This is a genomic window from Bradyrhizobium oropedii (assembly GCF_020889685.1).
GTDB classification, from domain to species: Bacteria; Pseudomonadota; Alphaproteobacteria; order Rhizobiales; family Xanthobacteraceae; genus Bradyrhizobium; species Bradyrhizobium oropedii.
The window spans coordinates 10,001-66,951 of the sequence record NZ_JACMYO010000016.1 but is presented as its reverse complement, the minus strand read 5'-3'; the positions used below and the strand labels follow the sequence as shown (position 1 = coordinate 66,951).

47 protein-coding genes, 2 tRNA genes, 2 rRNA genes and 1 riboswitch (2 of these 52 running past the window's edge) are annotated in these 56,951 nt (G+C 64.1%); of the genes, 27 read left to right on the top strand and 24 right to left on the bottom strand.

The genetic code is table 11. The annotated features are described in order from the left end of the window. Position 1: a 1-nt sliver of an electron transfer flavoprotein subunit beta/FixA family protein gene (locus H8A95_RS07350; protein ID WP_229182560.1), read on the top strand. It extends 749 nt beyond the left edge of the window; just 1 of its 750 coding nucleotides falls inside the window; its start codon lies off the left edge, out of view; its stop codon straddles the left edge of the window (only 1 of its three bases is visible, at position 1). Beyond that, entirely contained in the window at positions 1-951 is a 951-nt protein-coding gene (locus tag H8A95_RS07345; protein WP_229182559.1) for an electron transfer flavoprotein subunit alpha/FixB family protein, read from the top strand. Before H8A95_RS07350 ends, H8A95_RS07345 begins: the two co-directional genes overlap by 1 nt. Before the next feature lie 247 nt (positions 952-1,198). Next, positions 1,199-2,080: a 3-hydroxybutyryl-CoA dehydrogenase gene (locus H8A95_RS07340; RefSeq protein ID WP_229182558.1), complete on the top strand. Its 882-nt coding sequence runs from the start codon at positions 1,199-1,201 to the stop codon at positions 2,078-2,080. Positions 2,081-2,361: 281 nt separating this feature from the next. On the opposite strand, the gene H8A95_RS43735 is transcribed toward H8A95_RS07340, so the two are convergent. Genes H8A95_RS43735 through H8A95_RS07330 form a run of 3 tightly spaced genes read right to left on the bottom strand, consistent with a single transcriptional unit; the run spans position 2,362 to position 4,075 of the window. Further along, positions 2,362-2,487, bottom strand: coding sequence for a hypothetical protein (locus H8A95_RS43735; protein ID WP_274617388.1), 126 nt, complete (start codon positions 2,485-2,487; stop codon positions 2,362-2,364). Then, on the bottom strand, positions 2,484-3,695 hold the full coding sequence (locus tag H8A95_RS07335) for a pyridoxal phosphate-dependent aminotransferase (RefSeq protein WP_229182557.1): 1,212 nt from the start codon (positions 3,693-3,695) through the stop codon (positions 2,484-2,486). Before H8A95_RS07335 ends, H8A95_RS43735 begins: the two co-directional genes overlap by 4 nt. Continuing rightward, a complete protein-coding gene (locus H8A95_RS07330; protein WP_229182556.1) occupies positions 3,692-4,075 on the bottom strand; it encodes a tautomerase family protein in 384 nt (127 codons plus the stop codon). Before H8A95_RS07330 ends, H8A95_RS07335 begins: the two co-directional genes overlap by 4 nt. Before the next feature lie 105 nt (positions 4,076-4,180). Here H8A95_RS07330 and H8A95_RS07325 point away from each other — a divergent pair, with 105 nt between their 5' ends. Then, positions 4,181-5,038 carry a LysR substrate-binding domain-containing protein gene (locus H8A95_RS07325; protein WP_229182555.1) on the top strand — a complete coding sequence of 286 codons (858 nt, stop codon included), beginning with the start codon at positions 4,181-4,183 and terminating at the stop codon, positions 5,036-5,038. Positions 5,039-5,138: 100 nt separating this feature from the next. Beyond that, complete coding sequence (locus H8A95_RS07320; RefSeq protein WP_229182554.1) at positions 5,139-5,327, top strand: putative motility protein; 189 nt, start codon at positions 5,139-5,141, stop codon at positions 5,325-5,327. Between the two features lie 134 nt (positions 5,328-5,461). Here the strand turns inward: H8A95_RS07320 and tlpA are convergent, their stop codons facing one another. Continuing rightward, on the bottom strand, positions 5,462-6,142 hold the full coding sequence (tlpA, locus tag H8A95_RS07315; protein WP_338027789.1) for a thiol:disulfide interchange protein TlpA: 681 nt from the start codon (positions 6,140-6,142) through the stop codon (positions 5,462-5,464). 229 nt (positions 6,143-6,371) lie between these two features. On the opposite strand from tlpA, the gene argH reads away from it, so the two are divergent. The 3 genes from argH (at position 6,372) to lysA (ending at position 9,469) form a co-directional block, all read left to right on the top strand. Then, a complete protein-coding gene (gene argH, locus H8A95_RS07310; protein ID WP_229182552.1) occupies positions 6,372-7,769 on the top strand; it encodes an argininosuccinate lyase in 1,398 nt (465 codons plus the stop codon). A 92-nt stretch (positions 7,770-7,861) separates the two neighbouring features. Beyond that, positions 7,862-8,131 (top strand): LPS translocon maturation chaperone LptM, encoded by a 270-nt coding sequence (gene lptM, locus H8A95_RS07305; protein ID WP_229182551.1) that lies wholly within the window; start codon positions 7,862-7,864, stop codon positions 8,129-8,131. 72 nt (positions 8,132-8,203) lie between these two features. Beyond that, on the top strand, positions 8,204-9,469 hold the full coding sequence (gene lysA / locus H8A95_RS07300; RefSeq protein ID WP_229182550.1) for a diaminopimelate decarboxylase: 1,266 nt from the start codon (positions 8,204-8,206) through the stop codon (positions 9,467-9,469). A gap of 179 nt (positions 9,470-9,648) precedes the next feature. On the opposite strand, the gene H8A95_RS07295 is transcribed toward lysA, so the two are convergent. Then, positions 9,649-10,560, bottom strand: a complete 912-nt coding sequence (locus tag H8A95_RS07295) for an NAD(P)-dependent oxidoreductase (protein ID WP_229182549.1) — start codon at positions 10,558-10,560, stop codon at positions 9,649-9,651. Between the two features lie 237 nt (positions 10,561-10,797). Next, positions 10,798-11,181 (bottom strand): carboxymuconolactone decarboxylase family protein, encoded by a 384-nt coding sequence (locus tag H8A95_RS07290; protein WP_018268955.1) that lies wholly within the window; start codon positions 11,179-11,181, stop codon positions 10,798-10,800. Positions 11,182-11,352: 171 nt separating this feature from the next. Here H8A95_RS07290 and H8A95_RS07285 point away from each other — a divergent pair, with 171 nt between their 5' ends. Further along, the gene (locus H8A95_RS07285) at positions 11,353-13,962 is read left to right on the top strand and encodes a TIGR02302 family protein (RefSeq protein ID WP_229182548.1); all 2,610 of its coding nucleotides are present in this window, start codon (positions 11,353-11,355) and stop codon (positions 13,960-13,962) included. A gap of 163 nt (positions 13,963-14,125) precedes the next feature. Here the strand turns inward: H8A95_RS07285 and H8A95_RS07280 are convergent, their stop codons facing one another. After that, complete coding sequence (locus H8A95_RS07280) at positions 14,126-14,503, bottom strand: response regulator (protein ID WP_229182547.1); 378 nt, start codon at positions 14,501-14,503, stop codon at positions 14,126-14,128. A gap of 37 nt (positions 14,504-14,540) precedes the next feature. Beyond that, on the bottom strand, positions 14,541-15,404 hold the full coding sequence (locus tag H8A95_RS07275; RefSeq protein ID WP_229182546.1) for an MJ0042-type zinc finger domain-containing protein: 864 nt from the start codon (positions 15,402-15,404) through the stop codon (positions 14,541-14,543). A 173-nt stretch (positions 15,405-15,577) separates the two neighbouring features. On the opposite strand from H8A95_RS07275, the gene ftsE reads away from it, so the two are divergent. The 4 genes from ftsE (at position 15,578) to H8A95_RS07255 (ending at position 18,972) form a co-directional block, all read left to right on the top strand. Further along, on the top strand, positions 15,578-16,237 hold the full coding sequence (gene ftsE / locus H8A95_RS07270; protein WP_229182545.1) for a cell division ATP-binding protein FtsE: 660 nt from the start codon (positions 15,578-15,580) through the stop codon (positions 16,235-16,237). Next, a complete protein-coding gene (locus H8A95_RS07265; protein WP_229182544.1) occupies positions 16,230-17,201 on the top strand; it encodes a cell division protein FtsX in 972 nt (323 codons plus the stop codon). Before ftsE ends, H8A95_RS07265 begins: the two co-directional genes overlap by 8 nt. A gap of 159 nt (positions 17,202-17,360) precedes the next feature. After that, complete coding sequence (locus H8A95_RS07260) at positions 17,361-18,071, top strand: YdcF family protein (RefSeq protein WP_229182543.1); 711 nt, start codon at positions 17,361-17,363, stop codon at positions 18,069-18,071. Between the two features lie 136 nt (positions 18,072-18,207). After that, positions 18,208-18,972 (top strand): lysophospholipid acyltransferase family protein, encoded by a 765-nt coding sequence (locus H8A95_RS07255; RefSeq protein WP_229182542.1) that lies wholly within the window; start codon positions 18,208-18,210, stop codon positions 18,970-18,972. Between the two features lie 306 nt (positions 18,973-19,278). Here the strand turns inward: H8A95_RS07255 and H8A95_RS07250 are convergent, their stop codons facing one another. The 5 genes from H8A95_RS07250 to H8A95_RS07230 form a co-directional block, all read right to left on the bottom strand. Further along, entirely contained in the window at positions 19,279-20,760 is a 1,482-nt protein-coding gene (locus tag H8A95_RS07250; RefSeq protein ID WP_229182541.1) for an aldehyde dehydrogenase, read from the bottom strand. A 97-nt stretch (positions 20,761-20,857) separates the two neighbouring features. Next, a complete protein-coding gene (locus tag H8A95_RS07245; protein WP_229182540.1) occupies positions 20,858-21,325 on the bottom strand; it encodes a peroxiredoxin family protein in 468 nt (155 codons plus the stop codon). 58 nt (positions 21,326-21,383) lie between these two features. Continuing rightward, entirely contained in the window at positions 21,384-24,683 is a 3,300-nt protein-coding gene (locus H8A95_RS07240) for an efflux RND transporter permease subunit (protein WP_229182539.1), read from the bottom strand. Positions 24,684-24,814: 131 nt separating this feature from the next. Further along, complete coding sequence (locus H8A95_RS07235; RefSeq protein ID WP_229182538.1) at positions 24,815-26,611, bottom strand: caspase family protein; 1,797 nt, start codon at positions 26,609-26,611, stop codon at positions 24,815-24,817. A gap of 109 nt (positions 26,612-26,720) precedes the next feature. Beyond that, positions 26,721-27,326 carry a gamma-glutamylcyclotransferase gene (locus H8A95_RS07230; protein WP_229182537.1) on the bottom strand — a complete coding sequence of 202 codons (606 nt, stop codon included), beginning with the start codon at positions 27,324-27,326 and terminating at the stop codon, positions 26,721-26,723. 141 nt (positions 27,327-27,467) lie between these two features. Between H8A95_RS07230 and H8A95_RS07225 the strand changes: the two genes are divergently transcribed. After that, positions 27,468-28,655 (top strand): DUF2125 domain-containing protein, encoded by a 1,188-nt coding sequence (locus H8A95_RS07225; RefSeq protein ID WP_229182536.1) that lies wholly within the window; start codon positions 27,468-27,470, stop codon positions 28,653-28,655. A gap of 140 nt (positions 28,656-28,795) precedes the next feature. On the opposite strand, the gene H8A95_RS07220 is transcribed toward H8A95_RS07225, so the two are convergent. Further along, on the bottom strand, positions 28,796-29,227 hold the full coding sequence (locus H8A95_RS07220) for a GFA family protein (protein WP_229182535.1): 432 nt from the start codon (positions 29,225-29,227) through the stop codon (positions 28,796-28,798). A 154-nt stretch (positions 29,228-29,381) separates the two neighbouring features. After that, positions 29,382-29,702, bottom strand: coding sequence for an antibiotic biosynthesis monooxygenase family protein (locus H8A95_RS07215; RefSeq protein ID WP_229182534.1), 321 nt, complete (start codon positions 29,700-29,702; stop codon positions 29,382-29,384). A gap of 303 nt (positions 29,703-30,005) precedes the next feature. Here H8A95_RS07215 and H8A95_RS07210 point away from each other — a divergent pair, with 303 nt between their 5' ends. The 3 genes from H8A95_RS07210 to H8A95_RS07200 all read left to right on the top strand — a co-directional run bounded on the left by H8A95_RS07210 (position 30,006) and on the right by H8A95_RS07200 (position 33,243). Next, positions 30,006-31,580, top strand: coding sequence for a hypothetical protein (locus H8A95_RS07210; protein WP_229182533.1), 1,575 nt, complete (start codon positions 30,006-30,008; stop codon positions 31,578-31,580). Between the two features lie 73 nt (positions 31,581-31,653). After that, a complete protein-coding gene (locus H8A95_RS07205) occupies positions 31,654-32,130 on the top strand; it encodes a hypothetical protein (RefSeq protein WP_229182532.1) in 477 nt (158 codons plus the stop codon). A gap of 123 nt (positions 32,131-32,253) precedes the next feature. Further along, positions 32,254-33,243, top strand: coding sequence for a Bug family tripartite tricarboxylate transporter substrate binding protein (locus H8A95_RS07200; protein WP_229182531.1), 990 nt, complete (start codon positions 32,254-32,256; stop codon positions 33,241-33,243). Between the two features lie 332 nt (positions 33,244-33,575). On the opposite strand, the gene H8A95_RS07195 is transcribed toward H8A95_RS07200, so the two are convergent. Genes H8A95_RS07195 through H8A95_RS07185 form a run of 3 tightly spaced genes read right to left on the bottom strand, consistent with a single transcriptional unit; the run spans position 33,576 to position 36,498 of the window. Beyond that, positions 33,576-34,508: a prephenate/arogenate dehydrogenase family protein gene (locus H8A95_RS07195; protein ID WP_229182530.1), complete on the bottom strand. Its 933-nt coding sequence runs from the start codon at positions 34,506-34,508 to the stop codon at positions 33,576-33,578. 4 nt (positions 34,509-34,512) lie between these two features. After that, positions 34,513-35,610: a histidinol-phosphate transaminase gene (hisC, locus tag H8A95_RS07190; protein ID WP_229182529.1), complete on the bottom strand. Its 1,098-nt coding sequence runs from the start codon at positions 35,608-35,610 to the stop codon at positions 34,513-34,515. A 24-nt stretch (positions 35,611-35,634) separates the two neighbouring features. Then, complete coding sequence (locus tag H8A95_RS07185) at positions 35,635-36,498, bottom strand: chorismate mutase (protein ID WP_229182528.1); 864 nt, start codon at positions 36,496-36,498, stop codon at positions 35,635-35,637. 186 nt (positions 36,499-36,684) lie between these two features. Beyond that, positions 36,685-36,764, top strand: a riboswitch (SAM riboswitch). An 85-nt stretch (positions 36,765-36,849) separates the two neighbouring features. Between H8A95_RS07185 and metX the strand changes: the two genes are divergently transcribed. The 3 genes from metX (at position 36,850) to H8A95_RS07170 (ending at position 41,808) form a co-directional block, all read left to right on the top strand. Continuing rightward, a complete protein-coding gene (metX, locus tag H8A95_RS07180; protein ID WP_229182527.1) occupies positions 36,850-38,055 on the top strand; it encodes a homoserine O-acetyltransferase MetX in 1,206 nt (401 codons plus the stop codon). Further along, entirely contained in the window at positions 38,052-38,729 is a 678-nt protein-coding gene (metW, locus tag H8A95_RS07175; protein WP_229182526.1) for a methionine biosynthesis protein MetW, read from the top strand. Before metX ends, metW begins: the two co-directional genes overlap by 4 nt. 280 nt (positions 38,730-39,009) lie before the next feature. After that, a complete protein-coding gene (locus H8A95_RS07170; protein ID WP_229182525.1) occupies positions 39,010-41,808 on the top strand; it encodes a G8 domain-containing protein in 2,799 nt (932 codons plus the stop codon). 61 nt (positions 41,809-41,869) lie between these two features. Here the strand turns inward: H8A95_RS07170 and H8A95_RS07165 are convergent, their stop codons facing one another. Further along, entirely contained in the window at positions 41,870-43,351 is a 1,482-nt protein-coding gene (locus tag H8A95_RS07165) for a hypothetical protein (protein ID WP_229182524.1), read from the bottom strand. 129 nt (positions 43,352-43,480) lie between these two features. Next, positions 43,481-44,347, bottom strand: coding sequence for an alpha/beta fold hydrolase (locus H8A95_RS07160; RefSeq protein WP_229182523.1), 867 nt, complete (start codon positions 44,345-44,347; stop codon positions 43,481-43,483). Between the two features lie 243 nt (positions 44,348-44,590). Between H8A95_RS07160 and H8A95_RS07155 the strand changes: the two genes are divergently transcribed. Next, positions 44,591-45,262, top strand: a complete 672-nt coding sequence (locus H8A95_RS07155; RefSeq protein WP_229182522.1) for a TIGR02594 family protein — start codon at positions 44,591-44,593, stop codon at positions 45,260-45,262. A 41-nt stretch (positions 45,263-45,303) separates the two neighbouring features. Here the strand turns inward: H8A95_RS07155 and H8A95_RS07150 are convergent, their stop codons facing one another. Continuing rightward, on the bottom strand, positions 45,304-46,095 hold the full coding sequence (locus H8A95_RS07150; protein ID WP_229182521.1) for an MOSC domain-containing protein: 792 nt from the start codon (positions 46,093-46,095) through the stop codon (positions 45,304-45,306). Positions 46,096-46,151: 56 nt separating this feature from the next. Then, positions 46,152-46,667: a GNAT family N-acetyltransferase gene (locus H8A95_RS07145; protein WP_229182520.1), complete on the bottom strand. Its 516-nt coding sequence runs from the start codon at positions 46,665-46,667 to the stop codon at positions 46,152-46,154. A 57-nt stretch (positions 46,668-46,724) separates the two neighbouring features. Here H8A95_RS07145 and H8A95_RS07140 point away from each other — a divergent pair, with 57 nt between their 5' ends. Next, complete coding sequence (locus H8A95_RS07140; protein WP_229182519.1) at positions 46,725-47,288, top strand: helix-turn-helix domain-containing protein; 564 nt, start codon at positions 46,725-46,727, stop codon at positions 47,286-47,288. 191 nt (positions 47,289-47,479) lie between these two features. Next, positions 47,480-50,131 (top strand): ATP-dependent chaperone ClpB, encoded by a 2,652-nt coding sequence (gene clpB / locus H8A95_RS07135; protein WP_229182518.1) that lies wholly within the window; start codon positions 47,480-47,482, stop codon positions 50,129-50,131. A 52-nt stretch (positions 50,132-50,183) separates the two neighbouring features. On the opposite strand, the gene H8A95_RS07130 is transcribed toward clpB, so the two are convergent. Beyond that, the gene (locus H8A95_RS07130) at positions 50,184-50,441 is read right to left on the bottom strand and encodes a hypothetical protein (RefSeq protein WP_229182517.1); all 258 of its coding nucleotides are present in this window, start codon (positions 50,439-50,441) and stop codon (positions 50,184-50,186) included. 92 nt (positions 50,442-50,533) lie between these two features. Beyond that, positions 50,534-52,603, bottom strand: coding sequence for a M23 family metallopeptidase (locus H8A95_RS07125; protein WP_229182516.1), 2,070 nt, complete (start codon positions 52,601-52,603; stop codon positions 50,534-50,536). Between the two features lie 1,008 nt (positions 52,604-53,611). On the opposite strand from H8A95_RS07125, the gene H8A95_RS07120 reads away from it, so the two are divergent. From H8A95_RS07120 to H8A95_RS07105, 4 genes are all read left to right on the top strand, one after another. Beyond that, positions 53,612-55,100, top strand: a 16S ribosomal RNA gene (locus H8A95_RS07120). Between the two features lie 210 nt (positions 55,101-55,310). Next, a tRNA-Ile gene (locus H8A95_RS07115) sits at positions 55,311-55,387 on the top strand. 35 nt (positions 55,388-55,422) lie between these two features. Next, positions 55,423-55,498 (top strand) — tRNA-Ala (locus tag H8A95_RS07110). Positions 55,499-55,928: 430 nt separating this feature from the next. Further along, positions 55,929-56,951: ribosomal RNA gene (locus H8A95_RS07105) — 23S ribosomal RNA — on the top strand (it continues 1,823 nt past the right edge of the window). The 16S and 23S rRNA genes sit together here with 2 tRNA genes alongside, the layout of an rRNA operon.

The window sequence follows — 56,951 nt, the reverse complement described above, 5'->3', positions numbered from 1 at the left end:
ATGACGACGCTGTTGATTGCCGAACACGACCACGAGACCCTGAAGGACTCGACCAACAAGGCGCTGACCGCGGCGAGCCAGCTCGGCGGCGACGTGCATGTGCTGGTTGCCGGTGGCGGCCAGGGCACCAAGGCGGCAGCGGAAGCCGCCGCCAAGCTTGCCGGCGTCACCAAGGTGCTGGTTGCCGAAGGCCCCGCCTATGAGCACGACCTCGCCGAGCCGCTGGCTGCGCTGATCGTCGCGCTTGCGCCGAACTACGACGCCTTCGTCGCGCCCGCGACCTCGCGCTTCAAGAACGTGATGCCGCGCGTCGCAGCGCTGCTCGACGTCATGCAGGTCTCGGAGATCATCAAGGTCGTCGCGCCCGACACCTATGAGCGGCCGATCTATGCCGGCAACGCGATCCAGACTGTGAAGTCCAAGGACGCCAAGAAGGTGATCACGGTCCGCACCTCGACCTTCGCCGCCGCCGGCGAAGGCGGCAGCGCGGCGATCGAGAACGCCGCATCGGCCGCCGATCCGGGCCTGTCGTCGTTCGTCGGCGAGGAAGTCGCCAAGAGCGACCGTCCGGAACTGACCTCGGCCAAGATCATCGTCTCGGGTGGCCGCGCCATGCAGAGCCGCGAGAACTTCGCCAAGTACATCGAGCCGCTCGCCGACAAGCTCGGCGCCGGCGTCGGCGCCTCGCGCGCCGCGGTCGATGCCGGCTATGCGCCGAACGACTGGCAGGTCGGCCAGACCGGCAAGGTGGTGGCCCCGGAACTTTATGTCGCGGTCGGCATCTCCGGCGCGATCCAGCATCTGGCCGGCATGAAGGACTCCAAGGTGATCGTCGCCATCAACAAGGATGAAGACGCGCCGATCTTCCAGGTCGCCGATTACGGCTTGGTCGCCGACCTCTACCAGGCGGTTCCAGAGCTCACCGAAGCGCTCGGCAAGCTCGGAAAGTAAGCGACAAGACACCGGCCGGATGGGTAAGCTCCGGCCGGTGTTACTATTTTCGAGGCAATGATCCGGAAACGTTTTTCCGAAAGGATCATGCTCGTCAGGGGAGATGGGATCGGGGCGTGATGACCTGTCATCACATCATGGTCCCGGGAAACGTTTTCCGGCGGATTGGGCAACCCGGAAGGCTTCACTTCGGGTATCGTTGGAATTGGGCAGGCGCGACATGCGCGCCGTTCCGGTGGATGACAAGATGACGGTGGCAATCAAAAAGGTCGGCGTGATCGGTTCGGGCCAGATGGGCAATGGCATTGCCCATGTGGCGGCGCTGGCCGGTTTCGACGTGGTGCTCAATGACGTGTCCGGCGACCGGCTGAAGTCGGCGCTGGCGACCATCAACGGCAATCTGACCCGCCAGGTCGCCAAGAAGGCGATCAGCGAAGGCGAGCGCAAGCAGGCACTCGACCGCATCGCCTCCGCCGAAGCGATCGATGCGCTGGCCGATTGCGACCTCGTGATCGAGACCGCGGTCGAGAAGGAAGAGACCAAGCGCAAGATCTTCCACGACGTCTGCGCGGTGCTGAAGCCGGAAGCGATCGTCGCGACCAACTCGTCGTCGATCTCGATCACAAGGCTCGCCGCCTCGACCGACCGCCCGGAGAAATTCATCGGCATTCACTTCATGAATCCGGTGCCGGCGATGGAGCTGGTCGAGCTGATCCGCGGCATCGCCACCGACGACACGACCTTCGACACCGCCAAGGCGTTCGTGGCCAAGCTCGGCAAGCAGGTCGCGGTCTCGGAGGATTTCCCCGCCTTCATCGTCAACCGCATTCTGCTGCCGATGATCAACGAGGCGATCTACACGCTGTATGAAGGCGTCGGTAACGTCGAGGCGATCGATGCCGCGATGAAGCTCGGCGCGCACCATCCGATGGGCCCGCTCGAGCTCGCCGATTTCATCGGCCTCGATACCTGCCTGTCGATCATGCAGGTGCTGCACGAAGGGCTGGCCGACTCCAAGTACCGGCCGTGTCCGCTGCTGGTGAAATACGTCGAGGCCGGCTGGCTCGGACGCAAGAGCCAGCGCGGCTTCTACGACTATCGCGGCGACAAGCCGGTGCCGACGCGGTAATCGTACGAGATTTTGCAACTGACAGGTCCACGTCGTCTTGGCCGGGACAGGCCGGGCGAGCTATGGAATGTGAGCTGCCATATGTGACAGCCTGCCTCTGCCAAAATATCGAAAACAACCCCATGCAAAGTAGCCGGCGGCGTGCCGGCTTGACACGTCGGGCAAATCAGCGGCACTATTCTATTATTCAGAAATAGTGCGGCGCGCCTCACCCCGCGGGCTACGGTACGTGGCCGTAGCGGGAGGGGGAGTATTTGCGGCTTTAGTCACTAGCTCTCTCTTCAGGTCAGTGCCCGCAACAGCGCCAGCGTCGCGGGCACGAGACCAACAATGACAGCCACACCCATTCCAAGCCCGAGCAGATGCGCTGCCAGCGCGAGGCGCCGGCTCTGTGCGTGAGGCGTCATTGCAGGGCGTCGCAGGCGCGCTTCAATCGCCTTGCGGCCGCTTCGATGGTCGCCGACGGGTTGGCGAAGCTGACGCGGATATAGGGCGACAGCCCGAGATCCTCGCCGGGAAACACCACCACATCGGCCTGCTCGAGCAGATAGGTCGAGAAATCGCGATCCGTCTCGATCGCCTTGCCGTCGGGCGCATGCTTGCCGATCACGCCGGCGCAATTGACCAGCAGATAGAACGTGCCTTCCGGCGGCACGCAGGACAGCCCGGCGCATTCATTCAGCAGTTCGGCAAAGCGATCGCGCCGCGTGCGAAGGATGGCGGCGCGTTCGCGCAGCATATCTTGCGGGCCGTCGAGCGCCGCAACGGCAGCGGCCTGGCTGATCGACGATGCACCCGACGTGGTCTGCGACTGGATCGCGATCATCTCGCGGATCAGCGCCGATGGTCCGGCGGCATAGCCGATCCGCCATGCCATCATGGCGTAGCTCTTGGCGAGGCCGCTGACGGTCAGCGTCCGCGGCTTCAGGCGCGGCTCGATCTCCGCCAGCGTCGGCGCTGGTAAGCCGTCGAACGTGATGTGCTCGTAGAGCCCGTCGGCGAGCACCCAGATATCCGGATGCCGCAACAGGACCGCGGCGATCTCGGAGAGATCCTCACGCGAATACAGCGCACCGGAGGGATTGACCGGATTGTTGAGCACGACCCAGCGCGTTCGCGGCGAGATCGCCGCCTGCAGATCCTCCGCGCGCAGCCTGAAGCCGTTGTTCTGCGCGCACGGCACCACCACTGGCGTGCCGCCTGCCAACCGGACCTGATCGAGATAGGGCGCCCAATAGGGTGCGGGGATGATCACCTCGTCGGCGGGCGCCAGCGTTGCCAGCAGCGCGTTGAACAGCGCCTGGGTCGAGCCGTTGGTGATGACGATCTCATCCAGTCGATAGTCGAGACGATGGTCGCGCAGCAGCGCGGCCTGCACCGCGCGCTTCAATTCGGGCGTGCCGTCGACATCGGTGTAGCGGGTTTCGCCGCGCAATGCCGCGTCATGCGCCGCCGCGATCACATGCTCCGGTGTCGGGAAGTCCAGGTTGCCCGACGACAGCTCGATGATGTCGCGCCCGGTGGCGCGCAGCTCGCGGGCGCGGCGGCGCAGCACCGAGGCGGGCGATGCCGTGATGCCGCGCATGCGCGGCGAGAGGATCGGTGCGGCGGTCATCGGACGTACTGCGCCTCACCGTTGCCGAACGACCAGTTCTCGGGAAGCACCTCGACGAGGTTGATGAAGACGTCCTCGGCGCGCAGGCCGGGGCTCTCCGTCAGCAGTTCGGCGATCCGTCGATAGAGCTTCTGCTTCTGCGCCACCGGGCGGGTGTTGCTGACGGTGATCTGAATGATGCCCAGATCATCGCTGCGCCTGATACCGAGGTAGTCGGCGCCATAGATGAAATCGCCGTCGTCGTGCTCGGAGACCGTCATGAAGCGATCGCCTTCCGGCACATCGAAGGTCTCGCGCATGGCGCGATAAAGGCTGTCGAGAATGGCCTTGCGGTAGGCGGCGGGCTTGCCCCGCCGCAGCGAGACACGGGTCAACGGCATGATGGTGGCTCTCCTGGCGATCGTTGCGTTCAGCCGATCCTAGGGGCTCGTTGATCATTGAAAAACGGTATGATATCGTATTTCAATGATTGCCAATTTAAATGAATGGCCATGAAGGCACTCGACGTCGAGGCGGTGCAGGCCTTCGTCCTGGTCGCCGACCTCAGCAGCTTCACGCGCGCGGCGCAGGTCATGGAGACCACGCAGTCGGCGGTCAGTTTGAAGATCAGGCGGCTGGAAGACGGGCTCGGCCGGCGGCTGCTGGAGCGCACGCCGCGGCTGGTCCGGCTGTCCGCCGAAGGTGCGGCCTTTCTCGGTGCGGCGCGTAATCTGGTAGCCGCGCATCAATCGGCGATCGGGTCGTTTGCGGTCGAGCATCGGCGGTTGGTCGTCGGCATCAGCCACCACATCGTCGGAACGGAGCTGGCCTCGCTGTTGAAGCGGATGAACGCCACCGATCCCGGCCTGGTGATCCAGCTGCACGTCGACACGTCGCGCGCGGTGCTCAGCGCATTCGACGACGGCAAGCTCGATGCTGCAATCGCGCTACGCCACGACGCCAGGCGCCGCGATGGCGACGTGCTGTTCGAAGAACCCTTTGGCTGGATGGCGGCGCCCGATTTTCACCATCGGCCGGGCGAGCCGTTGCGGCTCGCCACGCAGGCCGAGCCGTGCAGCGTGCGCGCCATGGCCGTCGAAGTTCTCGACGCCGCCGGTATCGCCTGGACCGAGGCGTTCGTCGGTGGCGGGCTTTCGACGATCGGAGCCGCGATCTCCGCAGGGCTCGCGGTCGCCGCGTTGGCGCGCCGGGTGGCACCGGCCGATACCGTCGATCTCGGGTCCCGGCTTGGTCTGCCGCCATTGCCGTCGCGCGACGTCATGCTGCACTCAAAGCTGTCGGACGCGCGGACACGGCAGGCGCTGCGCACCCTCGGCGCAGCGTTCGCGGCGAACGCGGCCTGAGCGGATACTCGAGGACGATGTGTCAGCCTGACGCGGCCTTCGATTGCCCAAGTATTAACTTTCGCGCGCTACCCCAGAGCCAGTTCCGGGAGTACCGCGCATGGACATGATGAGCATGGTGTCGAGCATCTTGTCGATGCAGCAGGGCAACCTGCAGGGCGAGATCGCGACCCGCATGACCAAGCAGAGCCTCGACGCGGAGAGGTCTGCGGTTCAGACCCTGCTCGGCAACCCCTCCACCGCAAATCTCGGGCCCGGCATCGGCGGCAATCTCAACGCCGTCGCCTGAGATCACCCGTCAGCTATCCGCGTCATTGCGAGCGAGGCGAAGCAATCCATCGCGCCGCAAGCGGGAACGTGGATTGCTTCGTCGCTACGCTCCTCGCAATGACGGGGCAGGCGCCTGGCCGGCCTCAAAGACCGCTAGAACCCCGCCGCGGCCGGCTGCAGCGCCGCCTTCACCAGCTTGATCGCATCGTCGCTCGCCCATTCGGCGGGACCGGCGATGTTGGCGATTTCGCAGCCCTTGCCGTCGACCAGTACCGAGGTCGGCATGCCCAGCGCTTTGCCTATGTTCTTAAGATCCTGAAAGACCTTGGCTTTCTGGTCGCTGAAATAGCCGAGCCTGGTCAGATTGGCTTCCTTCAGGAAGTTCTTCGGCTTGTCCGGGTCGCGGGTGTCGATGTTGATCGCGACCACCTCGAAATCCTTGCCGCCGAGCTTGGTCTGCAGGCTGTCGAGCGCCGGCATCTCCTTGCGGCAGGGCACGCACCAGGTCGCCCACAGGTTGACCAGCACGGTCTTGCCGCGCCAGTCCGAGAGCTTCTTCGGCTGGCCGTTGGCGTCCTCGAAGGTCAGGTCGGGGAGCCTCAAGGGGGTGGTCGCCATGGTCAGCGCCGCCACCTCGCCATGGGCGAGCGGGGCGATCTTCTTGGCCAGATCGACCGCGCTGTTGCAGGCGATATCGCCGCCCGCGGGGTGCCTGAGGCCGGAGACACCGACATAGCCGATCACGGCCCCGGCCAGCACGGCGCCGATCACCAGCGGGATGCGCCATCTGGCAGTCGGCTTGGCGGTCGGCTCGCTTGGGGTCGTCTCGGGCATATCGTTTGTCATCCTGGGTCAGATGTGGCTAAGCAGTGGCTAGAGCCTTTTCCGTTCCGATGGAATCGGAACGGGCTCTAGATTCTTGTTTTGACGCGTTTTCTTCACGCGAACCGGTAGCCACTTCGCTCGAAAACGCTCTAGGAATACGATCGGAACCGCCATGTTGTTTCGCCGTCTCGGCGCGGGAACAGCAAGGCTTGAAATACAAATTCGTGAGCGAGATGTCATGAGCAACAAGATGTGGGGCGGCCGGTTCTCGGAGCGTCCCGACGCGATCATGGAGGAAATCAACGTCTCCATCGACGTCGATCGTCACCTTTACGCCCAGGACATTGCCGCGTCCAAGGCCCACGCCGCGATGCTCGCCGCGCAAGGCATCATCACGTCAGCTGATGCGAAAAATATCGGCAAAGGTCTAGACACGATTTTGTCAGAAATCGGCAAGGGCGATTTCGATTTCAAGCGCGCGCTCGAGGACATTCACATGAATGTCGAGTCACGGCTGTCCGAACTGATCGGGCCCGCCGCGGGCCGGCTGCATACCGCCCGCTCGCGCAACGACCAGGTCGCGACCGATTTCCGGCTCTATGTCCGCGACACCATCGATGAGACCGATGCGGCGCTGGCCGCATTCCAGCAGGCGCTGGTCGCCCGTGCGCTCGAGCATGCCGGAACGGTCATGCCGGGCTTCACCCATTTGCAGACCGCGCAGCCGGTGACCTTCGGTCATCATCTGCTGGCCTATGTCGAGATGGCTGGTCGCGACCGTGGTCGCTTTACTGACGCGCGCAAGCGGCTGAACGAATCGCCACTGGGTGCGGCCGCGCTCGCCGGCACCTCGTTTCCGATTGACCGCACCGCGACCGCCAGGGCGCTCGGCTTCGACCGGCCGATGGCCAATTCGCTCGATGCAGTGTCCGACCGCGATTTCGTGCTGGAGACGCTGTCGGCGGCCGCGATCTGCGCGGTGCACATGTCGCGCTTCGCCGAGGAGATCGTGATCTGGACCTCGCCGCTGGTCGGTCTCGTCAAGCTCAGCGACAAGTTCACGACCGGCTCGTCGATCATGCCGCAGAAGCGCAATCCGGACGCAGCCGAACTGGTGCGCGCCAAGACCGGCCGCGTGATCGGTGCGCTCACCGCGCTCCTGATCGTGATGAAGGGCCTGCCGCTCGCCTATCAAAAGGACATGCAGGAGGACAAGCAGGGCGCGATGGAGGCGTTCGAGGCGCTGTCGCTCGCGATCCGCGCCATGACCGGCATGGTCGAGGACCTGGTGCCGGACGAGGCGAAGATGAAGGCCGCCGCCGGCGAGGGCTACGCGACCGCGACCGACCTTGCCGATTGGCTGGTGCGCACCCTGAAAATGCCGTTCCGCGACGCCCACCACGTGACCGGGCGCATCGTCGGCCTGGCCTCGAAGCAGGGCGTGGCGCTGCACGAATTACCGTTGGCGGCCATGCAGGAGGTCGAGCCGAAGATCACCGCGGAGGCGCTGAAGGTGCTCAGCGTCGAATCTTCGGTGAAGAGCCGGACCTCGTTTGGCGGCACGGCGCCGAAGAATGTGATGTCGCAGGCCAAAGCCTGGGCCAAGCGGCTGGAAAAAGAGCGAAAATTGGGCTGAACCGGAAAATTTGGCCGTGATTTCTCAGCCCTCGGCCTCTCGCCAGAGCACGCCAATGTTTGTATGGTGCCGCCCGAATTGGGGAATTCGTTGTGATTAGCAAGAACCGCCTGACCCCCTCGGGATGGGCCATCATTGTGCTGAGCGCTGCAACGCTCGCGCTCGGCGGCTGCGGCCGCAAGGGACCGCTCGACCTGCCGCCGACCGCGAACGCCGCGCCGGGCGTAGCACCGGGCGATACCGAGGCCGAGCGCGCGGCGCAGCCCAGCGTGTTCAATCCGACCTATGGCTCGGATGCCGCGCCGGCCGCGTCGAAAGGCAACAAACGGTCTTTCGTCCTCGATCCGCTGCTCGGCAACTAGTATCTGGAGCATGATCCGGAAAAGTGGGAACCGGTTTTCCGAAAAGATCATGCTCAAACAATCCAGCTTGTCATGAACCATTTCGACTATCGCAACGGCGTGCTGCATGCCGAGGCGGTCAATCTCATTGAGCTCGCGGAAGCCGTCGGCACGCCGTTCTATTGCTATTCGACCGCGACGCTGGAGCGGCACTACCGCGTCTTCACCGAAGCCTTCGCCGGAGAGAAGGCGCTGGTCTGCTATGCGATGAAGGCCAACTCCAACCAGTCGGTGCTGCGCACGCTGGCCAAGCTCGGCGCCGGCGCCGACGTGGTGTCCGGCGGCGAGTTGAAGCGGGCGCTGGCAGCCGGCATTCCGCCGTCGAAGATCGTGTTTTCGGGCGTCGGCAAGACCGAAAGCGAGCTGCGCGCCGCGCTCGCCACCGACATCCTCTGCATCAATATCGAGTCCGAGCCGGAACTCGAGATGCTGTCGCGCCTTGCGGTCGAAATGAAAAAGACCGCGCGCATCTCGGTGCGGGTCAATCCCGACGTCGACGCCGGCACCCATGCCAAGATCTCGACCGGCAAGTCCGAGAACAAGTTCGGCATTCCGATCGCGCGCGCCCGCGAGGTCTATGCCCGCGCGGCGAAGCTGCCCGGCATCAAGGTCACCGGCACCGACGTGCATATCGGCAGCCAGATCACCGATCTCGGTCCGCTAGAAGTCGCCTTCCGGCTGCTCGCCGAATTCGTGCAGACCCTGCGCGCCGACGGCCACGATATCTCGCATATCGATTTCGGCGGCGGGCTCGGCATTCCCTATTACATGGACCGCGCCGCGCCGCCGGCGCCGGATGCCTATGCCGCGATGGTCAAGCGGGTCACGCATAATCTCGGCTGCACGCTGATGTTCGAGCCGGGCCGCATGATCGTCGGCAATGCCGGCATCCTCGTTGCCCGCGTGATCCATGTGAAGCCGGGCGATGCCAAGAACTTCGTCATCATCGATGCCGCGATGAACGATTTGATCCGGCCGACGCTGTATGAGGCGCATCACGACATCTTAGCCGTGCGCCAGCCTGCGCAGGGCACGCCGACCATGGTCGCCGACGTGGTCGGCCCGGTCTGCGAGACCGGTGACTATCTCGCGCTCGACCGCGCGCTGCCGCAGCCGAAGGCCGGCGATCTCCTGGCGATCATGACCGCCGGCGCCTATGGCGCCGTGCAGTCCGGCACCTACAACACCCGGCCTCTGGTGCCGGAGGTGCTGGTCAAGGACGACCAGTATGCCGTGGTCCGCCCGCGCATCGACGTCGACGCGCTGATCGCGATGGACAAGCCCGCGCCGTGGCTGTGAGAGCCGAGGTCGCGCCTCATTAACGGTGTCGTCCCTGCGAAAGCAGGGACCCATAACCACCGCTCTTGCTTATTGTACTGAGCTGGGCTCCAGCTCAGCTAAATCACAAACGCCTGTGGTTATGGGTCCCGGGTCGCGCTTCGCTTGCCCGGGACGACGGCGGCTATTTGTCGACCGCCTTACTTCGCGGCGTGAGCTCCGCCCTTAGCCCCACCGACGATCACACCCGCGGCCTTCTCGATCGGCTTGATCGCAGCCGTAAAGTCCGACTCCGGTCCCTCGTCACGGATGATGACTTCCCAGAGCCGGCCGACCGCCTCGGCGACTTCCATCGAAAGCCCGAGCGAGCGCATTTCCTCGACCGCGAGCCGCACGTCCTTCACCATCAGCCCGGTGGCGAAGCCGAAGTCGAAGCTGCGCGGCAGCACCGAGCGCGGAAACTTGTCGCGGCTCGCGGTGTTCAGCCCGGAGCCGGCATTGATGACATCGATCATCACGGCCGGATCGAGCCCGGACTTCACGCCCATCACCACAGCTTCCGAGGTCGCGACCATCGCGGTCGCCGACAGGAAGTTGTTGGCGAGCTTCATGGTCTGGCCGGAGCCCGGCTTGGTGCCGATGAAGAACACCTTGCCGATCACGTCGAGCGCGCCCTTCACCAGCTCGAAATCGGCGCGCGGGCCCGACACCATCACCGCCAGCGTGCCCTTCTCGGCGCCGGAGACGCCGCCGGAGACCGGGCTGTCGATCTGCACGATGTTCTTCTTGGCCAGGAGATCGTGGATCTTGACCGCCATCTGCGAGCCGACGGTGGAGAGATCGATGAAGCGCTTGACGCGCTTGCCCTCGATCACGCCGCCGGCGCCGGTTGCGACCTCGAGCGAGGCCTGCAGCGAGGGCAGGCTCGCCATCACGGTCTCTACGCGGTCGGCGACGTCGCTGGGCGACGTTGCTGCCTCAGCGCCGCGCGCAACGAGCTGGTCGACGACGTCCTTGCGGGTGTCGAACACGGTGAGCTCGTGGCCGGCCTCGATCAGCCGGCGCGCCATCGGGAAGCCCATCTTCCCGAGGCCGATGAATCCGATTTCCATGGTGTTGTTTCCTCTCTTCGTCGTTATGCGCGAAGCAGTTTCTCCTTCACTCGATGTCGTCCCTGCGGAAGCAGGGACCCATAACCCCAGGCCTGCATTGTTCGGTTCAGCTGGAGCCACAGCCGTCGTAGCGACGACGAGCTGTGGTTATGGGTCCCGGCTCGCGCGGAGCCTGTCATCGGGCGGCGCTTCGCGCCGACCCGTGGCTTGGCCGGGACGACAACGAGTGGAGTTTGCTCACGCCTTGTTGTCGAGTTCGGCGAACACTTCGCGCGCGATGCGGAAGCTGTCGACGCCGGCCGGGATGCCGGCATAGATCGAGACCTGCATGAAGATCTCGCGGATCTCGTCGCGGGAGACGCCGTTGGTCAGCGCGCCCTTGATGTGCGCCTTCAACTCGTGCGGCCGGTTCAGGATCGAGATCATGGCGAGGTTGAGCATGCTGCGCGTCTTGCGCGGCAGCTCCTCGCGGCCCCACACCGCGCCCCAGCAATATTCAGTGACGAGTTCCTGGAACGGCTTGTTGAAGCTGTCCGAGTTCTTCAGCGCATTGTTGACATAGGCCTCGCCGAGCACCGCCTTGCGGATTTCGAGCCCCTTGTCGTGCGTCTTCTGGTCCATATCGTTTCCTCATGCTTAAGGCGTTGGGTCGGGCCGGGAAGTTACGGGGTCGCACCGCCGCAGTCACGCCTTCGTGTTATGCGTATTTCCCGGTGTGGGTTACGTCGGGGAACGGGTGCCTCAAAGCCGCCGCCGTGCTAGGCTGACCTGCCGGCTACCCCGGAGATTTCGTTGAGCGGAGCCAACATCGACCCGTCTGACAACGCCTCACGCGCCGTCCCCGACAGCGATGCGATCGCGCGTTTGAAGCTGACCGAGGCTCTGCAGCGGGCAAAATTCGCGATTGCGTGGGAACGGGCCTGGCCGCATCTGGCGCGGTTCCTGACAGTTGCAGGATTGTTCCTGGTCGCATCCTGGGCCGGGCTGTGGCTGGTGCTGCCGTTTGCCGCACGCGTGGCCGGTGCCGGCCTGTTCGGCCTTGCCGGGCTCGCAGCATTGTCGCCGCTGGTGCGCTTCCGCTGGCCGAGCCGCGAGGAGGGCCTGAGCCGGCTCGACCGCGGCGCCGGCATCCGCCATCGTCCGGCGACCACGCTCTCCGACACGCTCACCAACAAGGACCCGTTTGCGCTGGCACTGTGGCAGGCGCAGCGCGAGCGCACGCTGGCCTCGATCAAGCGCATCCGCGCCGGCCTGCCGCGGCCGCGCGTCTCGCTGCACGATCCCTGGGCGCTGCGCGCGCTGGTCATCGTGATGCTGGTCGCGAGCTATGTCGCGGCCGGCGACGAACGCGGCCTGCGGGTCGCCTCCGCGTTCGACTGGAACGGCATCATGGCGCCGGCCAATATCCGGGTCGATGCCTGGGTGACGCCGCCGAACTACACCGGCAAGCCGCCGATCATCCTGTCCAACGCCAACAAAGACGCCAACGCGGCCGACACCACCCCGCTCGCGGTTCCCTCGGGCAGCACGCTGCTGGTGCGCTCGAGCGGCGGCACCATCGACGTCGTGGTCGGTGGCGGCGTCAACGAGGTCGCGCCGGAGGGGCAGGCGCCCAAGGGCACCAATGAACGGCATTTCAAGATCACCGGCGACGGCACCGCGCATGTCCGCGCGCCGGCCGGCCAGCCGCAGTGGAAGTTCACCGCGACGCCGGACCGCCCGCCGTCGATTGCGCTCGCCAAGGATCCGGAGCGGCAGGCGCGTGGCGCCTTGCAGATGTCCTACCGGCTCGAAGACGATTACGGCGTGACCGAAGCGCGCGCGCAATTCGCGCCGCGGCCGGGCGATGCTGCGAAGGATGCCGACGGCAAGACGACGCAGCCGCGTCCGCTGTTCGAGCCGCCGCAATTCGCGCTGGTGCTGCCGAATGCGCGCACCCGCAACGGCGTCGGCCAGACCGTCAAGGACCTCAGCGAGGATCCCTATGCCGGTGCCGACGTGACGCTGACGCTGACCGCCAAGGATGAAGCCGGCAATGAGGGCAAGAGCGAGCCCTTCAACATGCGGCTGCCCGAGCGCCTGTTCACCAAGCCGTTGGCGCGCGCGCTGATCGAGCAGCGTCGGATCCTTGCGCTCGATGCCAACCAGAACGGGCAGGTCTACGCCGCGCTCGACGCGCTGATGATCGCGCCTGAAATGTTCATGCCGGAGACCGGCTATTATCTCGGCCTGCACACCGTGGCCCGCCAGCTCGAGGCGGCCCGCACCGACGATCAGCTGCGTGAGGTCGTCGCCAGCCTGTGGTCGCTCGCCGTCACCATCGAGGACGGCAACATCAGTGATGTCGACAAGGCGCTGCGCGCGGCGCAGGACGCGCTCAAGCAGGCGCTGGAACGCGGCGCGACCGACGAGGAGATCAAGAAGCTCACCGACAATCTGCGCGCGGCGCTGGACAATTTCCTGCGCCAGATGGTCGAGCAGTTCCGCAACAATCCGCAGCAGCTCGCCCGGCCGCTCGATCCCAATGCCAAGGTGCTGAGCCAGCAGGATCTCAAGAACATGCTCGATCGCATGGAGCGGCTGTCGCGCTCCGGCGACAAGGATGCGGCGCGGCAGCTGCTCGAGCAGATGCAGCAGATGCTGGAAAACCTGCAGATGGCGCAGCCCAATCAGGGCGACGACGACATGCAGCAGTCGCTCAACGAGCTCGGCGACATGATCCGCAAGCAGCAGCAATTGCGCGACAAGACCTTCAAGCAGGGCCAGGATTCCCGCCGCGATCGCATGCGCGGCAAGCAGGGCGACCAGTCGATGGGCGATCTGCAACAGGATCAGCAGGCGCTGCGCGACCGCCTGAAGAAGTTGCAGGAAGAGCTCGCCAAGCGCGGCATGGGTCCGGATCAGCGCGGCCAGAAGGGCCAGCAGGGGCAGAAGGGTCAGGGCCAGAAGGGCGATCAGGCGCAGCAGGGCGACCAGGGCGGCGATCAGGGCGATGACGGCGACGGGCTCGACCAGGCCGATTCCGCGATGGGCGATGCATCGGGCCGGCTCGGCGAGGGCAATGCCGACGGCGCGGTGGATTCGCAAGGCCGCGCGCTGGACGCGCTGCGCAAGGGCGCGCAGAGCCTTGCCGACGCGATGCAGCAGGGCGACGGCGACCAGCCGGGCGATAGCCCCGGCAACCGCGCCGGTCGCCAGCAGAGCGGCGGCAACCAGACCGATCCGCTCGGCCGGCCGCTGCACGGCCGTGAATTCGGCGACGATTACACCGTGAAGATTCCCGGCGAGATCGACGTCCAGCGCGTCCGCCGCATCCTCGAAGAGCTGCGCCGCCGCCTCGCCGATCCGTCACGGCCGCAGATCGAGCTCGACTATATCGAGCGCCTGCTGAAGGATTACTAGTCCCAGCATCATCTCCACTGTCATCGCCCGGCCTGTTTGTCCGGGCGATTCAGTATTCCAGAGACGTCAGCGATTGAATCGAGAAGCCTCGGCGTACTGGATGCCCCGCTTTCGCGGGGCATGACGAGCAATGCGCGCGGCGGTCTCGCCTTGCAATGACGTCCTAGCTCGCCTTCCGCGCCGCCAGCGCGTCCGCCACCGCCGTGCGGATATCGGCCACCGAGAACGGCTTGGTCACCACGTCATGCACGATCGCATTGAGGCCTGAGGCGCGCTCGCGCTGATGCGCGAAGCCGGTCATCAGCAGGATCTTCAGCCCGGGGAAGTCGCGTGCTGCGGTCAGGGCCAGCGCGATGCCGTCCATCACGGGCATCTGGATGTCGGTAAGCAAGAGGTCGAACGCGCCCTCATCGCGCGTCAGCACCTCCAGCGCCTCAGCGCCGTCCTGCGCGGTCACGGTCTCGTGGCCGTCCATGGCGATGGCGCGCGCCACCAGCGAGCGCATCGAGTCTTCGTCGTCGGCGATCAGAACACGCGTCATGGTGATTGGTCGATTCCCGAGGTGTCGGCCGGCAGCCTCAGGCGCGGCCGCCGGTGAGATCACGCTTGTTGAAGAATCGTACGTCGATATTGCGGCCTTCGGGCGGCGGCGAGGCGAGGCGCGACTTGAAGAAGGCGCGCTCGCCGGGATTCAGCACCGGCTGCTCCAGCACCGCGTTCCAGGCATAGATTTCGGCACCTTGCGCGTCGCGGACCGAGAAGCGCAGCCGCGGCAGTTCGACCGGCTTCCGGGTCTGGCCGACGATCATGCCCTCGATGACCAGCACCGGCTTGCCGTCCACGGTCTCGTTGGTGATCTTGAGGTCCTTGAAGGCGAGCCCGCGCAGATTCACGTCGAGCCCGACCATCTTGTAGAACAGCGCCGTCTGCGGCAGCAGGCGCACCACGTCGTTGCGCCAGACGAACAGCGCGACGATCAGAGCCGCCATGGCAGCGCAGGTGGTCGGCAGCGCGCCGATCACCGGCATGAAGGGAATTCGGGGCAAGGAGGGCAGGCGGAACAGCCGGGGAAACCGGGGCAGGCGGAAGCGGCGCCGGGTTCCGGTCGGCTCCTGGCCGTCGGCATGAGCTGCGGCATCCGCGGCGGCCACCGCCGGCCATTCCGCTGCGGCGTCGCCCTCGGGTAGATCGGCCGAAATCGAGGGGCTTTCGACCATCGGGGTCTCGTCAGCCTCCTCGCGGCCCATCGCGTCCCATTCGGCGGCGAGATCGGAGCCGGCGGACTGATAGGCCAGAGTGGGCGCCACAGCCCCGATCGCGTCCTCCGGCCGGGCCAGCCAGACCTCCCGGCAGCGGGAACAGCGGACGGAGCGTCCGGCCTCCCCCAGGGTGGCCGGATTGATGGCGTAGGATGTTGTACAATGCGGGCAAACGATATGCATATGGAGCCGAATCTCCACCGTGTGGTATGCCCGGATGCTACCGAGCGACCGTTAACGAATCGGAAACCATAACCGACGCACAAGCTTTCTGTGCGGTTCGCGGCCGCTCGGCAGGTGTTCGGACCGTCGTGTTGGGTATTGGGCCACTGGCCCTCTCGAACGGAGCTAGCGCATTGGTTCGGTTCGAAAATGTCGGTTTGCGCTACGGGCTCGGCCCGGAGGTTCTGCGCGACCTCTCGTTCATGATCCCGGCGCATTCGTTCCAGTTCCTCACCGGCCCGTCGGGCGCGGGCAAGACCTCGCTGCTGCGGCTGTTGTTCCTGTCGCTGCGGCCGACCCGCGGGCTGGTCAATCTGTTCGGCAAGGACATCTCCCTGCTCAACAAGGACCAGGTCGCCGACCTGCGCAAGCGGATCGGCATCGTGCTGCAGGATTTTCGCCTGCTCGACCATATGACGACCTATGAGAACGTCGCGCTGCCCTTCCGCGTGATGGGCCGCGAGGAATCGAGCTATCGCCGCGAGGTGATCGACCTCCTGAAATGGGTCGGCCTCGGCGAGCGGATGGATGCGCTGCCGCCGATCCTGTCGGGCGGCGAGAAGCAGCGCGCAGCGATCGCGCGCGCGGTGATCTCGCGGCCGCAATTGCTGCTGGCCGACGAGCCGACCGGCAGCGTCGATCCGACGCTCGGGCGCCGCCTGCTGCGGCTGTTCATCGAGCTCAACAAATCGGGCACCGCTGTTATCATCGCGACCCACGACATCACGCTGATGGATCAATACGAGGCGCGGCGGCTGGTGCTGCATCAGGGACGGCTGCACATCTATGAGTAAGAGCGGCGACGAGAAAGTGTCGTTGGTCGATCTCGGGCGCGAACGCCCGCAGGTCCCCGCCACCGCACGCAACATGTCGCCGATCGTGCCGCGCGCCTCGATCTCCGGCCGCGCGCTGGTCGCGGTGGTCGCGATCATGACCTTCCTCGCCTCGCTGACGACAGGCACCGTGCTCCTGGTCAGCGCGTCGGCTGCCGAATGGCAGTCCGAGGTGTCGAGCGAGGTCACCATCCAGGTGCGCCCTTCGCCCGGCCGCGACCTCGATCGCGATGCGCAGGCGGCGGTGGACGCGATGCGGGCGCAGCCCGGCATTCTCGAGGTTCGTCCGTTCAGCAAGGAGGAATCCGCCAAGCTGCTGGAGCCCTGGCTCGGCAGCGGGCTCTCGATCGACGAGCTGCCGGTGCCGCGCGTGATCGTGGCGCGGGTGCAGCCCGGCACCACGCTCGATCTCGCCGGCTTGCGCGCTCGGGTGACGCAGGCGGCGCCGACCGCGAGCGTCGACGATCACCGCGCCTGGATCGAGCGAATGCGCTCGATGACCGGCGCCACGGTGTTTGCCGGCGTCGGCATCCTGATCCTCGTGATCATCGCCACCATCATCTCGGTGTCGTTCGCGACCCGCGGCGCGATGGCGTCCAACCGTCCGATCGTCGAGGTGCTGCACTTCGTCGGCGCCGGCGACAGCTTCATCGCCAACCGCTTCCTGCGGCATTTCCTCCGGCTCGGCCTCGAGGGCGGGCTGATCGGCGGCGGCGCGGCGATGCTGGCGTTCGGCTTCTCCGAGTCGATCGCCAACTGGTTCTCCGGCACGCCGGTGGGCGACCAGTTCGCGGCCCTGCTCGGCACGTTCTCGCTGCGTCCGTCGGGTTACCTCGTCCTGGCGTTGCAGGCGGTGCTGATCGCGGCGATCACCGCATGGGCGTCGCGGCGCACCCTGTTCGCCACGCTCGACGACATCGACTGACGGCCCGCGGCGTCGCAATCATGGGGCCGGTTTCGTGATCGCGGGTCGTCGCCAGAGTGTGATTTCGCCTGCATCGGCACGGCCCTGGCCGGGCAAAACCGGTTTCCACTTTTCCGGATCATGCTCTAAAATCCCCGGGGGGAAGGATATCAGCATCACATGAGTTTGCAGCCCGACGATACGTCGCCGAAAGGCCATGCCGCGCAGCCGCGCGGCTGGCTGCGCGTCGTCATCGTCGTGCCGCTGGCGCTTGCCTTCGTTGCCGCCGCGGTCGGCTTCATCGGCTTCCTGTCGCAATTGCGCGGCGTCGAGACCGACCCGCCGCACAATGCCGATGGGATCGTGGTGCTGACCGGCGGCTCGTCGCGGGTGTCGGATGCGATGGAACTGCTGGCCGCGGGCTACGGCAAGCGTCTCTTGATCTCGGGCGTGCACCCGACCAACGATGCCGGCGACATTTCGCGCTCGGTGCCTGACAGCCGGGGGTTGATGAGCTGCTGCGTCGATCTCGACCGCTCGGCGGTGAACACCCGCAGCAATGCGGCTGAGACGCGGCGCTGGGCGCGCGAGCGCGGCTTCAAATCGCTGATCGTGGTGACCTCGAACTACCACATGCCGCGGGCGATCGTGGAACTGTCACACGCGATGCCCGATATCACGCTGATCCCGTTCGCGGTGGTCGGCGACAAATGGCGCGACGAGCCCTGGTGGACGAGTGGCGCGGCGTTCCGTCTCTTGCTATCGGAATACGCCAAATATGTCGCGGCGGAGATGCGGGTGCGGTTGGCCGATATCGGCCTCGACCTGACCTCCGACCTCGCCGAGCCGGCAGCCGCGCCACGGCGCCCGGCAACGGCACAGGCGAATTGATGTCAGTCATCGTCATTCCGGGGCGATGCGAAGCATCGAACCACAGATGCGCACCGCGCATCGGGGAATCTCGAGATTCCGGGTCTGGTGCTAGCGCACCATCCCGGAATGACGGCACGAGAGAGTAGTTTTAGAAATGACTTCGATCTTCCTGCGCTCGCTGATCTTCAACGTGCTGTTCTATCTCGTGCTGGTGCTGCTCTGCGTCATCGCGCTACCGGCATTGCTGCTGCCGCGCGGCGCGATGATGGCAATCGAAGCCGCATGGGCCAGCACCAGCCTGTTCCTGATGCGCGTGATCTGCAACATCCGGATCGAATTCCGCGGCGTCGAAAAGATCCCGAGCGGACCGCTGGTGATCGCCTCGAAACACCAGTCGTTCTGGGAGACGTTTGCGCTGATGCGTTTCTTCGAGCATCCGCTGTTCATCCTCAAGCGCGAGCTGATGATGATCCCGGTGTTCGGCTGGTACCTGAAGAAGGTCGGCATGATCTCGGTCGAGCGCGGCGGCGGTCCGCGCTCGCTGATCAAGACGCTGAAGCGTGCGGCGGCCGAGGTCAAGCTCGGCCGGCAGCTCGTGATCTTCCCCGAAGGCACCCGCACCGCGCCAGGCGCTGCGCCGAACTACAAGGCCGGCGTCGCCCAGATCTACGCCGAGAGTGGCGTGCCGTGCCTGCCGATCGCGCTCAATTCCGGGCTGTTCTGGCCGCGCCGCACCTTCATGCGCTATCCCGGCACGCTGGTGGTCGAATTCCTCGATCCGCTGCCGCCAGGCCTGCCGCGCGACGAGTTCATGACCCGCCTGCGCGACCAGATCGAGACCGCCACCACCCGCATCGTCGACGCCGGCCGCGCCGAGCAGGCGAAATTGTTCGGCGGCGTGCCGAGCCCGAAGGGGTAGGGCGTAAGTGTGACCATCTAGACTCTGGTCGGCGGCTCCAGTTGGGCAAGTTCCTCTCTGAGAGGCGCCCAGCCGTGAGCCATCATGACAGTGCTCAGGAGCCCGCGAAGAGAAAAGCTGATCTCAAAAATCTCGCCTGTCTCCGCCTCGAGCTCGAAGCTCGCTTTGGGGTCTTCTTCCGTCAATGGGCCGCTTGTCATGCTGCGACCCAATACGATCATCGGTAGCCGCGTTCGCTTTGCCAATAGAACCGCTCCTATTCTGCGTGCGACGCGCCAGCGCGGCGCGCCGCGGTCGAAATGATGGTCACCGCATCACGAACGGATTCGCCGGCACGTCCGTCGCGGTCGAGATCCAGACGCTCTTGGTTTCCTGATATTCGCGCACCGCGTCGATGCCGCTTTCGCGGCCGACGCCGGAAAACTTCATGCCGCCGAACGGCATCATGTAGCTGATGGCGCGATAGGTGTTGACCCACACCGTACCGGCGCGGAGTAGCTTCGGCACGCGGATGGCGCGGGCGAGATCCTTGGTCCAGATGCCGGCGGCAAGGCCGTAGATCGTATCGTTGGCGATGCGGATAGCGTCTTCCTCCGTGTCGAACGAGATGATCGACAGCACCGGCCCGAACACCTCCTCGCGGGCGATCCGCATGGTGTTGTCGACGTCGGTGAAGATCGTCGGCTCGACGAACTGGCCGCCCTTGATGCCGTCGCCGGAGGCCGGCTTGCCGCCCAGTAGGCAGCGCGCGCCCTCGGCCTTCGCGATATCGATGTAGTCGAGCACCTTCTTGTACTGCGCCGGCGTCGTGATCGGCCCGACATTGGTGTCTGCTTGCATGGGATCGCCGATCTTGGCGGATTTCGCGAGCTCCAGCACGCGCGCGACGAACTTCTCCTTGATCGAGCTCTGCACCAGCAGGCGCGATCCGGCGATGCAGGTCTGCCCCGTCGCGGCGAAGATGCCGGAGATCGCGCCGGCCGCAGCCGCAGTGAGATCGGCATCCTCGAACACGATGTTCGGCGACTTGCCGCCGAGCTCGAGCGAGACGCGCTTCAGGCTCTTGGCCGCGGTCTCGTAAACCTTTGCGCCGGTTGTGTCCGATCCGGTGAAGGTGATCTTGGCGACGCCGGGATGTGAGATCAGCGCCGAGCCCGCCTCGGGGCCGAAGCCGGTCACCACGTTGAAGATGCCGTCGGGAATGCCGGCTTCCTTGGTCAGCGCCGCGAATTCCAGCGTGCTGGCCGAGGTGAATTCCGAGGGCTTGACGACCACGGCGCAACCGGCCGCGAGCGCGGCGGCGCATTTCCAGGCCACGAACAACAGCGGCGAATTCCAGGCGGTCAGCGCCGCGACGACGCCGACCGGCTCATGCGTCGTGTAGGCAAACGTGTCGGCCTTGTCGATCGGCACCAGGCCGCCTTCGAGCTTGTCGACGAGCCCGCCGAAATACCACCACCACTCCGGATGGTAGCGGAGCTGGCCCAGCATCTCCGCCATCAGCTTGCCGTTGTCGCGCACCTCGATCTCGGCGAGACGCTCGGCGTTGGCGGCGACGAGGTCGCCGAGCTTGCGCATCGCCTTGCCGCGCGCGGACGCCGTCATCTTCGCCCACGGGCCGTTCCACATCGCCTCATTGGCGGCCTTCACAGCCTTGTCGGCATCGGCGGCGGTGCCGCGCGGGATCTTGGCCCAGGCCTCGCCGCGATAGGGATCGATCGATTCGAACCACTCGCCATTGGCCGGGTCGACATACTGGCCGTTGATGTAGAGCTGATAGGTCTTCATGACATCCTCCCGCACGACGATGGTCTGTTTGGCGAAACGTTATCACGCATTGCGCGACGCCGTCATAACGCAGCTGCGTGAGCGGGCTGCTCGGCGGTCAGGCGTGCGTTGCGGCAAGCTCGGCCGCGATGATCGCGCCGAGCGCCATGTCGCTCTGCTGGCCGAATCCGTGATGCACGATGTTGCCGTCGCGACCGATCAGGATGCTGGTCGGGGTTCCCTGCATGCCGTAGCGCTGCATGGTGACGGGGATCGGCGTGCCGTCGCCGGCCTCGTCGACGCCGATCGGGAAAGTCAATCGATACTCGTGGATGAAGGCTTCCAGCGACACAGGCGTCATCGCCGCGTGGTGCTCGAAGACGGTGTGCAGCCCGATCACCCGCAAATCCGAATGCTTGAACAGCTCGAAGGCGCGCTGGGTCTGCGGCGTGCCGTGCGCGACGCAGCCCGGACACAGCATCTGGAACGCGTGCAGCAGCACCGGCCGGCCGCGCAGCGCGGCCAGGGTGAGGGGCTCGCTGCTGTTGAACCAGCGCGACACGGCGATTTCGGGTGCGGGAGTCACGGCCTGGTTCCTTGCGTCTGCCACTTCGCCGCAGGGTGGCAAGATCGATGTCGATCTGTCAACGACCGGCGGCGCCTGATGCTGCGCGCCGTGCGCGGCGTGCGGCGCGCCGCCGCTGGGTCCAGAGTCTGGCGCGGTCGAGATAGAGATAGACCACGGGCGTGGTGTAGAGCGTCAGGATCTGGCTCAGGATCAGTCCTCCGAAGATCGCGATGCCGAGCGGCTGGCGCAGCTCGCTGCCTTCGCCGAGGCCGATCATCAGCGGCACCGCGCCGAACAACGCGGCGAGCGTCGTCATCATGATCGGGCGGTAGCGCATCAGGCAGGCTTCGTAGATCGCATCGCGCGACGACAGCCCGCGCTGGCGTTCGGCATCGAGCGCGAAGTCGATCATCATGATGGCGTTCTTCTTCACGATGCCGACCAGCAGGATCACCCCGATCATGCCGATGATGTCGAAATCGGTGTGCGACAGCATCAGCGCGGCCACCGCGCCGACGCCGGCCGAGGGCAAAGTGGACAGGATCGTCAGCGGGTGGATGTAGCTCTCGTAGAGCATGCCGAGCGAGATGTAGATCGTCGCCAGCGCGGCCAGAATCAGGAACAGCTCGTTGGCCAGCGCCTGCTGGAAGACCTTTGCGGAGCCCGCGAAGCCGCCGGAAATGCCTGCCGGCATGCCGAGCGTATGCATCGCATTCTCGATCGTGGTGGTCGCCGTGCTCAGCGAGACGCCCGGCGGCAGATTGAAGGAGATGGTGCTGGCGACCAGCAGATCCTGGTGGTTGACGGATAGCGGCGTCTCGCCATGCTCGAAACGGGCGACGCTGGACAGCGGGATCATCGTCTCGGCGCTGGTCGAGACCGCGGTTCCGGTCGAGGCGACGCCCTTGCCGGTGGCGCCGATCGAGTTGGTGGCCTGGTTGCGCACCACATTGGCGGCGACCGAGCTGATCGAGCTCTTCTGCGACGACGACGCCACCGTTCCGGCCACCGCATTGGTGCTCTGGGTACCGCTCGCCGAGCCGCCCGAGGTCGAGATGTAGACCTCCTTCAGGGTCTGCGGGTCCTGCGAGAAGCGCGGCGCGACCTCCATGATCACGTGATACTGGTTGCGCGCGACGAAGATGGTCGAGACCTGGCGCTGCCCGAAGGCGTCATAGAGCGTGTTGTCGAGCTGGCTGACGGTGATGCCGAGCCGGGAGGCGGCGTCGCGATCGATCACCAGATTGGCCTGCAGCGCCTTGTTCTGCTGGTCGGTGTTGACGTCGGCGAGGGTCGGCTCCCTCTGCAGCGCCGCGACGAGCTTCGGCGTCCACTCGTTGAGCTCCTCGAAGGTCGAGCCCTTCAGCGTGTATTGATACGCGGCGTTACCCGAACGCCCGCCGGCGCCGAGATCGCCGATCGATTGCAGGAACAGGGTGGCGCCCGCCACCGTCGCGAGCTTGTCGCGCAGCCGCTCGATCACCTTGTCGGCGCGCAGCTTGCGTTCGTCCATCGGCTTCAGCGAGGCGAACACGGTGCCGGTGTTGGTGCCGCCTGGACCGACGCCGCCGCCGCCGGTGAAGCCGACCGCGGTATCGACCGCCGGGTCCGCCTTCACGATGTCGATGAACTGCGTCAGCTTCTGCTGCATCAGCTGGAACGAGGTGCTCTGGTCGGCCTGGATCGAGCCGACCAACAGCCCGGTATCCTGTTGCGGCACGAAGCCCTTGGGCACGACGGTGTAGAGATGGACGTTCAAATAGAGCGTGCAGCCCAGGATCAGCATCACCAGCAGCGGATGGCGCAGCGCGAGGCCGAGCGTCGCGCGGTAGCCGCTCAGCATCAGCTCGAACACGCGCTCGCTGATCCGGTAGATCCGGCCATGCGGCTGGTCTTCCTCCCTGCGCAGCAGCACGGAGCACATCATGGGCGTCGTGGTCAGCGAGACCACCAGCGAGATCACGATCGCGATCGTGATGGTCATGGCGAACTCGCGGAACAGGCGACCGACCAGGCCGCCCATCAGCAGGATCGGCACGAACACCGCGACCAGCGACACGCTCATCGACAGCACCGTGAAGCCGACCTCGCGGGTGCCGAGCAGCGTGGCCTCCATACGCGACAGCCCGGCATCCATGTGGCGGGTGATGTTTTCCAGCACCACGATGGCGTCGTCGACCACGAACCCAGTCGCTACCGTCAGCGCCATCAGCGAGAAGATGTCGAGCGTGTAGCCGAGCAGATACATCACGGCGAAGGTCGCAATCAGCGACACGCCGACCGCCACGACAGGCACCAGCGTCGCCCGCGCATTGCGCAGGAAGGCGAACACCACCAGGATCACCAGGGCGACCGCGATCAACAGCGTGATCTCGACGTCGTGCAGTGAGGCGCGGATCGTCTTCGAGCGGTCCATCGCCAGCGTGATGTCCATCGCCGGCGAGACCGAGGCCCGGAGCTGCGGCATCAGCCCCTTCACATTGTCGACCATCTTGATGATGTTGGCGCCCGGCTGCCGGTACACGATCATCACGACGGCCGGCTTGCCGTTGGAAAGGCCGAGCGTGCGCACGTTCTCCACGGAGTCGATGACGTCGCCGACATCGGTCAGCCGCACCGCCGCGCCGTTGCGGTAGGCGACGACCAGCGGCTTGTAGTCGGCCGCCTTCCGGGCCTGGTCGTTGGCGTAGATCTGGTAGCGCTGGTGGCCGACGTCGATGCCGCCCTTCGGGCTGTGCGCATTGGCGCTCGAGAGCGCGGCGCGGACGTCCTCGAGCCCGATGCCGTATTTGTAGAGCGCCGGCGGGATCAGCTCGACGCGCACCGCGGGCAGCGAGCCGCCGCCGACCGAGACCTCGCCGACGCCCTCGACCTGCGACAGCTTCTGCGCCAGCACGGTCGAGGCGGCGTCATACAGCTCGGCCGGCGTCAGCGTGTCGGAGGTCAGGGTGTAGATCAGGATCGGCGCCGAGGCCGGGTTGAACTTGCGGTAGGTCGGATTGGCGCGGAGGTTGGTCGGCAGATCGGCCCGCGCCGCGTTGATCGCCGCCTGCACGTCGCGCGCGGCGCCGTTGATGTCGCGGTCGATGTCGAATTGCAGCGTGATGCGCGCAGAGCCGAGCGATGACACCGAGGTCATTTCGGTGACGCTGGCGATCTGGCCGAGGTGACGTTCCAGGGGGCTCGCCACGGTGGAGGCGACGTCGGCGGGGCTGGCGCCGGGCAGGGTCGCCTGCACCATGATGGTCGGGATGTCGACGTCGGGCAGCGGCGACACCGGCAGCTTGAAGAACGCAATGATGCCCGCCACCACCAGTCCAAGCGACAGCAGCGTGGTGCCGACCGGTCGGCGGATAAAGGGCGCGGAGAGGTTCATTGCATCAGCAAGCGATGTTTGCGGATCAGCTTCTATCCGTCTGCGCCGCGATGCAAAAGCCTAAATGTCACAGGGCGCTGCCATACAGAAGCCGCGATGTGTCTGGCCGCAACAAAGGTCACGGCCGCGGACTACTTCGCCGCGTTCTGGCTGGCGTCGACGAAGTAGAAATCCTCGCTTCCCGGCACCGAGCCGTAGCTGAACGGCTGCTGCCGGCGATCGGTCGCGGCCATGACGTCGTCGCGCACGAGGTCGAACAGCTTGCGGATCTCGATCCGCGGCGTCTGCATCCGCTTGATCAGGGCCGTCACGAACGGGCTGTGGCCGCCGTCGCCGTCGAGCGCGACCTGGCCGTGCTTGGCGGCGTAGACCACCAGCGTGCCGCTGTCGGGTTCGATCTGCGCCAATCCCCTGCCGATGGAGCGTGAGGCGACGGTCCGCTTGATCTGGTTGGCGAACGGGTTGTCGCGGCAGGCATCGAGAATCACGAGGTGCAGCTTGCGCGCGCCTTCGGTTGCGCCCATCACCTGGGTCAGCGCGACCGCCTCGTACGGCACGTCGCGGTCGGTCGCGAGTTTCGCGTCGACCGGCACGAGATAGTTCTCGCCCGCCATCTCCATGCCGTGCCCGGCATAGTAGATCACCGCCCAGTCGGCGCCGTCGGCGGCGTTGGCGAATGACTTCAGCGCCTCGACCAGGCTATCCCGCGTGGCGTCGTTGACCAGCCGCACGTCCTGCAAGCCTGTGGCGCGCAGCGTCTCGGCGATCGCTGCCGCGTCCTGGACGGGGTTCGGCAGCGTCGGGACGGAGCGGTATTTTGAGTTGCCGACGACAAGGGCGACGCGCCGTTCGGTCGTTGCCGCCTTTGGGCCCGCGCCGACCGGCGCGATCGGAACGGCCGCGGCGAGGGCGGGGGCCGGCTTGGCCGCACCGTGATCCGCGACGACGCTCTTGTCCGTGCTGGCAATTTTATCGAGCCGTTGCAGGCCTTCCCTGGCGAGGCGCTGCCCTTGCGTGCGGTCGAGCTGATCGAGGCCGATGACGTCGAGCGCGTGGCGGAAGTCGGCGCGCGCATTCTCGATATCGCCCTTCTTCTCGTCGGCGAGGCCGCGGCGGGCGTAGTTCAGCGCGCCCTGGGCATTGAGTTGCGTCGCGTGGTCGTAATCGCGCATCGCCTGATCGAGCTCGCCCTTGTTGGCCAGCGTCAGGCCGCGCAGCGAGTAGAATTCGGGCTGGCCGTCCTGGATCGCGATCGCGCGATCGACGTCGCGCGCCGCACTGTCGATGTCGCCGGCGCTGATCTCGATCACGGCCCGGCAATAATAGGGACCGCTTGCGCGCGGCGCGACCTTGATCGCATCCTGGCAATGCAGCGCCGCGAGCCGATCCTTGCCGCTGAAATCATAGACCAGCGCCCGATTGACATAGGCGTACCAGGAATTGGGATCGAGCTCGATGGATTTGCCGTAATCGGCCAGCGCGCGATCATAGTCCCCGGTGGCAACGAACAGCTCGGCGCGATTGTTGAACCAGCCGGCGCTGAACGGACCGGCAGGCTTGAGCTGGATGGCTCGATCGAAGTCGCCCAGCGCGCGGTCGTAGTCCTGGTTTTGCAGATAGACCTTGGCACGCTGGCCATAGGAGGGCGCGAACGCCGGATTGATCGCGATCGATTGATCGTAGTCAGCCTTGGCTTTCTCCAGATCGCCCTTGTTATGCCAGGCGAGCGCCCGGTTGTAATAGGTGATCGAAAGGTCGCGCCCCCTGGGATTGAGCGCGATCAGGCGGGTGCAGGCGGGGATCACCAGGTCAGGCTGCGAACTCTTGGCATCGCAAACTGCGCCATCCTCTCTCAGACCAGCAAAAGATGGGGCGTTCAGCAGCAACAGCAGGCCGATTGCGGCGAGCTTGGGCAATGAGGGGCGCATTCCGGTCATTCCATTCCAGCGACCGGAAATTGAGACCACAATGTTGTTCGCGCCGTGGCAAAAATCCGCGAACCGGGTTCCTCGGCGCCGACAATCGGCGCGGCCGGACTCAGGCTGGATCGATCCCGCCAGCCGCACGCGCATCCCGGTGCAGCGAGCCTGAATCGTGCAGCATCGTCGCAAGCTGATGCAGCTGGGTGTCGCGAAAGCCCTGCTTCTCGATCGAGGCAACGGTCGAGAGCACATAGTCGCGGTTGTTGCCGGAGCGGCCATGGCCCTGCTGCACCAGGCGCTGCTGCTCCGAGAGCGACAGCCGTCCGGCATATTGCACATGGCCGCGATCGACCACATAGGCCAGCGCAGAGACGCGATCGCGCGTCGCGTTCTCCAGCCACACCGAGCGCATCACCTCGCGATAGACGTTGGTGGTCTGCTCGCGTGCCCGCAAATAGGCGATGGTGTCGTGGCGCAGGCGCGCGGCGACGCGGAATGCGATGCCGCGGCAGGCGCCGCCGCGGTCGAGCCCGAGCACCAGGCCCGGCTTCTCCGGCGTGCCGCGGTGGTCGAACGAATAGACGCAGAGCGCGCGATGCTCGCCGATCAGCCGTGCCGGCACCTGCTCGAGATACTCGAAGCCCGGCTTCCACATCAGCGAGCCGTAGCCGAACACCCAGAGGTCGCCGTCGGTTTCGGAATGGGGGGGATTTGCTGACATCGCGCAGATGGGCTAGCAGAACAACGAGTCGAAGCGAAGCAAATTCCGTGATGTTTCCAAGAGTTGCGCAGGAGTTGCGCAGGGGTTGCCCTTCGCTTGCGGCCGCTTAGATTTGACAAATTCGCCCGCCAAAGGACCTGCATGTCCGATTTGACCTCCGCCCCCCGCCGCCGCTCGCGCTTCGGCCTCTATGCCGTCCCCGTCGCGGTCCTGATCGCCGCGGTCGCGTGGAGCGGCTTCTGGTTCTTCGCAGCTTCCCAGGTCGGCGTGCAGGCCGACGCCTGGCGCGCCCAGGAGGCGAAGGCCGGCCGGGTCTATGATTGCGGCAACCGTTCGGTGGCGGGCTACCCGTTCCGATTCGAGGTCCGCTGTACCGATCCGAGCGTGATGCTGGTGTCGCAGACCGCTTCGCCGCAGATGGCGTTCGTGGCGCGGCTCGCCGAGATCCTGGTGGTGGCGCAGGTCTATGATCCCAAGCTTGTGATCGCGGAGTTCAAGGGCCCGGCCACGGTCGCCGAGCGCAACGCGCAGCCCACGCTGTCGGTGAACTGGAGCCTCGGGCGCAGCAGCGTGGTCGGTCTGCCGGCGGTGCCGCAGCGCGCCTCGCTGGTGTTCGACAATCTCGCCATCGACCGCACCGGCGGTCTCGCGCCGACGCCGCTGATGCGCGTCAATCACATCGAGCTGCATGGAAGGCAGGTCGACGGCTCGGCCCCGGACAGCCCCGCGATCGAGACCGTGCTGCAAATATCAGGCGGCACATTGCAGGAGGTGCATCCGCTGCTGACCCAGCCGTTCAACGCCGACATCCATGCGCGGCTGAACGGGTTGAAGGATTTCTCGCCGAAGCCGTGGCCGGATCGTTTCCGCGAGATCCAGGCGGCCGGCGGCAGCGTCGAGATCCAGCAGTCGCGGATCGAGCAGGGCGACGTGCTGTCGGTCGCGGCCGGCACGCTGCGCCTGAACGCGCAAGGCCGCATCGACGGCGAATTGCAGATGACGGTCGCCGGCCTCGATCGCGTCATCCCCGCGCTCGGCATCGACAAGATGCTGGAGGAGGGCGTGCCGCAGTCGACGCTCGATCGCGTCGCGCCGGGCGTGAAGAGCCAGGACCTCAGCAATCTCTTCGGCGCGCTGGATCGCGCGATCCCCGGCCTCGGCAAGGTGATCAAGCAGAACGCCAATGCCGGCATTTCCGCCGGCATCAATTCGCTCGGCACCGAGGCCACGCTCGAAGGCAAGAAGGCGCGTAGCTTCCCGTTGCGCTTCGCCGACGGCGCGGTGTTTTTGGGGCCGCTGAAAGTCGCGCAGATCCCGCCGCTGTTCTGAAAGCATCCGTCATTGCGAGCGAAGCGAAGCAATCCATTGCGCCGCATATGCGGAAGCATGGATTGCTTCGTCGCTATCGCTCCTCGCAATGACGAAGCCAACGAGCATTGTACGGCGGATTAACGTTAGCGTAATCCGCCCTACGCATCGTCAGCCGGGATGAAGCGGAGTGTGCCGGCGCGGCGCGTCGGCTTGCCGGTGTCGTTGGTGTGGTTGACACCGTCCATGACCGGCACCTCGGGGAAGTCGAACGGGCTTATGCCGTCCAGGCAGGCCACGTTGACGGCATAGAGGTTCTGGTCGGATCGCCGCTGATGATGGGTGTAGATGCCGCAACGGGAACAGAAGAAGTGCTGCGCCGATCCGGTATGGAAGCGGTAGCTTGTCAGCATATCTTCGCCTTGCAGGAACCTGATTCCGCCCATTTCCGCCATGGCGACGACGGCGCCGCGCATCCGGCAGTAGGAGCAGGTGCAGCGGCGGATCGAATTGAAGCCGTCGCTGAGCGCTGCCTCGAAACGCACCGCACCGCAATGGCACTGGCCAGCCCGAACCCTCGCGTCGTCCACCATGTTGCCTGCTCCTGTTCACGGCCTGCGCTGAATACGACGTATCTCCAAAATCGGGGTCGGACAATCCTGCAAAACTCGCGCATGGCGCGAGAAAAACTCACGCGAAAGGCTTCGTAGGGCGGATGAGCCCTAAGGCGTAGTCCGCCATCGTTCGTCATCGGGAATGCTCAAACGGACCGACTTCGCGGATCACCTTGCAGATTTGCAGGAAGCCGCTGGCGTAGAATTCGGCATGTCCTCGCTTCATGGTTTCGACATGGTCCGGATGATTGCGCCAGGCCTCGAGCGCTTGCTCCGAAGCAAAGCGAAACAAGGTGAGCTCCTCGCCATCCTCTGCCTTGAACGATTTGACCGACAAGAATCCCGGAAGGCGGCTGACGATGTCGTACATGCGTTCGCCCAGCCGGTTGTATTCGTCCAGAGCTGCGTCACCGCGCAACTTCAGGTCGCCGACCACAATGATTTCACCGATCATGTTGCTGTCCTTTGGTCCGTAGAATGTCCGTGGCAGACTGAAAGCAACTGCCCGTACCGACAATTCGATCTCGCAACCGGTGTTGTTACGCATCGGCCGTGCGGCGGATTGCGCTGACGCTGATCCGCCCTACGCACCGGACGCACTCACCACTCCCTCGCGCGCGATATCGTGCGTCGTGGCAATCTATTCCCGCGGTCGCGATGAGAAAAACGTGACCGCAATAATGCGGGTCGCCGCGAATATCATTCCCCGAGTACCGCTCTCTCTCGCCTGAGGAACCAACCTCGTGTGGAGGAAGCGATGCGAATTCTCGGGGGAATTCTGCTCGGCAGCATGCTGCTGTCGGCAGGTCCGGTGCTGGCGGAGGACGATGCGTCCGAGCTGCGTGCGTTGAAGGCACGTCTCAAGCAGCTGGAACAGAAAATGGAGGTGCAGGCGCGCAAGGAGGAGGCGCTGGCCGCCAAACAGAGCGCAATGCAGCATACGCAGATGGCCGCGAAGGCGCCGGTGCCGTTCGATCCCTGCGCATCGGGCAAGCTCTGCTACAAGGGCGTCACCTTCACCTTCGGCGGCTGGGTCGACCTCACCGGCATCTATCGCACCCGCAATCTCGCGTCCGACACCGGCTCGGTCTACGCCTTCATTCCGTTCCCGCAGAGCAAGAATTTCAATACCGGCGAGTCGCGCTTCTCGGCGCGGCAGACCCGCTTCTCGGTGCTTGCGGAAGCCGAGGTGTTCGCCAACACCCGTGTCGCCGGCTACGGCGAACTCGACTTCGAAGGCGCGGCGCAGACGGCGAATTCGGTCGCGACCAACTCCTTCAATCCGCGGCTGCGGCAGGCCAGCGTCGAGATCGATCGCACTGATCTCGGCCTGCACGTCCTCGCCGGCCAGAGCTGGTCGTTGAACGCGCCGAGCAAGGCCGGCATCGATCCGCGTGGGGTCGATGCACCCGGCGTGATCGATTTCGAATCGGTGCCCGGCTTCCTTGCGGCGCGGCAGCCCGGCATTCGCGTCTGGCAGGATATCGGGCCCGAGGTCAAGCTCGCGGTCTCGGCGGAAAACCCGCAGACCTCGTTCTTCGGCGGCAACACGCCGCTGGTCGGCACGCCTGCGGTCGGGCCGCAGGGCGTGCTCAATCCGAACGTGCTGGTCAACCTCACCGGTCCGGGCGGCAGCTTCTTCAACAACGCCAACAATGTCAGCCTCAACCACGTGCCTGATTTCACCGTGAAGGGCGCGTGGGATCCGCGGCTCGGGCCCTACAAGGTACATGTCGAGGGCTGGGCGATGTATCGCGACTTCTACGATCGCTTCAACTTCGCCAACCACGACGTCAACACGGTGAGCTTCGGCGGGCATTTCTCGGCGGAGATCGTGCCGAAGCTGCTGGAGCTGCAGGGCTCTGCGTCCCACGGTGCGCTCGGCCGGTTCACCGCGACGCCGTTCCCGGATGCAACGCTGCGCCAGGACGGCACGATCCAGCCGCTGCCGATCACGGCCTTCCTGCTCGGCACGGTCTGGCACACGACGCCGTCGCTCGATCTCTACGCCTATGCCGGCCTCGAGAAGACCAAGGCGACGTTCTCCAATGTCGGCACGGTGCCATTCGGCTACGGCAATCCGCTCTACAACAATCTCGGCTGCAACATCGAGAATTCGCCGGCGGCGACCTGTAACGGCAACACCTCGGAGGTCAGGCAGTATACCGCCGGCTTCTACGACACGATCTTCAAGGGCGACTACGGTGCGATCAAGGCCGGCGTCCAGTACTCCTACAACCAGCGCTTCGCCTTCGCCGGTGTCGGCGGCGCGCCGAGGACCGACGACCACATCATCATGTCGCAGATCCGCTACTACCCGTTCTCCCCGTAGGAACGGAGAGAGGGAGCAGAGCCGGTAAAGGAGACAGCAGATGAGGATCGTGAGCAGACCGAAGGGGAGGGCCGTGATCGCTCGCGAACTGATGATGGTCAGCCGCGCCGCGCATGTGCTGCAGCGAACCGGGCTGGCGATGGCCGGTGCCATGGGCGGCACCTTCGTCGCCGCTCAGCTCGCGAAGGGCCACATCGCTTTCTTCGGTACACTTGCCTTCATCGCGACGACGATCGTGGTCGGCGCCGTCGGCTTCTATCTCGGCATCGATATTCCGAAGCCGACGGTGCGCGTGACAGGGCGCATCGACGCCGTCGAGCTTCTGAGCGCCGGCGGCATCTTTCTCGCTGCACTCGCCGCGCTGGTGTCGGTCTATGGCATCGTGTTCGACGAGATTCCGCCACGGGCCTGGGAATTCGTGTTCGGCTCGTGCTGGTTCGGCGGCGATGTCATGCTGGCAATTGCCGGTTTGGCCGGCCGTCAGCGGCTGGCGCAGAAGGTTGCAGTGGCGTCGGCGGGACCGATCCGGGATCAACGGATGAAACGGTGAGGGATCGGCGATGTCGGCGCGTCCGAGCCGCCCTGTGCCGATCGATGCGCCTCTGCGCCAATCTGTCCCGTAGCTGAGCCTGCCCGATGCGATACCCTTGCCGAAAAATCGGGGAGGGACATCATGCCAGCAAAATTCAGCCGCCGTCACGTCATCGCTGCCGGAGCGGCTTCTGCCGCGATGCCTTGGCTGGCACGCGGAGCCTCGGCGCAGGCTGGGTGGCCGTCGCGCCAGATCCGCATGATCTGCAGCTACCCCGCGGGCGGGCAGACCGACCTGCTGGCGCGCGCCTTTGGCGAGTTCATCTCCCGGCAAGTCGGGCAGACCGTCGTGATCGAGAACAAGGCGGGCGCCTCGGGCTCGATCGGCGCCGCCGAGGTCGCGCGCGCCGCGCCGGATGGCCACACCATCCTGTGCTCGATCTCGACGACCTATGTGATGAATCGGGCGATGATGAAGAACCCCGGCTACGACATGGACAAGGATCTGACGCTGGTCAGCGTCATTCCGGGCGCCGGGCTGCTGCTGGTCGCGAGCCCGAAGCTCGGCGTCAAGTCGCTGGCCGACTTCGTCGCCCATGCGCGAAGCAGCGGCAACGTGAACTTCGGCACCTACAGTGCGGGCTCCGCCCCGCACATGACGATCAACGAGCTCAACAAGCAATACGGCCTCAACATCGAGCCGATCCACTATCGCGGCGAAGCGCCGATGTGGACCGGGCTTGCGGAAGGCACGCTCGACGTCGCGATGGGCAGCTACACCGCCGCGCAAACCGTGCTGCAAAGCAGCCGCGGCGTCGTCTTCGGGGTGCACTCGAAGAAGGTTGGCGCGATTTCCGAGATCAAGACGTTGCCCGAGCAAGGCGCCACGTCGAAATTCTTCACCGTGAGCGGCTTCTCGGGCTGGGCCTTGCCGAAAGCGACGCCGCAGCCGATCGTCGATCGGCTGTCCGAGCTCTGCGTCGCCGCCAACAACGATCCGAAAGTGAAGGAGGTGCTCGCCACCTTCGTGCTGGAGCCCGCGATCGGCTTCAAGGAGACCAATGCGCTGTATCAGCGCGAATTGCCGGTCTGGATGGACGCCGCCCAGTCGCTCGGCCTGCCGCCGGCGTAGACATCTCTTCTCGTCATTCCGGGTTCAACCCTGCGGGCTGCCCATACATGTCGCAAGAACGCGACGCTGTGCCCCCGGCCCCAGCTGTCATCGCCCGGCCCGAACACCTGACCGGGCGATGGCACCGAACAAGATGTTTGAAGTTGTGCATCGAGCGCTATCCTCGGTGTCGTCCCTGCGAAAGCAGGGACCCATAACCACAAATGCCGATTGCTATGCGATGCTGGAACGACGAGTCGCTTCAACCACATTCGCCGCGGAGTATGGGTCCCTGCTTTCGCAGGGACGACGGCGCGTATGTGGGCTCAATCCCCGCTACGTCTTCAGCCCGCCTACTTCTTCAAATTCGCATGCGGGCGGCCGAAGTCGGGCGCGGCGGAGTCCTGGCCGATCTCGACGATGCCGCGGCGGATGGCGCGGGTGCGGGTGAAGTGGTCGAACAGCGCTTCGCCGTCGCCGCGCCGGATCGCGCGGGTGAGCTTCGACAGATCCTCGGTGAAGGTGCCGAGCATCTCGAGCACGGCGTCCTTGTTGGCGAGGAACACGTCGCGCCACATCGTCGGATCCGACGCTGCGATGCGAGTGAAGTCGCGGAAGCCGCCGGCGGAGAATTTGATGACCTCGGATTCCGTCACCTGCGCCAGCTCGTCGGCGGTGCCGACGATGGTGTAGGCGATCAGATGTGGCAGATGGCTGGTGATCGCGAGCACGAGGTCATGATGGTCCGGCGTCATGATCTCGACCTTGGCGCCGAGCGCGGCCCAGAACGCGCGCAGCCGGTCGGTCGCGGCGGGATCCGTGCCTTCGGGCGGCGTCAGGATGCACCAGCGGTTGATGAAGAGTTCGGCGAAGCCGGAATCGGGACCCGAATGCTCAGTGCCGGCCACCGGATGCGCCGGCACGAAGTGCGCCGTCTTCGGCAGATGCGGCGCCATGTCCTTGACGACGGCGCCCTTCACCGAACCGACGTCGGAGATGATGGCGCCGGGCTTCAGATGCGCGGCGATCTCGGCCGCGACCGGACCGCAGGCGCCGACCGGGATGCAGAGGATGACGAGATCGGCATCCCTGACCGCCTCGATACTGGTCTCGACGACGCGGTCGACGATGCCGAACTCGGCGACGCGCGCGCGGGTCTTCTCCGAGCGGGCGGTGGTCACGATCTCACCGACCAGGCCTTGCGCGCGCGCGCCGCGCGCGATCGAACCGCCGATCAGGCCGAACCCGATCAGCGCGATGCGGTTGAAGAGTGGAGCCGTGGTCACGATGTCACTTTCCGGCCAGGAAGTCGCGCAGCCCCTCGACCACGAGGCGGTTGGCTTCCTCGGTGCCAACGGTCATGCGCAGCGCATGCGGCAGCTTGTAATTGTTGAGCGCGCGCAGCACGAGGCCGCGCCGCGTGAGATAGGCGTCGGCTTCCGCCGCAGTCTTGCCCTGGTCGGTCGGGAAGTGGATCAGCACGAAGTTGGCGACGCTTGGCGTCACCTTGAGCCCGAGCTTACCGATCTCCTCGGTCAGCCAGTTGCGCCACTGTTCGGTGTGGGTCCGCGACATCTGCACATGTGCGGAGTCCTCGATCGCCGCCACCGCCGCCAGCATCGCCGGTGTCGTGACGTTGAACGGGCCGCGGATCCGGTTGCAGGCATCGACGATATGCGCCGGCCCGAACATCCAGCCGATCCGCAGCGCGGCAAGGCCGTGGATCTTCGAGAAGGTGTGCGTCACCACCGTGTTGTCCGTCGTCGCGACCAACTCGATGCCGAGCTCGTAGTCGTTGCGCGAGACATAGTCGGCATAGGCGGCGTCGAGCACCAGCAGCACATGCGAGGGCAGGGTGGCGCGCAGGCGCTTGACCTCGTCGAACGGGATATAGGTGCCGGTCGGATTGTTCGGATTGGCGAGCCAGACCAGTTTTGTGCGTGGCGTCACCACCTTCAGGATGGCATCGACATCGGCCGTAAAGTTGGTCTCGGCGGCAATCACGTTCTTCGCGCCGTTCGCCATGGTGGCGATCGGGTAGACCAGGAAGCCGTGGGTGGTCGAGATCGCCTCGTCGCCGCGCGCGAGATAGGTGTGCGCCAGCAGATTGAGGATCTCGTCGGAGCCGGCGCCGCAGATGATGCGGTCGGGATCGAGCCCGTAGGCGCGGCCGATCGCCTCGCGCAGCACGCGCGAGGTGCCCTCCGGATAGTCCTCGAGATGGTCAGCCGCGCCCTTGTAGGCCGCGATCGCCTTCGGAGACGGGCCGAACGGCGTCTCGTTGGCGGACAGCTTGAACACCTTGCGGCCCGGTTCCGGCACCGGGCTCTTGCCGGGCGTGTAGGGCGCAATATCGAGGATGCCGGGGTTCGGCACGGGGCGGGACATCATCAACTCCGGATTACGGGGCGGCTAGCTTCTGGCCGATCCGTTGGTGGGCACCGTATAGCGCGTTGCGTGGCTGCCGACGAGGGCCGAAGAGCGCACCGAGGCGCCGGCCTTGATCAGAGCGAGCTTGATGGTCTCGAAGCCCTTGCTCTCCGGGTCCTGACCGGCGACCGAGACCAGCAGCGCCGCGCCGTCGAAGGCGGTGTCGGGGACCGCGACGATCTCGGCGAGCGGCGCCAGCGCGCGGGCGACATCGGCGTTCCAGCCGGAAACGCGGACGCTCCACATCTGGACCTCGGTCACCATCGCATCGTCAGCGACGCGGGAGACCAAGAACACCGGCAACGCGGCGGGATGGTCGGCGCGTTCGAGAAACGGCAGCCGCGCGATGATCTTCGGCGCGCCATCGGCCTCGAGCGCATTCCACCACGGCGTGCGGCTCGCGATCGCGGAGACCAGTGCGAGGTCGCCCTTCGATTTCGCCACCGCCTCCACCGCGGCCTGCGCGCTGAAATGCGAGACGTAGGGCACCACGAAGCCGAAGTGAAACCGCGCCGAGTCGCGCATCGCCGACTCGCCGACGGACACATCGGCGTGCACGGCGAACGGCGCCTGCACATAGGTGAAGGTCGAGATGATGACGCGCCAGATGCCCTCGATGGTGTCGAGCGGCAGGATGCCGCGATGACGCTGCACCAGTTCGCGCATCATGCTGGCTTCGCGCGCCGGGCGGAACGCGGAGCCGACCTCCTGGGTCTTCTTGACCTGGATCAGGCGGTCGATGATGTCGCCGCGCGCCATCAGCAGGCGGTGAACCTGCTCGTCGATCGCGTCGATCTCCTTGCGCAGCTCCTGCAACGAGGGCGGCGACGGGGGTGGCTTGGACATGCTCTAAAACCTTGTCGTCCGGGCGGCCCGATGCCGTGCCGGACAGGGTCCCTGATTAGGAAAGACGGGCAGCGAAAGCAAAGAGAAACGTCGCAGCCGTGCCTTGCGCATTCGGTTAACCATCGGGGCCCGGCAAGGGGACGTTCGCCGGCCGCCTTGACGACGGGGGGCCTGAGGACTAGGTTCGCTGCACTCCGTGGTCATTTGAGCCGGCCGGCTTGCAGCCACGTTAAACAACTCGCTAAACAGGCCGGGGACAGATCAGCTCCCGGCCGAACCTATGTTCAGGCCGGGTTTTTTATTGGCCTGATTTCTGTTCGAGCCCTCCCGCGCGGAGGCTGGGTCGCCTAAATGAGCAACGTGCGTCCGATACCGAGCCCGCAAACCCAGAGCGATGATCGCGCCCATGAGGCCGATCATCCGTCGTCATTGGTGGCGAAGTTCGGCATGGATCAGCCGCTGAAGCTCGATTGCGGCGTCGATCTCGCACCGTTCCAGATCGCCTATCAGACCTATGGCCAGCTCAATGCCGACCGGTCCAACGCGATTCTGATCTGCCACGCGCTGACCGGCGATCAGCACGTCAACAACATCCATCCCGTCACGGGCAAGCCCGGCTGGTGGGAGACCATGGTCGGGGCCGGCAAGCCGATCGATCCCGACAAATACTTCATCATCTGCTCCAACGTGATCGGCGGCTGCATGGGCTCGACGGGCCCTGCGTCGCTGAACCCTGCGACCGGCAAGATGTGGGGGTTGGATTTCCCGATCATCACGATCCCCGACATGGTGCGCGCGCAGGCGATGCTGATCGATCGCCTCGGTATCGCGACGCTGTTCTGCGTGGTCGGCGGTTCGATGGGCGGCATGCAGGTGCTGCAATGGACCGCGGCCTATCCCGAGCGCGTGTTCGCGACGCTTGCGATCGCCTGCTCGACGCGCCACTCGGCGCAGAACATCGCATTCCACGAGCTCGGCCGCCAGGCTGTCATGGCCGATCCGGACTGGCGTGGCGGCCGTTATGTCGACGAGGACACCCATCCGCATCGCGGCTTGGCGGTCGCGCGGATGGCCGCGCACATCACCTACCTCTCGGACGCCGCGCTGCATCGCAAGTTCGGGCGGCGGATGCAGGACCGCGAGCTGCCGACCTTCTCGTTCGATGCGGATTTCCAGGTCGAGAGCTACCTGCGCTATCAGGGCTCGTCCTTTGTCGAGCGCTTCGACGCCAATAGCTATCTCTATCTGACCCGCGCGATGGACTATTTCGACATCGCCGCCGACCACAACGGCGTGCTGGCGAAGGCGTTCACCGGCATCCAGACGCGGTTCTGCGTGGTGTCGTTCACCAGCGACTGGCTGTTTCCGACCTCGGAATCGCGCGCGCTGGTGCACGCGCTGAATGCGTCGAGTGCGCGGGTGTCGTTCGCGGAGATCGAGACCGATCGAGGTCACGACGCCTTCCTGCTCGACGTGCCCGAATTCCTCGAAATCTCCCGTGCCTTCCTGCTGGCCGCAGGCAAGGCACGCGGACTGAAGGACGACGGCCAGTCATGAGCATGCAGCAGACATTGCCCTTGCCGGGCGTCGCGCCGGAGCGGACCGGCGGCTATCGCAGGGATCATCTTCTGGTCGCCGAGATGGTGCGGCCGAGCTCGCGCGTACTCGATGTCGGCTGCGGCGATGGCGAATTGCTTCAGCTCTTGGAGAGCCGCGGCATCGACGGCCGCGGCATCGAGCTGTCGCGCGAGGGCGTCAATGGCTGCGTCGCCAAGGGGCTCGCAGTGGTGCAGGGCGACGCCGACACCGACCTCGTCAACTATCCCGATGATGCGTTCGACTACGTGATCCTGTCGCAGACCTTGCAGGCCACGCGGCAGCCCAAGGTGGTGCTGGAGAACCTGCTGCGGATCGGCCAGCGCGCCATCGTCTCGTTCCCGAATTTCGGGTTCTGGAAGATGCGGCTGCAGCTCCTGATCGGCGGCCACATGCCGCGGACCGAGAATCTGCCGGCGAGCTGGTACGACACCGCCAACATCCATTTCTGCACCATCAAGGATTTCGTGGAGCTCTGCGAGCAGATCAACGTCAAGATGGAGCGCGCGGTGGCGCTCGATCTCTACGGCCGCCCGGTGCCGCTCAATTTGCCCTGGTGGGTGTGGAACATGTTCGGCGAGCAGGGCGTGTTCCTGCTCAGCCGTGGTGGGCAGGGTAGCGACAAGGCCAAGTGACAGCTGTGTGACACGTCAACCCGGCGTCGCCACCTGCGACATCGGATCGCGCACCGGCCAGAGGCCGCGGCTGAATCTTTGCAATCCTTCAACGAAATCCGTGGAATCCCCGCCGATTCAGATCGTCGGCCATGACAGGGATGGGTTGTCGGTGTGCAGCTTTCCCATTCGCGCTCGCCGTGCAAAAATGCGTCATGCTGATTAGAGATAATCGAATCAATGGTGGGTTGATGGTGGTCATCGCGGGCTGACGCGCGATGGTCACTTGCTGGGGGTGACAATGCGAACAGGTTTCTCGGTTGCGCTATTGCTCGTTGTTGCGCTGTCCGCAGCCTTGTGGGCCGCCAATATGTCCACCCCCGATGGGCACCAAGCGGGACACCTGGCGCTGCCGCATGGAGCCTGCGACACGCAAGCGTCCGGGCATGCGGCAGATCACGTGCCCGATCTTGCTCGCCATCGAGAGCATTCCGCGGCACTCGATCTGGTAGCCCTGTGCTCGGAGACGGACACCGCCGTATCGTCGGGCGATTGGAGTGCCCCCTCCACCTGGGCACGGGGGAAGCCGCCCGCCGCCAACGCAAAGGTCCGCATTCCATCCGGGCTGACCGTCAAGGTCGACAAGGAGGTCACGCCCAACATCGACTGGATCCGCGTCGATGGAGCCCTCGCGTGGAGCACCGATCACGCAAGCTCCGTGAATGTAGGAACGATTGTCGTGACGCCCGAAGGCGCACTCGAAATGGGGACCGAAGATCATCCGGTCTCGAAGGCGGTTGTCGCAAAGCTGACCTTTGCCGCTCGCACGTTCCGGGACCGAAAGCGTGATCCGTTCGACATGGCCGGCGGGCTCATTTCGATGGGCGTCATCCGGATTCATGGTGCCGAAAAGACCGCGTGGAAGATACCGCAGAGCCAACTCGTGGCGGGAGTAGCGGTATTCCAGTTCGATCAGCGGCCGTCGAACTGGTCAGTCGGAGATGAATTGATCATACCCGGGACCAGCGACTCGAATGATGAGGACGAAACGCCAGTCGTTGTCAGCGTCGACGGTGAGCGAATTGTACTCGATAGGGTGCTCAAATACACGCATCTAACACCGGACGGCACATCCGTTCCTGTCGGTAACCTGACGAGGAATGTCCGGGTCAGCTCCGAGGCGGCGGCGCCGTTATCGGCGCGAGGCCACATCATGTTCCTGCATCGGCAGACAGGTGTGGTGATTGACGGCGCCGAGTTCCGGGATCTTGGCCGTACCGACACCAAGCGGGCCCAGACCGTGCCCGATCTCGATGAGGCCGGAAACCTGATAGCCGGATCGGACGATAACACTGTCGGCCGATACGCACTTCATTTCCACATCGTCTCCGGCGCACGCATCGATGTCCCGCCGCATGTGGTGCGCAATAGCGTCGTGAGAGGGAGTCCAAAGCATGGCATCGTCAACCATGGTGGTCATCTTCTGGCAGAGAACAATGTGACGTTCGAGATCGCCGGCTCGCATTTCTTTGCGGAGAACGGCACCGAGATTGGATCCTTTCGCGGGAATCTCGCAGTCCGGTCGACCGGATCAGGCGAGGAGCTCGTCAGTCGAATGGGGATATTCGACAATGGCCATCAGGGGCACGGCTTCTGGATGCAAAGCGCCGGTGTCCGCGTAACGGACAACTGGGCGTTTGGGCACGCCGCGGGCGCGTATGTCGTGTTCGGCTATGCGTTTGCGGAAGGAAACAACCGTACCTATTTCGACGCGCGCAATACCGACAATCGCGTCAACGCCGATGCGCAAGGCCGCATTTCGACGTCGGACGTCGATTTGTACTTTGCGCGCAACCAAGCGGCCGGTTCGGCCGACGGGGTCGAGATCTGGAATCACAAGCTGCTTGCGCCGCATCCTTCCCAGAGCCTCATCGAGGATGTGACGGTTTGGAATGTCAGCCGGCATGCGCTCTTCATTCCCTACGTCCGGGACACGCTGATCCGCAACGTCTACGCCTATGGCGGCGAACGTCACATGGACACCGATTTTGCGATCGGAGGAAACTCCCAGACCGAGAACATTACTTTCCAGAATGTTTCGGCCGAGCGGTTTCCCAACGGATTGGTGCTGCCGCGGCGCGGTATCAACACGGTCGATGGCGCGTTCCTCCGCAATCGTACCAACATCATGATCGAATCGGCGAATCGTCCGTTCCGCATGGTTGCGCTCAAGAACATCCACGTTCCGTCCGAGGGCGCGACAACGAACTTCGATCTGAAGGATCTGGCCGTGCCGGCGAATGGCGACGTCGCCATGCTCTTTGAAAACGACCGGATTTTCTGGAGCAATTCCGCCGGCAAAAGTTTCCGGCTGTACTTTGGATCGCAGAACGGAAACTTCGTCCCCTTTGCAGATAACGGGCCAGCCGATCTCAAGGGGTTGACCAGTGGGGAAATCAAGGCTCGCTTTGGCGTCGCGTTCGGCGGTCAGTTGGCGCCGGCCGATGCGAAGCCGCTGCCGCGCAGCAACGCCACAATGGCCTTGGTCGATGCGGACAATTTGGCGCCGACACCGACGGAGCTGGAGTTTGCGCAAAATCCCTCGAACGAACTCTATCCTTTGGCGGGATCGCATATCGTAAACACGGAAGACCAGACTGCGAAAAGCCGCTGGACGTTCGCAGGCACGGCTTCCGGTCCTGAGCATCCCCATTTTGTGTTCGTCAAGAAGACCAGCCCAAAGCTGATCGTGCATCCCTTGCTTCGCAAGCTGGAAATTCACCCTGACGACGTGCGTTACGGCTACCGGCTCGAGGGAATCGTCGCCGATGTGGTCGAAAACCGCGTGACCGAAATGGCGTTCATACAGGACTTCCCTGATCTGCGGCCCGACGGGCAAGGCCATATCGCGCTCGACGTGAAGTTTCCGGATCCTGCCGGGGACATGACATCGCTGCCCTTGTCGCTCACCGTGACGAAACAGGCCGTCAGGCGCGGAAGGAACTACGAGTTCTACAAGCAGGCGCAATATTGCGGGAAGTGTGATTTCGATCCGGAGATGCAGCGAGACGTGCGCGCGATGTTCCCTCAGGTCCAATGACCTTGAACCAGGCGTGGGAACCATACGGGCGCGCGCTGCGCGTCTCCGGAGAGCGCTGGCGCTAGTCGAGGGAATAGCGCCAGAGCGTGAGGCGCTGATTGTAGTTGAGTTGTGCTGGGTTGTACGTGTTGCCCGCGTTGAAGAATTGCAGCTTGCGCGCCGAATGCATGCCGTTCTTGTCCGGTTGTGCGACGAATATGCTGTATCCAGGACCATAGGATGTCGGCAGATAAACCGGCTCGGAAAATGTCTGAAGGTCCTTCGACCAAATGACGCCGATCTTTGAATAGGTCGTGGCGGCGTCATCGTCGCGGGCGTTGGCGAAAATGACGAATTCTCCATTGTCGAGACGGGTCATCGTCATCGCATGGATGTGACAGGCACTTTCGTGCCGGTAGCAGGGATGCAGCGGGTCGGTAAAGTAATGTGAGAAGTAGATCGCAAGGTCGGGCACGATCAGGCTGCCATCGCGATAGAGCTTGAATGTTCGTGAGAAGCGTGCGTTCGACGCAACCTTGTTGGTGGCATCGACCGCGTCGAGGTCCGCGCTGCGTACGATCGAATAGATTGCGTGCGATTGCTTGTCCCAAAAATGCGCCAGCGGATAACGATCCGCCCCGAACAGGCAGCTGTCGCCGTGGTTTGCGGGGTCGGTTACGGTGTCCGCCGTCGCGTCGCTCCATTTCGCGGCAAGAGATCCGCCATAACGCCCATCGAAAGCGATGACGTTCTTGTAGACCGAATACGTTACTTGAGTCTCCGGGCACGGCGTGTAGTTGGCGAGCACGGTCAAAATGCTGATGCTGCCATCGTCGCGAATTGCGACATGCGGATATTCTGGTGCGTAGGCTGGTGAGGGATATTCGGCGATGAGTTGCTTCGGCATCCAGGGCCCGGTGTAGGGCGGCAGTATCTTTGTTATTTCGAGCCGGTGGCTCCTCGAAGGTCCACCGGTCCCATATGCGGAGATAACGATTTCGCCGTCGGGCCCCATAGCTCCTCCAAGGTAGCTAAGAAGCTCGTCACCACGATTCTCGAATGTCGATAGCAAGGCCCATGGGGCGATGCCTGAAGCCTTCGGATCGAGCGAGAGCAACTGGAGGATGGAGCGATGGTCCTTCGCACGGACCCAGTATGCCACGAGCAGCCTGGTTCCATCTGTGAACAACAGCGGGGGATGATAGGCGAGTTCAGCCTGAAAGCCGGCCGGCACGAAGGCGTGTCCCATGTCCAGCGGTTCTGAGAACGTCGTGCCGTTTTTCAGGATTTCAACGCAATACAGGAGTGGCTCGGCGGGATTGCAAGGCGCGAAGATAGGAGCGTACTGATCGTCGTCGATGACGGCGATCATTGGGCTCATCACGGCCCAGCCGATCGGGATCGACGGCTGCGCTTTCCCATCCAGAAGATAGGACGCATCCGCTGTGGCGCCCGCCGCTTCCAGTTTCATTTCCTCAACAAGGCCTTGAGCGCAAGCGGTGTAGGAGACGACAGCAAGCCCGATCGCAATCGCGCAGAGCAGAATGGAATATCCGGCTTTCATCGTTCGCGCGGTGCCACGAATGTGTTGACGTATCTCACTTCCTGAGCTCCGGGTGCGGATCTGGCGGGCTGTCCGCATGTATCCGCCGCGCTCTGGTTGCGCCTTGCGTCCAACGAAGACATTGGATGTTCAAGCCGCCACCATCGACCTCGGATCGCGCACCGGCCAGCGGCCGGCCTCGACCAGCGCGATGAAGTGCTCCACCATCTCGTTGAACAGCGCCGGCTCTTCGAGGTTGAGCACGTGGCCCGACTTCGGGAAGAAGGAGAGGCCGGCGGCCGGCAGATGCTGTTTCAGGAACATGCTGGGCGCGATGCAATTATCGTCCTCGTCGCCGCACAGGATCAGCGCCGGCGTCGCTGCGCGCTTGATCGCGTCGGTCATGGTGTAGATCGAGGGCCTGCCGCCCTGGAAGCTGCGCATCGTGTTGGCCGAGCCCCTGGCGTCGTGCCGGGCGAGCGCGGCGTAGAAATCGGCGTGGCCGCGCGGGTCCTTCACCAGGAACGGAATCCGGCTCGGCGCCTCGCGCGTGGCCTTGGCAACTTCGACCGCGCCGATGGTCTCGTATTGCTCGGCGTTGGCGCGGCACTGGACGCGGAAGGCATCGAGATTCTCGAGGCTCGAGCCGGAGCCGACGGCGGCGAGCGTCATCGAGAGCGCGCGCTCCGGCGCGTTGAGCGCAACCTGCAACGACGAATAGGAGCCCATCGAGAGGCCGATGAAATGCGCACTTGCGATGCCGAGGTGGTCGAGCACGGCGAGCGCGTCGGAATAGAAATGCTTGTAGGTGTAGACGTTGGCACTCGCAGGCACGTCCGACGGCGTGTAGCCGCGCGCGGAGTAGGCGATGCAGCGGTGGCCGCGCGAGAAGTAGCGCATCTGCGGTTCCCAGTTGGTGTGATCCGCAGCGAACTCGTGCATGAAGATGATCGGGGTGCCGCTCCCGGCCTCCTCGAAATGGAGTCGGACATTATCTTTCGTGACGGCATGGGGCATTGAAATTCTCCTCTCGTTGGCCGGCCTCAGATTTGCAATTAATTTCCGCGGCTGCAATGCGGCAGTTCTGACTATTTTCGTCATGGAATTTGCTCGGAATGACCCCGAAATCGTTTCGGCAGCGCCGCACGAAGTCTTCCTCTCGCCACACCGCGATTTTCAAAACCACCGCCGCGTTTCCCAGGGGAATGACAAGGGAATGCGACGGGGAGTTGGGGGGCGTTACAGAGGATCTCGTGAAGTATGGTTCAGTTGCTTGCGTATCGCCGGTCGCTTCGTGTTTTGGCGCTGGCTCTGTGTTCGCTCACTCTCGCCGTGATCGCCGCCGCTCCGGCATCCGCCCGTCCGCATCATTCACGCCACGCGCATTCGGCCCATGTCGGCCATCACGCGCGCCACTCCGCCCATCGTCACTATCGGCACACGGTGCGACTGTCGCGCGCCGAGCGTCGCGAGCAGATCCAGGAGGCGGGCGGCTTCACCGAGGCCAGCGCATCCGCGTTGCCGGGCAACGATGAAGCCGTGCCCAACACCGGCGGTGTGAGCATGGCGGGCGGCTTCGGCTCGTCCGGCATCGTCGCCACGGCGCGCCGCTATCTCGGCGGCGGCAACCCGACCGGCCGCTCCAGCCTGTGGTGCGCGCGCTTCATGAACATGGTGCTGCAGCAAACCGGCCATCGCGGCACCGGATCCGACATGGCGAGCTCGTTCGCGAAATACGGCACGCGCGTTTCCGGTCCGCAGGTCGGCGCCATCGCCGTGATGGGCCGCCGCGGCGGCGGTCATGTCGGCATCATCACCGGCGTCGACGCCAAGGGCAATCCGATCATGATCTCGGGCAACAGCAGCCATCGCGTCCGCGAGACGCCAGTCTCGCGCGGCCGGATCTACGCCTATGTGATGCCGGCGAACTGATCGGTCGAAAGGGCGGGCTCGGCGTGCGCGCCTTGCCCTCTCTACGAAATGACAGGCTGCTCGGCGGCAATCATGTCGCCGACGGCCGCGCCGCCCTCGCTGATGATCTCGGCGTAGATGCCGCATTCATTGTTGCCGAAGCGCTGCATCAGCGTGTTCGGGACCGAGAGGTCGCGTGCGCCGGTATCGGGATCGACATTGACCGCGGCACAGCGGGTGATGCGCTTCACCACTTTGGCTCGCGCGCTGCCGATCGCGATCGTCTGGTCGAGCAGGCCAGCTTCATGCCAGGCCGGCCAGCCCTCGACATAGAGGTTGGCGCGGAAGCGCAGCGGATGGACCGGCGCCTGCACCATCTCCTCGATCGCCCGCAGGCTCGCCAGGTTGATGATCGAGACCACCTTGCGCGGCACGTCGGAGAAACTGTGCCCGGGGCTCACCAGCACCTTGGGCGGTCCCTTGATCTGGCCGGCGTGGCGATCGGCAAAATAGCGCTCGATCGCCGCGCGCCCGGCTGCCGTTTCGAGATCGCCCTGGGCTACCATCGCGCCATCCCGGCGCAGCGTCAGCACGTGGCTGTCGTCGTCGTAATGGGCGCGCAGCGGCGCCAACCACTCGTCCCGCTGCAGCATCAGGAAATGCGGCTTCGCCAGCCATTTCGGAGCTGATGCATCGAAGCCGCTCGGGCCGTTCTCGATCGCGTAGCGGCGATCCGAGCGGAGCGTCTCGCCGACCTTGAGCTCTGTGCGGGGCAGGGGCTCGGGCGTCAGACCCTTAACGGGGTAGCGGTAGATGCCGGTGATCCGGGCGAAGGAAGCGTGCGTGGTGTCCATCCGCCCGCTCTAGCCTGTTTGACGGGCGAGGAGAACCGCCGCCAGCGGTGAGGCTGCTAGTCGGGCCGCGCCGCGCCTTCGGTGTCGAGGACACGCTGCATGAACACGAGTTCGAGCCAGCGGCCGAACTTGCGTCCGACCTCCGGCATCCTGGCGACCTCGACAAAGCCCAACTGCGCGTGCAGCCGGAGCGAGGCGGGATTGCCGCCGTCGATGCCGGCGATCATGACGTGCTTGCCGAGCGCGGTGGCCGCGGCGATCAGCTCGTCGACGATGAGGCGGCCAAGCCCGCGGCCGCGATGGTCGGCATGGATATAGACGCTGTGCTCGACGCTGTAGCGGTAACCGGGGAAGGCCCGGAAGTCGCCGAACGTGCCATACCCCAGCACCACAGGCCCTTCGGCCGCGACCAGCACCGGGTAGCCGAGCGCCAGCCGGGCCTGCATCCATGCCAGCCGCTCGGCCTCGGAATCCTGCTTCTCCGTCCAGATCGCGTTCGAGTTGACGACCGCCTCATTGAAGATCGCGGTGATCGCAGGAATGTCGTCCTCGGTGGCGGGACGGATAATCATCGTGGTTCCTTTAGCGAGCCTCTTGAATGGACCCTATCGTCTACTATATAAGACGACATGTCAATTATAGAAGACAACGCCGATGAGGCTCTCGGGCGGCGGGTTCGCGCCGAACGGGAGGGGCGCGGCTGGTCGCTGGCGGAACTCGCCGGGCGGGCAGGCGTGTCCAAGGCCATGCTGAGCAAAATCGAACGGGCGGAGGCAAGCCCGACGGCGGCAACGCTGTCGCGGATCGCCACCGCCTATGGCCTGACCATGGCCGCGCTGTTCGAGGTTGCCTCGGCCACTTCCCGCCTGCAGCGGGCCAAGGATCAGCCGGTATGGCGGGATCCGAAGGCGGCCTATCTGCGACGGCAGGTGTTCCTGCACCCGGCCAATCCGCTGGAGCTGGTCGAGGTCGAACTGCCTGCCAGGCAGGAAGCCGGCTTCCCCGCCAGTGCCTATCATCTGGTCCGTCAGGTGGTCTGGGTGATCAGCGGCCGCCTCACCTTGATGGAAGGCGTGGAGCGTCACGAGCTCGCAGCGGGTGACCGCGTCGAGCTTGGTCCGCCGTCGGACATCGTCTTCCGTAACGAAACTACTCAGCCCTGCCGCTACCTTGTCGCCATCGTGCGGCGCTGAGCTCGATCGGGCGAAATCGCGGACTGTGGCTCTTCCGTTTCGGAACCAAGTGCCCACATCTGCGGCAAGCCTGAAAAATGATGGCGACGACCAGAGGCTGGTTGAGGAACGTCAACGCGGCCCGCGGAAACCCAATGAAGATGCCGTTGTCATGCCTGAATGGGTGACGATGGCAGGCCGAGGGAAAACGAATGAACATTGAGAAGTACACCGAGCGCTCGCGCGGATTCATCCAGTCTGCCCAATCGCTCGCAATGCGTGACGGTCACCAGCAGTTCTCACCGCTGCATCTGTTGAAGGTGCTGCTGGACGACAATGAGGGGCTCGCCGGCGGTCTGATCGACCGTGCCGGCGGCAATTCCAGAGCGATCCTGAAAGCGACCGAAGAGGCGCTGAACAAGCTGCCGAAGGTCTCGGGCAGCGGTGCCGGGCAGGTTTACCTGTCGCCGGAGCTGGCGCGCGCCTTCGATGCGGCGGAAAAAGCCGCCGACAAGACCGGCGACAGCTATGTCACCGTCGAGCGGCTGCTGCTCGGGCTGACGCTCGAGAAGGGCAGCGAGGCGGCCTCCATCCTGAGCAAGGGCGGCGTCACCGCGCAGAACCTGAATGCGGCGATCGAAGCGCTGCGCAAGGGCCGCACTGCGGACAGTGCGACTGCCGAGAACGCCTATGACGCGCTGAAGAAATATGCCCGCGACCTGACCCAGGCTGCGCGCGACGGCAAGCTCGACCCGGTGATCGGCCGCGACGAGGAGATCCGTCGTACCATCCAGGTGCTGTCGCGGCGAACCAAGAACAATCCCGTCCTGATCGGTGAACCCGGCGTCGGCAAGACCGCGATCGTCGAGGGCCTGGCGCTGCGCATCCTCAACGGCGACGTGCCGGAGAGCCTGAAGGACAAGAAGCTGCTGTCGCTCGACATGGGCGCCTTGATCGCCGGCGCGAAATATCGCGGCGAGTTCGAGGAGCGGCTGAAATCCGTCCTGCAGGAGGTCTCGACCGCCGAGGGCGGCATCATCCTGTTCATCGACGAGATGCACACGCTGATCGGCGCCGGCAAGACCGACGGTGCGATGGACGCGTCCAACCTGTTGAAGCCTGCGCTCGCACGCGGTGAGCTGCACTGTATCGGTGCGACCACGCTCGACGAGTACCGCAAGCATGTCGAGAAGGATGCGGCGCTGGCCCGCCGGTTCCAGCCGATCTATGTCAGCGAGCCGACGGTCGAGGACACCATCTCGATCCTGCGCGGCTTGAAGGACAAATACGAGCAGCACCACGGCGTGCGCATCACCGACTCCGCGTTGGTGGCCGCGACCACGCTGTCGAACCGCTACATCACCGACCGCTTCCTGCCCGACAAGGCCATCGACCTGATGGACGAGGCGGCGGCGCGGCTGAAGATGCAGGTCGATTCGAAGCCGGAGGAGCTCGATTCGCTGGATCGCGACATCATCCGGCTCAAGATCGAGCAGGAGGCGCTGAAGAAGGAGAACGATGCCGGGTCCAAGAGCAGGCTGCAAAGCCTGGAGAAGGAACTGGCCGGACTCGAGGAAAGGTCGACCGCGCTGACGGCGCGCTGGAGTGCGGAGAAGAACAAGCTCTCCAATGCCCAGAAGCTGAAGAGCGAACTCGATGCGCTCCGCGTCGAGCTGGCCAATGCGCAGCGTCGCGGCGAATTCCAGAAGGCAGGCGAGCTGGCCTATGGCCGGATCCCCGACTTGGAGAAGAAGCTCGCCGACATCGAAGCTGCCGAAAGCAGCAGGCCGAACGGCGGCGCGATGATGGAAGAGGCGGTCACCGCCAACCATATCGCGCAGGTCGTCTCGCGCTGGACCGGCGTGCCGGTCGACAAGATGCTCGAGGGCGAAAAGGACAAGCTCCTGAAAATGGAGGATGCGCTCGCCAAGCGCGTCGTCGGCCAGGCCGAAGCCGTGCGTGCGGTGGCAACCGCCGTGCGCCGTGCCCGCGCCGGCCTGCAGGATCCGAACCGGCCGACCGGCTCGTTCATGTTCTTGGGGCCGACCGGCGTCGGCAAGACCGAGCTGACCAAGGCGCTCGCCGCTGATCTGTTCAACGACGAGACCGCGATGGTCCGCCTCGACATGTCCGAGTTCATGGAGAAGCACTCGGTCTCGCGGCTGATCGGCGCGCCTCCCGGCTATGTCGGTTACGACGAGGGTGGTGCACTGACCGAAGCCGTTCGGCGCCGGCCCTACCAGGTCGTGCTGTTCGACGAGATCGAGAAGGCGCATCCCGACGTCTTCAACGTGTTGTTGCAGGTGCTCGATGACGGCCGCCTGACCGATGGTCAGGGCCGCACCGTCGATTTCCGCAACACGCTGATCATCATGACCTCGAACCTCGGTTCGGAATTCCTGGTGAACCAGCCGGAAGGCGAGGACACCGCGGCGGTCCGCGATCAGGTGATGGGTGTCGTGCGGGCGCATTTCAGGCCGGAATTCCTGAACCGCATCGACGAGATCATCCTGTTCCACCGGCTGCAGCGGAACGAGATGGGCCGCATCGTCGAGATCCAGTTCGCGCGGCTGACCAAGCTGCTCGAGGATCGCAAGATCGAGCTCACGCTCGATGCGAAAGCGCGGGACTGGCTCGCCGAGAAGGGATGGGATCCGGCTTACGGCGCCCGTCCGCTGAAGCGGGTGATCCAGCGCAGCGTGCAGGATCCGCTGGCCGAGATGATCCTCGCCGGCGAGGTCAAGGACGGTGATCGCGTGCTGATTTCGGTGAAGGGCAACGTGCTGACCTTCAACGGTCAGCCGTCCAAGACTGCCGAGATCGTGCAATTCGATGCCCCGGTCTCGAAGCGCAAGCTGAACTGAACGCAACAAAAGAACTCTTCCCGCACGCTGCGGGGAGGGTTTGTTGCGCGAATCACTCCTGCGGGGCGATAGGCGGTGAGGGCTCGTCGTCCTCGACGGGCTCGAGTTCTGTGAGAATGTCGACCAGTTCGCGGGCGCGGCCGGTGGCCAGCGGCCTGCCGTCATTCATCAGCGGCTCGTCATTGGCGAGCCAGGCCTGAGCCTCGGCAAGTTCGGTGATCGTCGCCCCGGATGCGATAATCCGGGCAATCGTGACGTCGTCGGCGTTGCCGACCGCTTTCAGCACGTCGTCGCGGGTGAGGCTGGCCATCCGCGCCTCCTCTGCAAGGGGTTGCTTGGTCGAGACAAGCCGAATCGATGGCGGATCGTTCCGCGCGGAACGGCCTGATGCAGGTTCCGCGCTTAGCGGTTGGTGATGGAGCGGGTCTGCGACGTGGAGCTGGTCGCGTCCGAGACGATGCGCGAGCTGCCGCGGCTCGACATCTGGGCTTCGATCTTGTCGCGAGCCTGTTCGAAGCTCGCCAGCATCGGGCCTTCGAGCGAGCGGCCGCGCGGCAGTTTCACGCGCATCGGATCGACGAATCTGCCGTTGACCAGGATTTCGTAGTGGACGTGCGGGCCGGTCGACTGGCCGGTCGAGCCGACGAAGCCGATCACCTGGCCCTGCCGCACCTTCTTGCCGATCTCCATGCCCTTGGCGAAGGCCGACATGTGACCGTAGGCCGTCTCATAGCCGTTGGAATGCTTCATGCGGATATATTTGCCGTAACCGCCTTCGTATCCGACCTTCTCGAGCACGCCATTGCCGGAAGCGAAGATCGGCGTGCCGTAGGCGGTGGCCCAGTCGACGCCGGTGTGCATCTTCACATAGCCGAGGATCGGGTGGCGGCGGCCGCCGAAGCCCGAACGCATGATCGCGTTGTTGACCGGCTTACGCACCAGGAACTTCTTCGCGCTCTTGCCGGTCTCGTCATAGTAATCGACGAGGCCGTCGTCGGAGCTCTGGAAGCGGTAGTATTTCTTGGTTTCGCCGCCCACGGTCAGCGCGGCGTAGAGCACTTCGGTCTTTTCGGTGCTGGTGACGCCCTCGTCCTCGCCGGCATAGAACACGTCGAACGAGTCGCCCGGCTGCACCTTGCGCTGGAAATCGACGTCGTAGGAGTAGATCTTGACCATGTCGTCGATCACGGTCGGCGGCACCTTGTTGCGCAGCGCGGTCTCGTAAATGCTCTGATAGAGCCGCACGCCGCTGCCATCATCCTCGTCATCGTCGCTGGAATTATCCGCGGTTTCGTTGACGGTGTTCATGCTCTGCACGTCGACGGCGACGTATTTGCCGAGATCGGACAGGGCGGCGACGGCTTCGACGGCGGAATCATTGGCGACGACGACGCGATAGGGCTGCAGCCTGACATTCGGTCCGGGAGCTGCCGGCGCCATCAGGATTCGCACCTTCTGGCCTTCCTTCAGGCCGCCGTCGCGGCCGCGCGGGCCCAGCATTGCGGCAATCGCCTTCGCCTCGTCCGATGTCGCGCCCTGATCGCGCAGGATCGAGGTGATGGTGTCGCCTTTCTTGACGAGGTGAACCCGCTCACCGACCGGATTGCCGCCGGTGACCTGCTCCTTGGTCTTCGGTAGCAGCGTGACGTTCTCCGGCACCACGCGGGTCTCGAAGCCTGCATAGGGATCGGAGGTGTTGCCCTCGGTGGCGTAGGCCATCCTCATGTCGGGGGCGGCGCCGCTTGCGTCGGCCGTGGCATTGGCCAGTGAAGCGTAGCGCACCGAATTGCCGGAGCCGCGCCAGTTGGCGGCGTCACGAACCCGCATCAGCACGTCGTCGAGCGCGACAACGGCGGCGAGCTTGGCTTTCGGCAGCACGGATCCGAGATCCTTGGTGACGAACGAGACCTCGGCGTCGGGCTCGGCGGCGTCGGCCGCATTCGGATCCTCGGCCGCCGCCGGCGTGTTGGAGCCGACATCGGTCAACAGACGCTGCGCGTTGAACGCCGGAATCTTGGACGACAGATCGCTCGTGGTCATCGAGAGATTGCCGGAAATCCGGATGAAGGGCCGTACCCGCATCACGTCGCGATTGCCGACGCGGGTCACGGTCGACACGCGCACCAGGCTGCGGGAGGCGGAAGATTCGCTCGGCGGCGGCAGGCGGTCACCCTTGTGTAGGCTGACGACGCGATCATTGCCGGTAAAGGCGCCGCGCAGCGCGCCTTCGACGCGCTCCGGCACCTTGGCGAAGGTCATCTCGCCGTCGAGCGACGCAAAAACGGCGCCGCCGATCAGGGCCGCGCCACATAAGCCAGTCAGAATGGTGCCGCTGAACCATTGAACGGAGACACGGCGGCGATCGATCACCGCAGCCTCGGTGCCGTCGACTGAAAGCGGCGGTTCGTGACCGAGATCGATCATCCCGGTCTCGCGCCCAATGCCGCTTCCGCGTGACGCCCGTTGGCTCAACCCTGTATCCCCCCAAATTCCAGCAACTGCGATCGTCCTCTGCTCGTCCTCATCTCCACCTCGCTCCCTCCGAGAGGGAATTCGGCAGCGTGGCGAGCCACACGCATCGAAGTCGAAGAGACGAAGGCCATTCGCTGGCCGCGATCCCGAACGTCAATGGTGTGCAGATCTCTCGATATTGCTCGGCCGTGTAGGGAAGAGGCGACGGGTTCTTGGAGAAAATCGCCTGGTCCCCAGAAAAACCACCCGTGCCCCCACAGGTTACGAGCGGTTCAGTGCATGTCTTATAGCCAGAACGTCGCAGGATTGTGGCTCAAGTGCGGCATTTTGGGTGGAAAAGTTTCCTGAAGCAGGTCCATGCCGCCACCCCGCCTGGAGCGGCTTGGAACCCGTTCGGAAGGGGCTGACGAGCCCTCCGGCGACAAACTTTTTTTCAAGTTTTTTACCACGCGCGCCGGGTGGCGAATTTTTACCTCCGGCCTAAGCCACGGAAAGAACGGGAATTTCTTCGCACTGCACAAGCGATTTCGGCGTGCGACGATTTGTTGACAATGGCCGTTGACAATCCCGAGGGGTGGGGACTATAAACCAACCACTGAGCGCGGCGCCGCCGGGTCACTGACCAAGGCGAGCGAACGCGCCACTGATGCTCCTCACCTCGTTGATGAGTGACACAACAGCCGACATAAATCGGTTGAGGTTCACTGTCGGTTGGTGAAGGGTAGAACCACCCTCTAAGGGTGTGGGGTCATCGGATCCCGGGCTGTTTGACAAGTGAAGATGAAGAAAGAGAAACGTGGACGGCGGAGTCCTTGCGTCTCTCGGAAAACTTGAAAGCTTCGGCTTTTGACTTCTGAGAGTGGACGAAAGACTTCGGCGGTACACGTTTTAAAGGTTACACCATCGTTGCCAGCGATGTGAATCGTCGGCAGCTCATCGGCTTCGGTCGGTGAAGAATGGTGGGACCTCGTCAAACGTTGTGATCAGCCGGTTCAAAAGTTTCAAGTCCAACTTGAGAGTTTGATCCTGGCTCAGAGCGAACGCTGGCGGCAGGCTTAACACATGCAAGTCGAGCGGGCATAGCAATATGTCAGCGGCAGACGGGTGAGTAACGCGTGGGAACGTACCTTTTGGTTCGGAACAACACAGGGAAACTTGTGCTAATACCGGATAAGCCCTTACGGGGAAAGATTTATCGCCGAAAGATCGGCCCGCGTCTGATTAGCTAGTTGGTGAGGTAACGGCTCACCAAGGCGACGATCAGTAGCTGGTCTGAGAGGATGATCAGCCACATTGGGACTGAGACACGGCCCAAACTCCTACGGGAGGCAGCAGTGGGGAATATTGGACAATGGGCGCAAGCCTGATCCAGCCATGCCGCGTGAGTGATGAAGGCCCTAGGGTTGTAAAGCTCTTTTGTGCGGGAAGATAATGACGGTACCGCAAGAATAAGCCCCGGCTAACTTCGTGCCAGCAGCCGCGGTAATACGAAGGGGGCTAGCGTTGCTCGGAATCACTGGGCGTAAAGGGTGCGTAGGCGGGTCTTTAAGTCAGGGGTGAAATCCTGGAGCTCAACTCCAGAACTGCCTTTGATACTGAAGATCTTGAGTTCGGGAGAGGTGAGTGGAACTGCGAGTGTAGAGGTGAAATTCGTAGATATTCGCAAGAACACCAGTGGCGAAGGCGGCTCACTGGCCCGATACTGACGCTGAGGCACGAAAGCGTGGGGAGCAAACAGGATTAGATACCCTGGTAGTCCACGCCGTAAACGATGAATGCCAGCCGTTAGTGGGTTTACTCACTAGTGGCGCAGCTAACGCTTTAAGCATTCCGCCTGGGGAGTACGGTCGCAAGATTAAAACTCAAAGGAATTGACGGGGGCCCGCACAAGCGGTGGAGCATGTGGTTTAATTCGACGCAACGCGCAGAACCTTACCAGCCCTTGACATCCCGGTCGCGGACTCCAGAGATGGAGTTCTTCAGTTCGGCTGGACCGGAGACAGGTGCTGCATGGCTGTCGTCAGCTCGTGTCGTGAGATGTTGGGTTAAGTCCCGCAACGAGCGCAACCCCCGTCCTTAGTTGCTACCATTTAGTTGAGCACTCTAAGGAGACTGCCGGTGATAAGCCGCGAGGAAGGTGGGGATGACGTCAAGTCCTCATGGCCCTTACGGGCTGGGCTACACACGTGCTACAATGGCGGTGACAATGGGATGCTAAGGGGCGACCCTTCGCAAATCTCAAAAAGCCGTCTCAGTTCGGATTGGGCTCTGCAACTCGAGCCCATGAAGTTGGAATCGCTAGTAATCGTGGATCAGCACGCCACGGTGAATACGTTCCCGGGCCTTGTACACACCGCCCGTCACACCATGGGAGTTGGTTTTACCTGAAGACGGTGCGCTAACCGAAAGGGGGCAGCCGGCCACGGTAGGGTCAGCGACTGGGGTGAAGTCGTAACAAGGTAGCCGTAGGGGAACCTGCGGCTGGATCACCTCCTTTCTAAGGATGATCCTTCAGCGAGCTCACGCTCACTATCGGATCGTTTTAGAAACATTCAGGGGCCAACAGTTTCAGGATTGTTGAGCTCCATTGGCGGGATTTCGCCGTCTTCGTTTCTCTTTCTTCGCGGACGAACACGCGCCAGGGGCTGAGCGCTGTGCGATGCACCGACTTCACGTCGGGTGCGCGCCGGCATGTCTCTCGTGTTAGGGGCTTGTAGCTCAGTTGGTTAGAGCGCGCGCTTGATAAGCGTGAGGTCGGAAGTTCAAGTCTTCCCAGGCCCACCATTTTGATCGAGTGCGGAGCATTCGTCTTCTGGTACGGGGCCATAGCTCAGCTGGGAGAGCGCGTGCTTTGCAAGCATGAGGTCGTCGGTTCGATCCCGTCTGGCTCCACCAGATGGAATTGAAGCTCGACAATGCACCTTGTGCAGAAGCTCTGTTCATATCGTCCGCGAAACATCACTTCGCACTCATTGGTCCGGATGGACGGTGACGTGCGTGTTTTCTGACATCGTAAAGAGGAGATCGATCCGAGTTTGGATCTGCGAAGCAATTCGCGGGTACCATTCCTAATCTCCAGATCGTTTTCGGCGCTCGCGCATCGCAGCTCATCGCAAGATGAGTGAGGTGAGCGAGTTGTAAAACGATCTTTGTAGCGAAGCTTGACCGCCTCGCTATCGGGCCGATCTTACGAAGCAAGCTGGTCTTTCTAGTCAATGTCCGGCTGTGCAATCGCATTCATCGAGGATGCACGCCTGAGACTTCGGTCTTCTGGCAGTTGTACAGACAACATTCTGCCGAGTGTGTGGACATTGATAATGAGAGCAATCAAGTGCCTTAAGGGTGTTCGGTGGATGCCTTGGCGCTGAGAGGCGATGAAGGACGTGCTACGCTGCGATAAGCCGTGGGGAGCTGCGAAGAAGCTTTGATCCACGGATTTCCGAATGGGGAAACCCACCTTCGATAGCTGGAACTCCAAGATCTCCGATCTTGGGGTTTGAACAGCGATGTTTGAGACCAAGCCGCGAGGTTTTGGATTTCCAGTTATCAAGTGAAGGTATGAGACTTCCGAATAAAATAGGAGGTTTTAAGCAAACCCAGGGAACTGAAACATCTAAGTACCTGGAGGAAAGGACATCAATCGAGACTCCGTTAGTAGTGGCGAGCGAACGCGGACCAGGCCAGTGATACATCAAAGACAATCGGAACCAGTCAGGAAAGCTGGGCCTCAGAGGGTGATAGCCCCGTACGAGTAATGCGATGATGTATCCACGAGTAAGGCGGGACACGTGTAATCCTGTCTGAACACGGGGGGACCACTCTCCAAGCCTAAGTACTCCTCAGCGACCGATAGTGAACCAGTACCGTGAGGGAAAGGTGAAAAGCACCCCGACGAGGGGAGTGAAATAGACCTGAAACCGGACACCTACAAACAGATGGAGCCCAAGATACGTTCTGGGTGACATCGTACCTTTTGTATTATGGGCCAGCGACTTAATTTAACGAGCAAGCTTAAGCCGATAGGCGAAGGCGTAGCGAAAGCGAGTCTGAATAGGGCGTCAAGTTCGTTGTATTAGACCCGAAACCTAGTGATCTAGCCATGAGCAGGTTGAAGGTGAGGTAACACTCACTGGAGGACCGAACGGGTGTCTGTTGAAAAAGACTCCGATGACTTGTGGTTAGGGGTGAAAGGCCAATCAAACTGGGAAATAGCTGGTTCTCCGCGAAAGATATTTAGGTATCGCCTCGGATGAATACCTCAGGGGGTAGAGCACTGGATGGGCTAGGGGGACTTACCGTCTTACCAAACCCAACCAAACTCCGAATACCTGAGAGTACTATCCGGGAG

What these genes read in the sequence shown, in the direction of transcription:
- H8A95_RS07235 (WP_229182538.1), bottom strand. Translation starts at nt 26,611, where the DNA reads ATGCGCCCCTCATTGCCCAAGCTCGCCGCAATCGGCCTGCTGTTGCTG.
- H8A95_RS07185 (WP_229182528.1), bottom strand. Translation starts at nt 36,498, where the DNA reads ATGTCCAAGCCACCCCCGTCGCCGCCCTCGTTGCAGGAGCTGCGCAAG.
- H8A95_RS07210 (WP_229182533.1), top strand. Translation starts at nt 30,006, where the DNA reads ATGCGAATTCTCGGGGGAATTCTGCTCGGCAGCATGCTGCTGTCGGCA.
- H8A95_RS07165 (WP_229182524.1), bottom strand. Translation starts at nt 43,351, where the DNA reads ATGAAAGCCGGATATTCCATTCTGCTCTGCGCGATTGCGATCGGGCTT.
- H8A95_RS07160 (WP_229182523.1), bottom strand. Translation starts at nt 44,347, where the DNA reads ATGCCCCATGCCGTCACGAAAGATAATGTCCGACTCCATTTCGAGGAG.
- H8A95_RS07265 (WP_229182544.1), top strand. Translation starts at nt 16,230, where the DNA reads ATGAGTAAGAGCGGCGACGAGAAAGTGTCGTTGGTCGATCTCGGGCGC.
- H8A95_RS07220 (WP_229182535.1), bottom strand. Translation starts at nt 29,227, where the DNA reads ATGGTGGACGACGCGAGGGTTCGGGCTGGCCAGTGCCATTGCGGTGCG.
- H8A95_RS07325 (WP_229182555.1), top strand. Translation starts at nt 4,181, where the DNA reads ATGGCCATGAAGGCACTCGACGTCGAGGCGGTGCAGGCCTTCGTCCTG.
- H8A95_RS07330 (WP_229182556.1), bottom strand. Translation starts at nt 4,075, where the DNA reads ATGCCGTTGACCCGTGTCTCGCTGCGGCGGGGCAAGCCCGCCGCCTAC.
- H8A95_RS07335 (WP_229182557.1), bottom strand. Translation starts at nt 3,695, where the DNA reads ATGACCGCCGCACCGATCCTCTCGCCGCGCATGCGCGGCATCACGGCA.
- H8A95_RS07145 (WP_229182520.1), bottom strand. Translation starts at nt 46,667, where the DNA reads ATGATTATCCGTCCCGCCACCGAGGACGACATTCCTGCGATCACCGCG.
- H8A95_RS07340 (WP_229182558.1), top strand. Translation starts at nt 1,199, where the DNA reads ATGACGGTGGCAATCAAAAAGGTCGGCGTGATCGGTTCGGGCCAGATG.
- H8A95_RS07230 (WP_229182537.1), bottom strand. Translation starts at nt 27,326, where the DNA reads ATGTCAGCAAATCCCCCCCATTCCGAAACCGACGGCGACCTCTGGGTG.
- H8A95_RS07200 (WP_229182531.1), top strand. Translation starts at nt 32,254, where the DNA reads ATGCCAGCAAAATTCAGCCGCCGTCACGTCATCGCTGCCGGAGCGGCT.
- H8A95_RS07155 (WP_229182522.1), top strand. Translation starts at nt 44,591, where the DNA reads ATGGTTCAGTTGCTTGCGTATCGCCGGTCGCTTCGTGTTTTGGCGCTG.
- H8A95_RS07345 (WP_229182559.1), top strand. Translation starts at nt 1, where the DNA reads ATGACGACGCTGTTGATTGCCGAACACGACCACGAGACCCTGAAGGAC.
- H8A95_RS07215 (WP_229182534.1), bottom strand. Translation starts at nt 29,702, where the DNA reads ATGATCGGTGAAATCATTGTGGTCGGCGACCTGAAGTTGCGCGGTGAC.
- H8A95_RS07170 (WP_229182525.1), top strand. Translation starts at nt 39,010, where the DNA reads ATGCGAACAGGTTTCTCGGTTGCGCTATTGCTCGTTGTTGCGCTGTCC.
- H8A95_RS07260 (WP_229182543.1), top strand. Translation starts at nt 17,361, where the DNA reads ATGAGTTTGCAGCCCGACGATACGTCGCCGAAAGGCCATGCCGCGCAG.
- H8A95_RS07130 (WP_229182517.1), bottom strand. Translation starts at nt 50,441, where the DNA reads ATGGCCAGCCTCACCCGCGACGACGTGCTGAAAGCGGTCGGCAACGCC.
- H8A95_RS43735 (WP_274617388.1), bottom strand. Translation starts at nt 2,487, where the DNA reads ATGACGCCTCACGCACAGAGCCGGCGCCTCGCGCTGGCAGCGCATCTG.
- H8A95_RS07150 (WP_229182521.1), bottom strand. Translation starts at nt 46,095, where the DNA reads ATGGACACCACGCACGCTTCCTTCGCCCGGATCACCGGCATCTACCGC.
- H8A95_RS07295 (WP_229182549.1), bottom strand. Translation starts at nt 10,560, where the DNA reads ATGGAAATCGGATTCATCGGCCTCGGGAAGATGGGCTTCCCGATGGCG.
- H8A95_RS07240 (WP_229182539.1), bottom strand. Translation starts at nt 24,683, where the DNA reads ATGAACCTCTCCGCGCCCTTTATCCGCCGACCGGTCGGCACCACGCTG.
- lysA (WP_229182550.1), top strand. Translation starts at nt 8,204, where the DNA reads ATGAACCATTTCGACTATCGCAACGGCGTGCTGCATGCCGAGGCGGTC.
- metX (WP_229182527.1), top strand. Translation starts at nt 36,850, where the DNA reads ATGAGCAACGTGCGTCCGATACCGAGCCCGCAAACCCAGAGCGATGAT.
- tlpA (WP_338027789.1), bottom strand. Translation starts at nt 6,142, where the DNA reads ATGCCCGAGACGACCCCAAGCGAGCCGACCGCCAAGCCGACTGCCAGA.
- clpB (WP_229182518.1), top strand. Translation starts at nt 47,480, where the DNA reads ATGAACATTGAGAAGTACACCGAGCGCTCGCGCGGATTCATCCAGTCT.
- metW (WP_229182526.1), top strand. Translation starts at nt 38,052, where the DNA reads ATGAGCATGCAGCAGACATTGCCCTTGCCGGGCGTCGCGCCGGAGCGG.
- H8A95_RS07140 (WP_229182519.1), top strand. Translation starts at nt 46,725, where the DNA reads ATGTCAATTATAGAAGACAACGCCGATGAGGCTCTCGGGCGGCGGGTT.
- H8A95_RS07280 (WP_229182547.1), bottom strand. Translation starts at nt 14,503, where the DNA reads ATGACGCGTGTTCTGATCGCCGACGACGAAGACTCGATGCGCTCGCTG.
- hisC (WP_229182529.1), bottom strand. Translation starts at nt 35,610, where the DNA reads ATGTCCCGCCCCGTGCCGAACCCCGGCATCCTCGATATTGCGCCCTAC.
- H8A95_RS07290 (WP_018268955.1), bottom strand. Translation starts at nt 11,181, where the DNA reads ATGGACCAGAAGACGCACGACAAGGGGCTCGAAATCCGCAAGGCGGTG.
- H8A95_RS07255 (WP_229182542.1), top strand. Translation starts at nt 18,208, where the DNA reads ATGACTTCGATCTTCCTGCGCTCGCTGATCTTCAACGTGCTGTTCTAT.
- argH (WP_229182552.1), top strand. Translation starts at nt 6,372, where the DNA reads ATGAGCAACAAGATGTGGGGCGGCCGGTTCTCGGAGCGTCCCGACGCG.
- H8A95_RS07225 (WP_229182536.1), top strand. Translation starts at nt 27,468, where the DNA reads ATGTCCGATTTGACCTCCGCCCCCCGCCGCCGCTCGCGCTTCGGCCTC.
- H8A95_RS07250 (WP_229182541.1), bottom strand. Translation starts at nt 20,760, where the DNA reads ATGAAGACCTATCAGCTCTACATCAACGGCCAGTATGTCGACCCGGCC.
- H8A95_RS07275 (WP_229182546.1), bottom strand. Translation starts at nt 15,404, where the DNA reads ATGCATATCGTTTGCCCGCATTGTACAACATCCTACGCCATCAATCCG.
- H8A95_RS07320 (WP_229182554.1), top strand. Translation starts at nt 5,139, where the DNA reads ATGGACATGATGAGCATGGTGTCGAGCATCTTGTCGATGCAGCAGGGC.